The sequence below is a fragment of the Aeromonas sp. PS2Canimalfood6 genome (assembly GCF_048276795.1).
Taxonomy (GTDB): Bacteria; Pseudomonadota; Gammaproteobacteria; order Enterobacterales; family Aeromonadaceae; genus Aeromonas; species Aeromonas caviae.
Genome location: NZ_JBLUXC010000010.1, coordinates 1 through 53,273, shown reverse-complemented (window position 1 = coordinate 53,273; position 53,273 = coordinate 1). Strand labels below are relative to the sequence as shown.

Sequence of the window (53,273 nt, the reverse complement as noted above, 5' to 3'; positions counted from 1 at the left end):
CGTCAGTTGTCGTCCGGCATGGTTTTCAATCGGACCATGAACCCCGAAGGCCACCGCACCGGGATAGGTCGCCAGCCATTGCCGTCCCAGATGGTCATCGGCGTTGATGACGGCGCAAGGCTCATCCACCAGCTTCAGCAGCTCCTCCTTGGCGGCGGCATAGGCCTCCATGGTGCCGTGATAGTCCAGATGATCCCGACTCAGGTTGGTGAAGACTGCCGAGGCAAACGGCAGGGCCGCCACGCGATGCTGCACCAGACCGTGGCTGGAGACCTCCATCGCCACCAGATCAGCCCCCTGCTGCTGCAAGGCGGCCAGATTGGCCTGCACCTGGACCGCGCTGCCCGTGGTGTTCTCTGCTTCGATGAGCTCGCCAAACAGACCGTTGCCTATGGTGCCCATGACCCCGGCCTTGCCCCCCAGCAGGGTGCGCCAGTTGGCCACCAGCAGGGCCGTGGTGCTTTTGCCGTTGGTGCCCGTGATGCCCACCAGTTGCAGCTTTTGCGCAGGGTGACCGTAGAAATGACCGGCCAGCTCGGAGAGGCGAGCGGGAAGATCCCTCATGCCGATGCAGGGGATCTGGGTCGCCGGAGGGACGAATTCTCCGTCCTCCTCAAACAGCACGGCGGTCGCTCCCTGAGCCACCGCCTGTTCGATGAAGCGCCTGCCATCCACCTGATGGCCACGAATCGCCACGAAGAGCGAGCCGGGACCGACCCGCCGGCTGTCGAGCTGGAGATCGGTGAGGGAAAGCGCTGGGGCATCGATGCCGAAGCGGCTCATCAGTTGATCAAGTGTGCGGGGCGGCATGGGAAGCCTCCGAAAATGCGGGAATGCGGGCGCTCGTACACGCCATGGAAAACGCCCCGACAGCAGCGGGGTCGATGGAAAAAGCCGGATGCCCGTCAAGTACGCGGTGCGCCATTGTTGGCCTCCGTGCGGGCAAGTTTGGCGGGTACCTCGGGCGGGATCGCATCGGGACGGATGTTGAAGAGCTGCAACACGCCTCCCATGGCCTCCGCAAAGGGCGGGGTCGCCACGGCACCGCCGTAGTAGGCATCCCCCTTGGGTTCGTTGATCACCACCACCATAACGAAACGGGGATTGCTGGCCGGTGCGAAACCGGCAAACCAGGCCATGTAGTCCTTGCCATAGCCCCCAGCCACGGCCACCTTGGCGGTACCACTCTTGCCACCGACCCGATAACCGGGGATCTGGGCCTTGGGAATGGCATTGCTGACCACGTACTCCAGCGCCTGCAACATGGCAGCGGCGTTGTTGTGATCGATGACCTGCTCACCCTTGGGCGGCTTGGTCACCTTGATGATGGAGAGCGGTACCCGCTTGCCCTTGTTGGCCAGGGTGGCGTAGGCGGAGGCCAGCTGCAGCGGGGTCACTCGCAGACCATAACCGAACGACAGGGTAGCTCGCTCGATGTCGGACCAGCGGCGACGCTGGGGCAGCATACCGCTGCTCTCCCCCATCAGGCCGCTGCCGGTGTCCATGCCGAAGCCCACCATGCTCAGGGTGTTGATCATCTCCTGGGCCGGCATCCGCAGCGCGATGCGCGACATGCCGATGTTGGAGGAGTAGCGCAGGATGTCGTACAGGTTGGTCGCCTTATGGATACTCACGTCACGGATCTGCTTGGCCCCGATGAAGAGGGGACCGCCCGGGATGAAGTCCTTCCAGCTGGTGACACCGGCTTGCAAGGCACTAAGCAAAATCAATGGCTTGACCGTGGAACCCGGCTCATAGGTATCGGTCACCACCCGGTTTCGCACTCGGAAACTCTGGTACTGGCCGCGGTTGTTCGGGTTGTAGGAGGGGGTGTTGACCATGGCGAGCACCTCGCCGGTCTTCACATCCAGCATCACCATGGAGCCGGAGGTCGCCTTGTTCTCGTCGGTGGCCCGTTTGAGGGCGCGATAGGCCAGCGCCTGCACCCGCTGATCGATGCTCAGTTGCAGATCGTTGGCGTGCTTGCCCTCTTTCACCAGGCCCAGGCGCTCGATGACGCGGCCCTGCCTGTCCTTGCGCACTCGCATCTCGCCAGGGGTTGCGGTCAGCCACTCGTTGTAGCTGCGCTCAATCCCCTCGATGCCGCTGCCATCGATGTTGGTCACCCCCACCAGGTGGGAGCTTATCTCGCCGGTCGGGTAGAAACGGCGCGCCTCGGGGCGCAGATAGATGCCCCCCAGCTTCAACCCCTTGATGTACTCGGCCACCGCAGGCGTCACCTGTCGCTGCAGATAGACGAAGCGCTTGCTCGGGTTGGCGATGCGATGCTTGAGGGTGTTGATGTCGAGCTTGAGCACGGCGGAGAGTGCCAGCCAGGCACGCTCGTTGTGGATGGCACCGGACTCGTGCACCGTCTTGGGATCGGCCCAGACCGCTTCGACCGGCACGGATACCGCCAACTGTTCGCCATTGCGGTCCGTGATCATGCCGCGCACCGCCTGGGTGGAGGTGGTGCGCAGGGAGCGCATATCCCCCTCCTGGCGCAGTCTGTCCGGATCGATCACCTGGATCCAGGCCAGCCGCAGGATCAGCCCGGCAAACGCGATGCCGATGAAGAAAACCAGGGTACGAAAGCGCCACGGGTAGAGTGAGGGTGCTTTCGCCTTGGCTTTGTCCTTTGCCGGAGCCTTGGTGGCGGCCTTGCGTGTCATGGTTGTGTAATTACCTTTTCAGTGGTCACCAGGGGACGAGCCATCTGCAACTTGTCCATGGCCAGACTCGCCACCCGGGAGTGCTCAGCCAATGTGCCCTGTTCCAGCAAGAGGTGGCGCCACTCGATGTTGAGCCTGTCCTCCTCCGCCATCAGATCGTTCTGCTTGGCCGTCAGACCCCGGGTCATGTTGGTCACCAGGATCACCGCAAAGGCGGTGACCAGCACGGCGACGGTCAACAGGACCTGCAACTTGTGGCGCCAGAGATCCGCAACGATCTCCCTGGCGAGGTGAACGCGCACGTCGCTCATCGTTTACTCCGCAAGACGCTCTGCGACCCGCAGCACCGAACTGCGGGACCGGGTGTTTTCATTGACCTCGTGGTCGGAAGGCTTGAGCGCCTTGCCGATCGACTTCAGCTTGCGACCACCGGCAAGCTGGGCTTCAGTCAGGGGGATGCCGTGGGGTACTTCAGGACCTTTCTCGTGCTTGCGAATGAAATGTTTCACCAGCCGATCTTCCAGAGAGTGGAAGCTGATGACGGAGAGACGGCCGTGAGGAGCCAGCACGTCCAGCGCGCCGTTGAGGGCGGTTTCGATCTCGTCCAGCTCGCTGTTGATATAGATGCGGATGGCCTGGAAGCTGCGGGTCGCCGCGTGCTTGCCCTTCTCCTTGCTCGGGTTGACCCGGGAAATCATCTCCGCCAGTTGGCGGGTGCGCACATAGGGCTCGGTCACCCGATCGTGTACGATGGCGCGAGCAATCTTCTTGGCGAAGCGCTCCTCACCGAAGGTTTTCAGCACCCAGGCGATGTCGTCCACATCGGCACGGGCCAGCCACTCGGCGGCGCTCTGACCGGAGGTGGGATCCATCCTCATGTCGAGCGGGCCGTCCTTCATGAAGCTGAAGCCACGTTCGGCATCGTCAAGCTGGGGGGAGGAGACACCGAGATCCAGCAGGAAGCCATCGACCTTGCCCAGCAGGCCGCGCTCGGTCAGATAGCGGGTGATGCCGGAGAAGGGACCGTGCACGATCTCGAAACGGGGATCCTGGATCTTGGCCGCCTCGGCAATGGCCTGGGGATCCCGGTCGATGGCGATCAGACGGCCGTTCGGGCCCAGATGCTGGAGAATGAGACGAGAGTGACCACCCCGGCCAAAGGTACCGTCGACGTAGATACCGTCCGGCTTGATGGCCAGCCCTTCGACGGCTTCGTGTAACAGCACTGTGATGTGTTCAGCGGCTTGGGTCATTTATAAAGAAAAATCCTGTAGTCGTGGTGAACTTGCCCAGTCGTCCTCGGGCAGGCCCAGGATGTCGTCGTTGATCTGTTGTTGCCAGCGGGCTTCATCCCACAGCTCGAATTTGTTGAGCTGGCCCACCAGCATGACTTTCTTGTCCAGCCCGGCATGGCTGCGCAGCGGCTGGCTGAGCAGCAGACGGCCATTGCCATCCAGTTCGCATTCGGCCGCGTGGCCGAGCAGCAGACGCTGCAGGCGGCGTTCCGCCGGGTTGGTGCTGGAAAGGGTCTTCAGCTTGCGCTCCACCTCTTCCCATTCATTCAGGGGATAAAGCAGCAGACAGGGATGGGCGATGTCGATGGTGCAGACCAGCTGGCCGTCGCATTCGTCGCGCAGCCAATCACGAAATTTGGTCGGAATCGCCAACCGCCCCTTGCTGTCCAGGCTGATGGCGTGAGCGCCACGCAACAAATTGCAGTCCCCGAAGGTGAGTTATGGGGGCTAGATGCCCAATAAAACCACTTTGATCCACTTTTCTCCACCATGAAGTTTAAGGACGAGCAGGGGGCTTTTCAAGCAAGGATCTCGGGCATGGGGAACATATTGACGCAGCGTGATGGGACTACCGATTAAATGAATTGATTTTCCACAAGTTATTTGTGTTACCCGCAACTCGATTAATTTTCAGCAATTAAAAAACTGACAAATTGCACGAATAAACATCAGCCATGCAGGCCGCGCTTCTCCAGCGCCATCACGATATTCAGAACATGGAAAAATTCCACATAACAGATTGATATAAAATACATTTGTTAAACATAGCTAGCCCAACAGTAAATATCACGAGTCAACCGAGGCAGTACTTTATGGTTAATAAAAAGAGCCTTGCGATAAATCGCAAGGCTCTTCAGGAAAGAGGTCGGAGTCGGCCTGTAAGCCGGGTTCTGTACCGGGTTGCCCCGGGTAGCAATCATTCCTCTAGGCCAGCAATCGCTCGCTGGCTCAAGCAACCTACCCGCCCCCAACGCGGGCCGCGCCAATAGGGGCCTATTTGGTCTTGCTTCGGGTGGAGTTTACCGTGCCACGAACTGTTGCCAGTCGCGCGGTGCGCTCTTACCGCACCCTTTCACCCTTACCTGATCCCTTGCGGGCCATCGGCGGTCTGCTCTCTGTTGCACTGGTCGTAGGCTCGCGCCCCCCAGGCGTTACCTGGCACCCTGCCCTGTGAAGCCCGGACTTTCCTCCCCTCCGCCCGTCTGTCCCGAGGGACACAACGACGAAGCAGCGATTGCCCAGCCAACTCCGAGGCGCGGATTATAGCCTCGCGAGACGGACGGGGTAAACCGTCAATTCCGGTTTACGGCAATTAATAGTGCTCAAGACCGTATTTGTAGAGGGCGTTCTTCTTCACCCCGTGGATCTCGGCGGTGAGGGCTGCAGCCTTCTTGAGGGGCAGCTCGCTGACCAGCAGGCCCAGGGTGCGGATCGCCTCCGCAGGCAACTCGTCATCCACCTTGCTGGCACCGGCGACCACCAGCACGATCTCCCCGCGGCAACGGTTATCGTCCTCTCCGAGCCAGGCCAGCATCTCGGAGGCGGGCAGACCGTGGATGGACTCGAAGGTCTTGGTCAGCTCGCGGCACACCACCACCTGGCGCTCACCAAGGATGCGAGCAATCGCTTCCACGGTATCCTGCACCCGGCGCGGCGATTCGTAGAACACCAGAGAGCGGGTGTCTTCGATGACGGCTTGCAGGCGATCATCCCGCCCCTTGGCCTTGGCCGGCAGGAAACCCTCGAAGGCGAAGCGGTCGGTGGGCAGCCCGGCGGCGGACAGCGCCGTGATGGCGGCGCAGGGACCGGGCAGCGGCACCACCTTGACCCCGGCTTCGCGACAACGGGTGACCAGGTGATAACCGGGGTCGCTGATGAGCGGCGTCCCCGCATCGGAGACCAGGGCCACGCTCTTGCCCTCCTTGATGCGGGCGATCAGCACATCCGCCTTTTGCTGCTCGTTGTGATCGTGCAGGGCAAAGGTCGATACCGAGATCTGGTAGTGGCTGAGCAGGATCCCGGTATGCCGGGTATCCTCGGCGGCCACCAGATCGACGCTGCGCAGCACGTCCAGTGCTCGCTGGGTGATGTCGGCCAGATTGCCGATCGGAGTGGGGACTATATACAGGGTTGGGATGTCACTCATGGGAGCTCCGAGTGTCCCGACAATTGTGTCGCCATATTGGCCCGTTTACACTATGGAGAATTTCAACACTGGTCGGGGAATGAACTTGAACCGGGTTATAAAGCAGCTAAGTGTATCACGACTCTTCGGCATCCTACTCGCGGCAGTCCTGCTCGCCGCCTGTGCGTCGGAGCCCAATCAATCTTCCGGACAACCCGGCATGCCGTCAGCCTTCTCGGATCTGACCAAGAATGCCCAGTGGTATCTGGAGCAAGTGGATCCCGCCAAACCGGCAGAGGCCTTCGTGTGGCAGATGATGGCGGCGCGCAGCTATCTGGCGCTCGGCCAGGCCAAACCGGCTGCCGCTCTGTATCAGCAGTTGCAGAAGCAGGCGAAGAGCCCGGTGCAGCAGGCGCAGTTGCAACTGCTGCAGGCACACCTGCTGCTCGCCCAGGGCAACGCCAACCAGGCGCTGATCCTGCTGGAAGGCAAGCCGGATGTGGTGCTGGATGCCGATACCCAGAAGGACTGGTACCGCCAGCGCGTGGTGCTGCAGCTCGACATCAACAACAAGTTTGGTGCGGCCAAGTCGCTGATCCTGCTGGAACCTTATCTGGCCAAGAATGAGCTGGCCACCAATCACCAGCAGATCTGGTCACTGCTGAAAAGCATGACCCCCTCCACCCTGCAGGCGCTCGAAGAGGAGCCAGCTCCCGATGTGACCACCGGCTGGCTGCGTCTTGCTGCGCTGGTGAACGAATTCGGGGCACAGCCGAGCCAGCTGGCCCGCCAGCTTGCCGGCTGGAAGCAGAGCTTCCCTAACCACCCGGCCCAGAGCGACATGCCGGCCGGCCTTGGGGATCTCGCTATCACGGACAACGGTTCGCTGCAGCAGATCGCCGTCTTCCTGCCGCTCTCCGGCAACCTGGAAGCCCAGGGCGCCGCCATCCGCAACGGCATGCTGATGTCCTACAAGGAAAATCAGAGCCAGTTCACCCTGAACTTCTACGATACCCAGGGCAAGGCGATGGGGGACCTCTACAAGCAGGCCATTCAGGAAGGGGCCAACATGATCATCGGCCCCCTGCTCAAGGATCAGGTGGAGGAGCTGCTCAAGTCTAATCCGACCGTGCCGGTGCTGGCGCTCAACGAGCTGGACAAGCCGATCGTCAACGACAACACCTTCTATTTCTCGCTCTCCGCCGCTGCCGATGCGAGCCAGGCGGCCCAGTACCTCTATGGTCAGGGCTACCGCAAGCCGCTGCTGATCGCGGCACAAGGCCGGATTGGCTACAGCAGTATCAAGGCGTTTGAGCAGGCCTGGGCCGGCGTCAGCCAGGAGAAGCCCGTGGTTGCCACCTTCGGGGCGCGCAACGAAGTGCAGGGCATGGTCAAGAACGCTCTGAGCGGCCGTTCCACCGCACGAGCCGGGGAGATTGTCCAGCTGTCCGATGCCGCGCCGCGCAGCATCGACGCCGTCTATGTGGTGGCCAACAGCCTGGAGACCCGAATGATCAAGCCCTATGTGGACATCTCGGTCAATCCCATGGGCAGCCTGCCCATCTACAGCAGCTCGCGGGGATACGACGGCGGGACGACCGAGGTAGCCTCCGAGCTCAACGGCATGCATATCTCCGACATGCCACTGCTGCTGGGTGGCTTTGAGGCGCAGCGTGAACAGATTGCCCTGCTCTGGCCCCAGACCCAGGGCGACCTGCTGCGCTTGTTCGCCCTCGGGTACGATGCCGTCAGCCTGGCAGGCAACCTGCCGCAAATGCGCAAGGTCAATGCCATGCAGCAACCCGGCATGAGTGGCCAGCTGAGCGTGGATCCCCAGGGCAACATAGTGCGCATGCTGGACTGGGCCACCTACCAGAATGGCAAGCTGGTCAGCGACAGCGCCGCCCCCCAGCTGGAGGATGCGACTCATGAAGAGGCTACTGACACAACTTCACCAGCAGTGGTTGAACCTGTTGCCGTCGGCAGCGACGAGCAAGGGACAACACTTTGAGCAAATAGCGGAGCGCTGGTTGCAGGCCCGAGGCCTGCAACCCGTGACCCGCAACTACCGCTGCCGTGGCGGCGAGATCGATCTCATTATGCGCCAGGGGGATACCCTGGTGTTCGTTGAAGTGAGATATCGCGCCAACGCCACCCATGGCGGTGCAGCCAGCTCGGTCACCCGGCGCAAGCAGCACAAGATCGTGCTGGCCGCGCGCCACTATTTCAAGCAACATGCCATCAATGAGGCCAACCAGGCCTGTCGATTCGATGTGATCGCGTTCGAGGGCGACCAGCCGGACTGGATCCAGAACGCGTTTTAAGAGGACCCCATGACTGATCCCATCAAAGAGAATTACACCGAGAGCATCCAGACCAAGATAGCTGCCGCCGAAGCACTGCCGGATGCCATCCATACGGCAGCCCAGATGCTGACCATCTGCCTGCTCAATGGCCACAAGGTGATGGCATGTGGCAATGGTCCCTCCTCGGCATTGGCACAGCTGTTCATTTCCGAACTGGTGAACTGCTATGAAACGCCTCGCCCGTCCCTGCCCGGTCTCGCCCTGACGCCCGACATGGCGACCATCAGCGCCATCGCCACGGATCACGGTTTCGAAGAGGTCTATGCCAAACAGATACGTGCTCTGGGACAACCAGGCGACATCCTGGTGGTCATCACCACGACAGGCAACAGCCGCAGCCTCATCAAGGCTGCGGAGGCCGCCCTCTCCCGCGACATGACCATCATTGTTCTCGGTGGCGGAGACGGGGGAGAGATCGCCGGTCTGCTGGGCCCCAATGACGTGGAGATCCGCGTTCCTTCCGCTCGCCGTCCTCGTATTCTGGAAGTGAACCTGTTGACCCTGCACTGTCTCTGTGATCTCATCGACCAGACACTTTTCCCGCAACAGGAAGACTGAAACCATGAAGAAGCCTATTTTCGCTCTTGCCCTGCTGACTGGCGTCCTGCTGCTGCAAGGCTGTGCTGCCGTGGTGGTCGGTGGCGCGGCTGGCACCGCCAAGGCGAGCGGCGATCGCCGCACCCTGGGTGCCCAGTGGGACGATCAGACCATAGAGCTGAAAGCCGCCAACCTGTTGGCCGACAACAAGCCCCTGAGCGCCGCCAGCAAGATCAGTGTCTACAGCAACAACGGCCGTGTGCTGCTGGTGGGTCAGACACCCTCTGACGCTTACAAACAGGAAGCGGGCAGAATCGTGAGCCGGATTGAAGGGGTTCGCCATGTCTACAACGAGCTGCGCCTTGGCAAACCAGTCAGCATCGGTGTGCGCAGCAATGACACCTGGATCACCTCCAAGGTGCGGGCCGACATGCTGGGCACCAAGAACTTCGACAGCGCCAAGGTGAAGGTTGTCACCGAGAATGGCGAGGTATTTCTCATTGGGTTGGTCACCCGCCAGGAAGGGGATCAGGCCGTGGAAATCGCCCGCCACGTCAGCGGCGTTAAACAGGTGATCAAAGCCTTCGAGTTTGCCCAGAATTGACCATCTGGCAGGATGAAAAAACGCAGCCTTCAGGCTGCGTTTTTTATTTGATGACTTTCAGGGTCGGGCGACCGCTCGGGCGTGGTGGTTCCGGCTCGGGGTCAACCGACGTGGGTGACTGTGCCTGTTCCAGCCAGAGGTCATACCCGGGCTCCGGCGGGAACAGGGTCCCTACTCCGTTCTCCCTGGCATGGATGGCCAGTACGGCCGCCATGGGAATATAGACCTGCTGCGATACGCCACCGAAACGGGCGCTGAAGCTGACAGCGTCATTGTCCATGTGGAACTGGCCCACGGCCCGGGGGGCGATGTTCAGAACAATCTGGCCATCCTGCACGAACTGCATCGGTACCATCACATGGGGAATGTTGGCATTGACCACCAGATGGGGAGTCAGATCGTTATCCAGCAACCAGTCAAAAAACGCCCGCAGCAGATACGGGCGACTGGGTGTCATTGTCGGTTCCATGCTCATACGCCGGCACGGATCTCGCGCTCGGCCTCAGTCAGGGAAGCCTGGAAGGATTCACGCTCGAACAGGCGAACCATGTAAGCCTTCAGCTCTTTGGCGCCACGGCCGGTGAAATCGATGCCCAGGCTCGGCAGACGCCACAGCAACGGCGCCATGTAGCAGTCGACCAGACCGAACTCTTCGCTCATGAAATAGGGCATCTCGCCGAAGATGGGGGCGATGGCCAGCAGGTTGTCGCGCAACTCGGCACGGGCGGCTTCGGTATCGGTGCCCGCCATGATCTTGTCGGCCAGAGAGTACCAGTCCAGCTCGATGCGGTGCATCATCAAACGGCTGTTGCCGCGCGCGACCGGATAAACCGGCATCAGGGGCGGATGCGGGAAACGCTCGTCCAGATACTCCATGATGATGCGCGAGGTGTACAACGCCAGCTCGCGATCCACCAGAGTCGGTACAGTGTTGTACGGGTTCAGCTCGGCCAGCTCATCCGGCAGGTTGGCAGGATCAACCTGGCAGATATCCACGCTAACACCCTTCTCCGCCAGGACAATACGCACCTGATGGCTGAACATATCGTTGGCACCGGAAAACAGCGTCATTACCGAACGCTTATTGGCAGCTACAGCCATTGAACCCTCCCGTCATTAAAAAGCAGAAACGGCAATGAAGCATGTCTGTCTTCATTGCCGTGCGTCATATTACTCCGATCTGGTCGCTTAGTGAACGTCGCGCCAGAATTCCTTCTTCAACAGCACAGTGAAGATGAAGAAGATAGCGATGAATCCGAGTACCCAGAAGCCCATGCGTTCGCGCTCCTGCTGCACCGGCTCAGCCGAGTAGACCAAGAAGTTTACCAGATCCAGTACCGTCTGATCATATTCTTCGTTGTTCATTTCACCGTTGCCGTCAGATTTGATGCTGACGACTTGCTGCATCTCCACGCCATCCAGGGTGTGCGTCTCGAACTCGGCGCGGGGCGTCCCCTGCAACGGCTCCAGCACATGGGGCATACCCACGGACGGGAAGACGGCGTTGTTCACCCCGAATGGACGGGTTTCGTCCACGTAGAAGGAACGCAGATAGGTGTAGATCCAGTCTGCACCACGCACCCGGGCAACCAGGGTCAGGTCGGGGGGCGGCGCACCGAACCAGCGAGCAGCATCCTTCTCGGACATGGTGCTCTTCATCAGATCGCCGATCTTGGCGCCGGTGAAGACCAGGTTCTCCTTCATCAGATCGTCCGGAATACCGATGTCGGCCGCCACCCGGTTATAACGCTGGTACTGGGTGGAGTGACAGCCGGCACAGTAATTCATGAAGGTGGCGGCCCCCCGTTGCAGGGATGCCTTGTCACTCAGATCGTACTCCGCCTTGTCGAGGGGGAAGCCACCGCCAGAGGCCAACACCAGACCAGGCAGCAGGGCCAGCACTGCAAAAATTATTCTTTTCATTTGAATGTCACCCTCTCCGGCAGCGGCTTGGTGTTCTCATTCTTGCTGTAGAAGAACAACAGGACGAAGAATCCGAAATAACCCAGAGTACAGAGTTGTGCAATCAGCGTCAGGGTCGGGGTTGATGGCAGCACGCCCAGCACCCCCAGGATAATGAAGCAGACCACGAATTGGGCGATGTTCAGCTTGTGCAGGGTGCTGCGGTAACGCACCGAGCGCACCTTGCAGCGATCCAGCCAGGGCAACAGGAACAGCACCACGATGGAGAGGCCCATCATGATGACCCCCAGCAGCTTGTCAGGCACCGCACGCAGGATGGCGTAGAAGGGAGTGAAGTACCAGACCGGGGCAATATGCGCCGGTGTCTTCAGGCCATTGGCCACCTCAAAGTTCGGTTTCTCGAGGAAATAGCCCCACATGTCCGGCTTGAAGAAGATGATGGCACAGAAGAAGAACAGGAAACCGGCTACCCCGATCATGTCCTTCACGGTGAAGTAGGGGTGGAATGCGACCGCATCCAGTGGCCAGCCGTTCTCGTCCTTGTGCTTCTTGATGTCGATGCCATCGGGGTTGTTGGAGCCCACCTCGTGCAGCGCCAGGATATGCATGGCCACCAGCATCACCAGCACCAGCGGCAGAGCGATGACGTGCAGCGCAAAGAAGCGGTTCAGGGTCGCACCCGAGATGACATAGTCCCCCCGGATCCACAGGGTCAGATCGTCACCGATAACGGGGATGGCACCGAACAGCGAGATGATGACTTGGGCCCCCCAGAACGACATCTGCCCCCAGGGCAGCAGGTAACCCATGAAGGCCTCGGCCATCAGTACCAGGAAGATCAGCATGCCGAAGATCCACAGCAGTTCCCTTGGCTTCTGGTAAGAGCCGTAGATCATGCCGCGGAACATGTGCAGGTAGACAACGATGAAGAAGGCGGATGCCCCGGTTGAGTGCATGTAACGCAGCAGCCAGCCGTAATCCACATCCCGCATGATGTATTCCACGGAAGCGAAGGCACCTTCCGCCGAGGGGTTGTAGTTCATGGTCAGCCAGATGCCGGTGATGATCTGGTTGACCAGCACCAACATGGCAAGCGAGCCGAAGAAGTACCAGAAGTTCAGGTTCTTGGGCGCCGGATACTTGGCCATATGGTCGTTGTACATGGCCGTGAGCGGGAAACGATCATCGATCCAGCCCATGAGTTTGGCAAACATGGTCAGGCCTCCTTGCCATCGGCACCGACCAGAATGGTGGTGTCGCTAAGAAATTGGTATGGCGGAATGACCAGGTTCAGCGGTGCGGGGACGCCCTGGAACACTCGACCAGCCATGTCGAATTTGGAGCCATGGCAGGGGCAGAAGAAGCCGGAAGTTACCCCTTGAACCTGCTCGCCGAAGCTGTCGGGCAGATAGGAAGGGGAGCATCCCAGATGAGTGCAGATGCCAACGGCCACGAAGATTTCCGGTTTGATGGATCTGTAGCCATTGTGGGCATAGTCCGGTTGCTGTGGCTCGTCTGACGCAGGATCCCGCAGCTTGTCATCGTGTGCAGCCAGAGCATCCAGCGTCTGCTTGGTGCGCTTCACCACCCAGACCGGTTTACCACGCCACTCGACGCGGATTAGCTGACCCGGCTCCAGCTTGCTGATATCCACTTCAACCGGGGCGCCTGCCGCCTTGGCTTTGGCACTCGGATTCCATGACTTAATAAACGGCACTGCGGTAAAAGCAGCTCCTACACCGCCAACGGCAACCGTTGACCAGGTAAGAAATCTGCGGCGACCGGTATCAACTGGCGCATTGCTCATCCAAAAACTCTCCCATGTGGACTCCGCTCATTCTTATAGTGTCCCTGTTTACTTCTCCTCTCCCTCTGACAACTGCGATGGAAGCGGAGTGGCAATTGACACAGAAAGACCATGGAAATTTTAAAGAAAAGATAACAATTTGACAAGAAAGGGAGTCGATGGGCAAAAACAATAAATACACAATTTTTTGTCTTTTGTGACGTATGCTTAGCATTGTCACATGTAACATTACCAATAAAAAAAGCCTGGCAAATTGCCAGGCTTTTTTGACACTCCTGAGAGTGCGTACCAAAAGCGAATTAACGCTTGGAGTACTGCGGACGCTTACGCGCTTTGTGCAGACCGACTTTCTTACGCTCAACCTTACGGGCATCACGAGTAACAAAGCCAGCTTTACGCAGTTCGGAACGCAGGGTCTCGTCGTACTGCATCAGAGCACGAGTGATACCGTGGCGGATCGCACCAGCTTGACCGGAGATGCCACCACCGTTAACGGTGATGTACAGATCCAGTTTCTCGGTCATCTCGACCAGTTCCAGCGGCTGACGAACTACCATGCGGGCAGTCGGACGGCCGAAGTATTGCTCCAGGGAGCGCTGGTTGATTACGATTTTACCGCTACCCGCTTTGATGAATACGCGAGCAGTGGAGCTTTTGCGACGGCCGGTACCGTAGTATTGATTTTCTGCCATGTTGCCAGTTCCCGTTAGATATCCAGTACTTGAGGTTGCTGAGCAGCATGAGCGTGCTCTGCGCCTGCGTAAACTTTCAGCTTACGGAACATGGCACGGCCCAGCGGCCCCTTCGGCAGCATGCCCTTGACGGCAGCTTCGATTACCATTTCCGGCTTACGCTGAATCAGCTTGTCGAAGCTGATGGACTTGATACCACCCGGGAAACCGGAGTGAGCGTGGTACATTTTGTCGGTAAATTTCTTACCGGTTACGTGTACCTTCTCAGCGTTTACAACGATGATGTAGTCACCGGTGTCAACGTGCGGAGTGTACTCGGCTTTGTGCTTACCACGCAGACGAGCAGCGATCTCGGTTGCGATACGACCCAGAGTTTTACCTTCTGCGTCCACAATGTACCAGTCACGTTTTACGGTTTCTGGCTTGGCAACGAAAGTTTTCATTAAGTTAAACCCAATTACCTGTTACAGACCCAATTGCTTATGGGGGCTCTCCCACAAACAACAAACGATGGCCTACCTGTACCCCTTCGAATACAAGTAAAGCTTAAAGTGTTGCTGTCTTATCGACAGCTGTAACGTGGGCCGGGCGATTATAAGTGAAGTTGCCTTAAATATCACCTGCTAATTTCACTGCCATGAAGCTAGCAAATGTCGCCCGGCCCTACCTGCCGCAGATGCCCATCCGACTGGCAGGCGCGGTATTGTGACTAAGGAAGGTGCACTCTGGCAAGGTATTCGTGCGATTGCATCTCCTGAAGCCGTGAAAGGCAACGCTTGAATTCGAAATTCAGCAAGCCTTCGCCATAGAGCCCGGTCATGGGGACCGCCGCCGATATGATGAGCTTGACATGCCGCTCATAAAACTCGTCCACCATGGCGATGAAGCGGCGGGCCGCGTCATCCGTGCTGCTACCCATGGGTTGCACATTGGCCAGCAGGACGGTGTGGAACTCACGGGCCAGTTCGATGTAGTCGCCCTGGGAGCGTGGAGTACAGCACAGCTGTTCAAACTCCATATAAAGCACCCCTTCCCCCACGCCCAGTGCACTCAGTTGGCGATGGTTGACTTCCAGTGCGGCGGCAGTCACCGCCCCAGTCCCGGTCAACTGGCTGAAATAACGCTCCAGGTTGCTCCTGGCCTGCTCATCCAGCGGGAAGTGATAGATCTCTGCCTGTTCCAGGGTTCGCAGCCGGTAATCGACACCGCCATCAACATTGATCACCTCGCAGTGACGCTCGATAAGCGCGATGGCAGGCAGGAAGCGAGCACGCTGCAACCCGTTGCGGTAGAGATCCTGAGGGGGGATGTTGGATGTGGCCACCAGCACTACGCCATGGCCAAAGAGTTCCTGGAACAGAGTGCCGAGCAGCATGGCATCCGTGATATCCGAGACGAAAAACTCGTCGAAGCAGATGACGTCGGTCTCATCGGCCAGCTTGCGGGCGATCAGCTTGAGCGGATCGGACTGACCGGTCAGCCCTTTGAGCTCGTCGTGCACACGGTGCATGAAACGGTGGAAGTGGATGCGCAGTTTGCGCTCCCCCGGCAGGCTCTCAAAAAAAGTATCCATCAGCCAGGTCTTGCCTCTGCCCACACCGCCCCACATATATAACCCCTGGACGGGGTCACGGGTTTTCGGCTTTTGCAGCCAACCCAGCAGGCCACGGGATCTGGTCGGAGTCGGGCTTGCGCACAGATCCTGATAGAGTCGCTCCAGGCGGGCGACTGCCATGGCCTGGGCCGGATCGGCCACAAAGCCGGGGCGCTGCAAATCCTGCTGATATTTTTGCTGCGGGGTCATCCTGTAAACCGCCTCCAAGTCCCTGAATGAGGGACAAAATGGTATCACGCTCTCGGGGGGCACGGTATAGTGCCAACGAGGCGTTGCGGTCCATCCGACCGCTTCAAATTCATCGTGTTAGCTGTAACAAGGAGCTTCTATGACTCTGTTTAACGGGATCCTGCTGGCGATCGCCGCCCTGATCATCGGCGTGCTGATCGGCCGCTTCTCTGTCCGTAGCCGGGATGCCGGACGCCTGGAACAGGAGCTGAAAAAAGCCCACAAGGAGCTGGAAAGCTACCAGGGGCAGATCACCACCCACTTTGCCGACAGCGCAGCCCTGATGGAGCAACTGGCCGAACAGTACCAGACCCTTTATCGCCATATGGCGGAACAGAGCAAGTTCCTGGCCAAGGTACAGGAACCACTGTTCCGCGAACCCGAAGTGGAAGAAACAGGCGATGCCGCCAACAGCGAGGAGCCGGGCCTTCCTCCCCGCGATTACGCCGGTGCGTCCGGCCTGCTCAAGCAGCCGGGCTGATCGTCGGTTGAACTAATTACGCTTTATCGTGGTCAGACCTTGACGATTGCACTGCAACTTTTTCTGGGAGCTGTTTCTCATATGCGTAAATCTCTTTCTGTATTCAGTGTCTTAGCCCTCAGTGTCGGTATCGCCATGTCCTCAGCACCGGCGCAGGCCGCACTGCCCCTGATGGCGAACAACCAGGAGATGCCGAGCCTGGCCCCCGTCCTCGAGCAGGTGACCCCTGCCGTGGTCAACATCTCTGTCTCTGGCAAGAAGATCACCCGCCAGCGCCTGCCGGAACAATTCCGCTTCTTCTTCGGCCCCAACATGCCTGACGAGCAGGTGAGCGAGCAGCCCTTCCAGGCGCTTGGTTCCGGCGTCATCATCGATGCCAAGAAAGGCTACGTGATCACCAACGCCCACGTGGTCCACGAGGCGGACGAGATCAAGGTCAACCTGAAGGATGGCCGTGAGTATGCGGCCAAGAAAATAGGGGAAGACAAACAGTCGGATATCGCCCTGCTGCAAATCAAGGCCGAGGATCTGGTGCAGATCAAGTTCGCCGACTCCGACGAGCTGAGAGTCGGTGACTACGCGCTGGCCATCGGCAACCCGTTCGGCCTGGGCCAGACCGTCACCTCCGGCATTGTCAGCGCCCTGGGTCGCAGCGGCCTCAACATCGAAAATCTGGAGAACTTCATCCAGACCGATGCGGCCATCAACTCCGGCAACTCGGGCGGCGCCCTGCTCAACCTGCGCGGGGAGCTGATCGGCATCAACACCGCCATCCTGGGCCCCAACGGCGGCAACATCGGCATCGGCTTTGCCATCCCGTCCAACATGGTGCGCGATCTCTCCGAGCAGATCGTGAAATACGGCGAAGTGCGCCGTGGCCAGCTGGGGATTACCGGCACCGAGCTCACCAGCGAAATCGCCAAGACCTTCGGCTACAACAAGAAGGACGGTGCCTTCGTCAACCAGGTCATGCCTGACTCCGCTGCCGCCAAGGCAGGCATCAAGGCAGGCGACATCATCATCAGCATCGATGGCAAGCCCATCCGCTCCTTCGGCGAGCTGCGTGCCAAAATCGCCACCATGGGGGCCGACAAGCAGGTCTCGCTCGGCCTCATCCGTGACGGCAAGGAGCAGACCGTCAAGGTCACCCTGAAGAAAGCGGATGACAGCGAGATCCTGGCCAGCGCCCTGCATCCGGCACTGGAAGGGGCCAAGCTGAGCACCACCACGGACCCCGTGACCGGCGTGGCCGTCTCCGACATCGATCCCCGCTCACCGGCAGCCGCCTCCGGCCTGCAAAAGGGCGACATCATCATCGGGGTCAACCGCCAGCGCATCAACTCCATGGGTGAACTGACCAAGGTGTTGAAAAACAAGCCGGAAGTCCTGGCGCTGAACATCCAGCGCGGTGACTCCTCGCTCTATTTGGTGATCCGTTAAGCCCCTCACACCCGCGGCAACCGCCGCGGGTGATTTTTATCCATCGATAATGTTATTCTCTGCCCGCAGCCTGTACGGACGAGAAAGACATGAAAATCCCACCTCTGATCAGCTACTTGGGCAAGTCCGTCGGCTTTGGCCTCGCCATGGCTGCGCTTTTGTTGCTGGTGTTTCCCAATTTTCGCGGCGGCGCCCCCCTGCCGGGCCTCATCACCAATGCCCGCGAGCTGAGCTTCTCCTACGCGGCCCATCGTGCCGGCCCTGCCGTCGTCAACATCTACACCCGCAGCTTCGCCGGCAATCGCGGTGAAAAAGCCGAACTCAGACCCCAGGGGCTGGGGTCCGGCGTCATCATGAACCAGCGCGGTCACGTGCTCACCAACTATCACGTCATCGCCGATGCGGACCAGATCATCGTCGCCCTGCAAGATGGTCGGGTATTCAGTGCAGAGCTGGTCGGCACCGACAAACTGACCGATCTGGCGGTGCTCTACATCGAATCGGACAACCTGCCGGTGATCCCTCAGGACCCGGATCGTCTGCCGGACGTGGGAGACGTGGTGCTCGCCATCGGCAACCCCTACAACGTCGGCCAGACCATCACCCAAGGCATCATCAGCGCCACCGGGCGTATCGGCCTCTCCAGCATGGGGCCGGACAGCAATGGCAGACAGGATCTGCTGCAGACCGATGCCGCCATCAACGAGGGCAACTCCGGAGGCGCCCTGGTCAATGGCCGTGGCGATCTGGTAGGTATCAATACCGCCGCCTACCACCTCAACGGCAATCAGGAGAGCTATGGCATCAGTTTTGCCATCCCCTACAAGCTGGCCAAGCGCATCATGGACGAGCTGATCGCCAACGGCCGGGTCATCCGCGGCTACCTCGGCATCTCCAGCGTCGAGATCAATCCCATCGTCGCGCGCATGCTGAACCTGGGGGACTTGCAGGGGTTGGTGGTGGAGAGCCTGGATCCCAATGGCCCAGCCACCAAGGCCGGTCTCAAACGTGGGGATGTGCTGCTCAAGATCAACGGAGAGGCCATCACCGGCGTGCGTCCCGTCATGGACAAGATCGTCGAGAGCCGCCCCGGCACCAAGCTCACCATCTCGGTGATCCGCAACGGCAAGCCGCTGGACGTCGATGTCATCATCGAAGAGGACCTGCGCTACCAGAATCAGACCCTGCCGACCAGCAGTGCGGCACCCACCACCTGAGGGGCGGATCCTCGCGGGGCCCGACAGGGCCCTTTTTTGTGCCCGCTTTCCTCCGGCGCCCACCTGTGCGTGAGACAGCTCACACATTGCGCCAATGAGCAATCGGGCGAAGGCGCCGTCAAAACGCGCCATCGATCACACTCCCTTGCCGCCAGTTCGCTCCTTTCCTCTTCCTGAACGCCAAAAGGGCTTCTTTTGATGCCTTTCCCTCCGGATTTCCACTTCGAATCGGAAAAAACCTGCCTCCTCCCGCACTCTCCTCCGCTTTATGGTGATCCCATCCTTTCTGCCAGCCTGGAGAGCAGACCTTGAACACCGACACCCATGACGCCCCCCTGACCCCGGACAGCCCGGCACTGCTGCGCAAGACCGACCTGACCCTGGCCCGCATTCACAACCTGCTGGCGGATCAGGGCATACGCCCCAACGACGTGCAGCAGCAGATGCTGGCCTCCCACGTCAAGGCCATGGTGTGGCGCTCCTACAGCGGGGGATCCCTGCCGGAGGTCGACCTCAGCCTGTTCGAGGAGATCTCCCCCCTCTCCCTGCGCCTGGCAGAGCAGGTCGTTGCCTGGCTCGACCGCCTCGCCTACGAGGAGGCGCACCTCTTGTCCGTCCATTTTGAAGTGGCCAAAGAAAACGAACTCAGCTCAGTAAAAGGAGAAAGCTAAATGACTGCCATCAAACTCGTGATTGGAGATCGTCTCGGCAAGGGTCAGAAAGTGGGGGCAGGCGCAGAAGCCGCCGGCGCCACCGTGACCGTCATCCCCGGCATGGCCGCCGACATGAAGCTCGGTGATGTGATGAACAAGGAGCAGGCCGACCTTGGCATCTCCTTCTGCGGCAGCGGTGGCGCGGGCGCCATCACGGCCCAGACCAAGTACGGCTACAAGTGCCGCTACGGCATGCGATCCATCGAAGAGGGTGTCACCGCCATCAACGAGGGGTGCGTGGTACTGGGCTTCGGCTTCATGGACAAGGAAGAGCTGGGCCAGAAGCTGATCGAAGCCTTCGCCAAGAAACACGGGCGCACCTGATGAAAGAACACTTCACCACCCGGATCACGGTCAACGGCAAGGGGGCGACTCGCCAGCAGGCGTTCGCTGCCGCCCTCAGCCAGGTGCAACCCAGCCTGCTCAAGGAGAGCCCCAAGGTGATGCTGCGCATCGAACCCCTCGAGGTCGAGGTGCTCGAGGCCGAGGAGTCGGTACGGGTGGAGAAGTTCCTGTTCTTCTTCCTGCCACGCCAGCGCCACGAGTTCCGGGTCCGGCTGGCGATCACCGTCAAGGTCATCAGCCTGGATGTCGACAAAGTGGATTTCACCCGGGCCTGACCCCACAACCAAAAGGACAAGTTGGATGTTTCTAATCATTTTGATGAAGTCACTCATCATCGGCGGCCTGGTAGGCGTCGGGGTGGGAGCTGGCGCGGCGCGGATGTTCCACGCCCCGACCGTGCAGGGGATGGGCGCGTTCCGTACCCTGGGCGAGCTCAACTCCTGCGAAGGGGACCCCGCATCCCACTTCTCGTTCGGTCTGGGCTTCTTCTTCAACGCCTGGGCCTCCACGGTCGCGGCCGGCGCCTTCACTCAGGACGTGGATCACCGCATCCTGCCGAACTGGGGTGCTGCGGCCCTGATGATCAAGAACCGGGATCTCGCCACCACCCTCCATGATCCCAAAAAGATGGCCATCGCCTGCGGCATCATTGGTGCCATCGTGGTCGCCTTCCTCAACAGCACGGCCGCCGCCGTACCTGCCGCCCTGCAGGTGACCGCGGTCAAGGTGCTGGTGCCCTCCGCCAACCTGCTGGTCAACACCGTCATGCCGGTGATCTTCTGGCTGGCCGCCATCGAGGCAGGCAAGAAGTCCGGCTTCTGGGCCACCATCTTCGGCGGTCTGGCCCAGCTCATCATGGGCAACGCGGTACCAGGCCTGGTGCTTGGCATCCTGATCGGCAAGGGGGTGGAAGAGAGCGGCTGGAACCACGTCACCAAGGTGATGATGAGTGCCATCGTCCTGCTGTTCGTGCTGAGCGGCTTCTTCCGCGGCTTTGACATGAAACTCATTGAATCCTTCCACCTGGGCGTTCCCCTGTGGCTGGAAAACGTCCACAACCTCATGAGCGGAAAATAAGGAAGCACACCATGGATGAGAAACTGAGAAACAACTTCTGGTATGCCGACTGGTCCTTCCCCATCTTTGTCGGTCTGCTCTCTTCCGGCGTCTTCGCCGGTACCCACATGTTCTACCTCTACGGGGTCGGCGCCTTCAACGAGGTGGCCTTCGTTGCCATGCTCAAGGCCGGCATGGACACGGGGGCCTATGGTGCAGTCGCCGCCTTCGGTGCCAGCTTCCTGTTCGCCCGCATCATCGAGGGCTCCCTGGTGGGGATCCTCGACATCGGCGGCGCCATCCAGACCGGAGTCGGCCTCGGGGTGCCCGCCCTGCTACTGGGGGCCGGTATCATCTATCCGGTGGAAAACTTCACCGCTTCCCTGATCACCGGCATGGGGATTGGGATGGCCATCGGCTACGTGATCATCCTGGCGCGCAAGTTCACCATCAACCAAAGCAACTCCACCTACGGGGCGGACGTCATGATGGGGGCTGGCAACAGCTCCGGCCGCTTCCTCGGTCCCCTCATCATCCTCTCCGCCATGGGCGCCTCCATTCCCATCGGGATAGGCTCCCTGCTGGGTGCGCTGCTGTTCTACATCTGGGAAAAGCCCATCACGGGGGGCGCCATCCTGGGGGCCATGCTGTTCGGGACCTTCTTCCCCATCGCCCTGGCTTAATCCAAGGCCGTCTCTTGGGCGGCATTCAAGAACCTGTTTGCGCTCTGTCGCGAAAGGTCGTCAGCAAGGTGAAGAGCAGCGCAGGGGCCGGAGCGTATGGATAGACGTGAGAACTCTTGGTTACAAATACGCGCACAGCACATGAGCCTTGGAAGCGGCCTCACAGTAAGAGCGCAAGCAGGTTCCAAGAGGGATATCAGCATGTACGACATGATCATCAGGGCGGGACGCCTGGGAAACGGGCAGCTCGTCGACATCGCCATCAAGCATGGCAAGATAGCGGCGCTGGGTTCGCTGCCAGAAAGCTCGGAGACGAAGCAAACCCTCACTCTGGGTGGGCAGGTCCATGTGAGCGCCGGCTGGATTGACGGCCACACCCACTGCTACCCCGCCTCCCCCATCTATCACGATGAGCCGGACAAGGTGGGCGTGGAATCCGGCGTCACCACCGTCATCGACGCCGGCAGCACCGGAGCCGACGATGTGGACGACTTCCAGCGTCTCGCCGCCACCTGCAAGACCCGGGTGCATGCCCTGCTCAACATCTCCCGCATCGGTCTGCTGCGTCAGAACGAGCTGGCGGATCCGGCAGACATCGATCCCGCCCTCGCCCAGGCGGCCATCCGGCGCCATCCCGGCTTCATCGTCGGCATCAAGGCGCGCATGAGCGGCAGCGTGGTGGGTGAAAGCGGTCTGCAACCCCTGCGCATGGCCAAGCAGATCCAGCAGGCCAATGGCAACCTGCCACTGATGGTGCACGTGGGCAACACGCCGCCGGATCTGGACGAGATCGTCGCCCTGCTGGGGGAGGGCGATCTGCTGACCCACTGCTTCAACGGCAAGCCCAACCGCATCCTGACCCCTGCGGGTGAACTGCGCCAGGCGGTGCGCGAGGCGATGCGGCGGGGACTCTTGCTCGACATCGGCCATGGCGGTGCCAGCTTCAGCTTCGAGGTGGCAGAGCTGGCCATTGCCCAGGGCATCCTGCCCCACACCATCAGTTCAGACATCTACTGCAAGAACCGCATCAAGGGGCCCGTCTACAGCCTTGCCCACGTGATGTCGAAGTTCTTCGCCATCGGCATGACCCTGGAGCAGGTACTCGCCTGCGTCACTCACCAGGCCGCCGATGCCCTGCGCCTGCCCGGTAAGGGGCGACTCGAGGTGGGCGCCGATGCAGACATCACCCTGTTCGAGGTGAGCTGCGGCCCCACTCTCTTTACCGATACCGAGGCCGGCACCCGCAACGGTGATCGGCAACTGCTCCCTCTCGCCGCCCTGGTGGGCGGCGCACTGGTTCTGACTCACTACGGGAAATCACACCATGCCTTCTGTGTATGAGAAATACCGGCTCAAACCGGTGATCAACGCCTCCGGGCGCATGACCATCCTCGGCGTATCCACCCCCGAGCAGGAGGTGGTCGATGCGGTCAACTTCGGCCTCGGCCACTACTTCGAGGTGAAGGATCTGGTCAACAAGACCGGCGCCTACCTGGCCGATCTGCTGGGCGTTGAAGATGCGGTGGTGGTCTCCTGCGCCAGCGCCGGCATCGCCCAGTCGGTGGCCGCCGTGATAGTGCGCGGCGACCCCTATCGCCTCGAGCAGTTGCATGCTCATGCCCACGACGTGCCGAGCGACATCGTGCTGCCCAAGGGCCACAACGTGAACTTTGGTGCCCCCGTCGGCACCATGGTCAACCTGGGGGGCGGCAGGGTGGTGGAGGCAGGCTACGCCAACGAGTGCACACCCGCCCAGCTGGCCGCCGCCATCCATGCCAATACCGCCGCCATCCTCTACATCAAGTCCCACCACTGCGTGCAGAAGAGCATTCTGTCGGTGACCGAGGCGGCCGAGGTGGCCAAGGCCCACGGGATCCCGCTCATCGTCGATGCAGCGGCCGAAGAGGATCTGCGTCTCTACTACAACCAGGGTGCAGATCTGGTCATCTACAGCGGCGCCAAGGCCATCGAAGGGCCCACCAGCGGCCTGGTGCTCGGCAGGCGTCAGTATGTTGAGTGGGTCAAGCAGCAGGCCAACGGCATCGGCCGTGCCATGAAGGTGGGCAAGGAGGGGATCCTCGGCCTGACCCACGCCATCGAGCGCTACCTGGCCAAAGAGAAGGAGAGCGGCACCGCCATGGTCGCCAAGATGACCCCCTTCATCGAGCGCCTCAACCAGCTGCCCGGCGTCAGCGCCAAGGTGGTGTGGGACAGCGCGGGGCGCGACATCGCCCGCACCGACATCGCCTTCGACCACCAGCAGATCGGCATGACCAGGGTGGAAGTGGTCTCCCGTCTGCAACAGGGTACCCCCGCCATCTACTGCCGCGGCTACAAGGCCAACGAGGGGCATATCGAGATAGACGTGCGCAGCGTCACCCTGCCCCAGCTCGACCAGATCCACTCCGCCATTGCCCACCTCGCTCAGGAGAACAACTGATGTCTCTTACCCCCAATTACTACCGCGATCGGGTCTGCCTCAACGTGCTGGCAGGTTCCAAAGAGAATGCCGTCGACATTTATGAGGCTGCCGAGGGCCACGTCCTGGTCGGTGTGCTCTCCAAGAACTACCCGGACATTCCCTCTGCCGTCGCCGACATGCAGGCCTACGCCAAGCTTATCGACAACGCCCTCTCCATCGGGCTGGGAGCAGGTGATCCGCGCCAGTCCGCCATGGTGGCCGAGCTGGCCCGCCAGTTGCAGCCTCAGCATGTCAATCAGGTGTTCACCGGGGTCGGGGCCAGCCGGGCGCTGCTCGGTCAAGCTGACACCCTCGTCAATGGCCTTGTCTCCCCCACCGGCATCCCCGGCATGGTGAAGATCTCCACTGGCCCCCTCAGCGCACAGCAGGCTGACGGCATCGTCCCCATCGACACCGCCATTGCCCTGCTCAAGGACATGGGCGGCAGCTCGGTCAAGTTCTTCCCCATGGGGGGACTCGCCTGCCGCACCGAGTATCAGGCAGTGGCCGAGGCCTGTGCCCGACACGGCTTCTGGCTGGAGCCCACCGGCGGCATCGATCTTGAGAACTTCGAGGAGATAGTGCGGATCGCGCTGGAGGCAGGAGTCGAGAAGGTGATCCCCCATGTCTACAGCTCCATCATCGACAGCGAGAGCAGCCAGACCCGGCCGGAGGATGTGCGTACCCTCCTCGCCATGGTGAAGGCACTGCTGGCATAGCAACCCCACAGGCACCGGTCCGATCACTGGGCGGTGCCTGGCTTGTTAATGACCCCCTTGTTAACATCGACCCACCATGCGCGACAGGAGTCCTCACCCCCTCATGACCAAGCTGCCCCACCCCAGACTCCAGCAACTGCTCGCCCTGCTTCACGCCGAGCCTCTGCCACAGGAGGAGCTGGCCCGCCGTCTCAATGTTTCCACCCGCACGGTGCGTACCGACGTGGCGACCCTGAACGAGCTCATTGCCACCCGGGGCGCCCACCTGATCCATCAGCGGGGCAGCGGTTACCAGCTCAAGATCTACAATCAGGGACTGTTCGATGCGCTGCTGGTCGCCCAGGGGCAGGAGAGCCCTCTGCCTCGCACCAGCCGCGAGCGGGTGCTGCACCTCCAGGTCTTGCTGCTGACGGCGGAACAGGGGATCAAACTCGACGAGCTGGCGGACACCTGGTATCTCAGCCGGGCGGCTTTGCAAGGGGACATGACGGAGGTGCGGGAGCGGCTCGCCCACTTCGGGCTCACCATCGACAGCAAACCCAGAGTGGGGATGCGCATTGCGGGAAGCGAGATGGCGATCCGCGCCTGCCTCACCCAACTGCTCTGCCAGGAGCTGCTGCACCAGCATCCGCTCCAGAGCCTGTTGCCCACCCTCTGCCCCAGCAAGACGCTGGAGGTAGTGGGCAACCACATTCACGAGCAACTCGGTCGCCATCAGCTGCGCCTGGCCGACGAGAGCCTGCAGCAAGTCACCGTCTACTGTGCCGTCGCCCTGCTTCGCCAGGCGTCTGGCCACGAGTTGCGCCAGTTTGCCAGCGACGACATCACCCCTCCCCTGGCAGTGGTGGCCCGCGACATCTATGCCGAGCTGCCAACCCTGACTTCACCGGGGCAGGAAGAGATCGCCTGTCTCGCCATCCAGATCCAGGCTCGCCTCACTGCAGAGACGCCCCTGCTCAGCCCGGCCATGGCGGCCGAGAGCGAGCAGCTGACTGCGCACCTGCTGGGTTACATCCACCACCACTACCCCTATGACCTGCGCGGCGACCCGCAATTGCGAGCCGACCTGCAGACCCATGTCGGCGCCATGCTGCTGCGGGTCAAATACCAGATTGGCAGCCACAATCCCCTGGCGGACCACATCAAGCAGTATTACCCCCTCGCCTACGACATCACCCTGGCGGCCATCTCTGAGTGGATCAGGCAGACCCCCTACCGGTTGACCCACCACGAGATCGGCTACCTGGTGATCCACATCGGGGTCGGCCTGGAGCGCCACTACGACATCGGTTACACCCGGCGCCCCCAGGCGCTGCTGCTGTGCGATGCGGGCAACGCCACCTTCCGGGTGCTGGAAGCACGCATCCGGCGGGAATACCCCCAACTGCAGCTGACCACGCTGGAGTCGGTGCGGGACTATGAGGGACTGGTACGAGTCGAGCAGGATTTCGTCATCAGCACCCTCAAGGTGAGCGAGAAGAATGCTCCCGTGGTGCAGGTCTCCCCCTTCCCGACCCAGTACCAGCTGGAGCAGCTCGGCAAGCTGGTGCTCGTCGATCGCACCCGTCCCTATCTGCTCGACAAGTATTTCGATGCCGACCACTTCATGGTGCTTGATGAACCCATCAGCCAGGGGGCGCTGTTTGATCGCATCTGCAGCCAGCTTGAGGCGGAGGATCTGGTGCAGAGCGGATTCCGGGGATCCTTGCAGGAGCGGGAGCAGATCGTCTCAACCATGCTGGGGGACGGCATCGCTCTGCCCCACTCCCTCGGCCTCCTGGCGCGCCGCACCCTGGTCTATACCGTGCTGGCCCCCCAGGGGATCGATTGGGGTAACGGCGAGAGCGCTACCCTCATCTTCGTGCTGGCCATCGCCAAGGCGGACTATGAGGAAGCCATGGGACTTTATGATCTGTTTCTGGCACTGATGAACGAAAAAGCCAGCAGAAGTCTGCTGGCTTGTCGGGATTTTGCCGCTTTCAAGGCGCTGGCTCGCAGCGCACCTTGAGCACGCCGAGGCGTATTACTCCTCATTGAAGCCCGAGGTGAACAGCGCCACCACGGCGGCCAGGGCCTCTACCTCTTCGGGGCCCTCCACCTGCACCTCCACCTGTTTGCCCTGGGCGGAGTCCAGCATCAGCAGGCCGATCACGCTGTCCGCGTCGGCCTCGACCCCCTCTTCGTTGCGCAGCAACACGTGGGCATCGAACCCCTGCACCAGCTCGAACAGCATCATGGCCGGTCGCGCGTGAATGCCTAACTTGTTTTTGACTTCTACCGAGGCGGAAACGGTCATCTGAGCATCCTGTGGATCTGTCAGGCGGGGTTTGAACGCTTGTCCAACGTGCGATGGCGGATCTGCACGTTCTTGCCAAGCAACCGGAATGCGCTGGCCAGCCGTTCGGCGATGAACACCGAGCGGTGTTGTCCGCCGGTACAGCCGATCCCGACGGTCACATAGCTGCGATTGTTGCGCTCCAGGTGGGGCAACCAGGTCCCCAGCATATTCTCGATCTGCTGGATGAACAGCATGACATCCGGCTGGCTGGAGAGGTAGTTGGCAACGGGCTCATCCTTGCCGGTGAAGGGCTTGAGCTCCGGGATCCAGTGCGGGTTGGGCAGGAAACGGGCGTCGAACACGAAGTCCGCATCCTTGGGAATACCGTACTTGAAACCGAATGACTCGAACACCAGCACCAGCTCGTTCTCTTTCTTGCCAAGCACCCGGGTTTTGATGAGCTCGCTGAGATCGTGAATGCTGAGGTTGGTGGTGTCGATGCGCAGGTCGGCGGTCGAGGAGAGCGGTGCCAGCAGGTGGGTCTCTTCCCGGATCGCCTCGTCCAGCGAAAGCTTGTTGCGGGACAGAGGGTGCAGACGGCGGCTCTCACCGTAGCGTTTGAGCAGGGTCGCGTTGTCCGCATCGAAGAAGAAGCTCGAAAACTTGACTCGCCCCTCGTTGCGCACCTGGCTCAGCAGGTTCTCCAGCCTGTCTGCCTGGGCAGGCAGGTTGCGCACGTCGATGCTGACAGCCAGCTTGTCATACTGGCTCTCCACCGACACGATCAACTGGGGCAGCAGGTTGACCGGCAGGTTGTCCACGCAGTAGTACCCGAGATCCTCGAGCACCCTCAGGGCCACCGTCTTGCCGGAGCCCGAACGACCGCTTACTACTATTAACTGCATCTTGTCCCCTCACGCCAACGTGGCTGTGTCAGACCCGGCCTCAGGCCGACGTCATGATCTGATAGAGTTCTTCGTCGCTGGTCGCCTGGCGCAGCTGGCGGCAGACGGCCTTGTCACCCAGTTTGGATGCCATCAGGGAAAGAGTCTTGAGGTGCTGCTTGCACTCGCTTTCCGGCACCAGCAATGCAAAGAGCAGGTCAACCGGTTGATTGTCGATAGAATCGAAAGGGATGGGCTCGGAGAAGGTCATCAACACGGCGGTCGGCGCGAAGGCGTCGTCAATCCGGCCGTGGGGGATGGCGATACCGGCTCCGATCCCGGTACTGCCCATCTTTTCTCGCGCCAGCAGGCTTTCAAACAGGACCTGGCGGGAAGCGCCGAGGCGCTCTGCGGCCAGTTCACTGATGATCTCGAGCGCGCGTTTCTTGCTGGTACAAGGGACCGCACTCTTGGTGCAGTCCCGACTCAGTATGTGTTCAAGTTGCATAGTTATTTTTGATTTAACTTATCTTTGTGCTTGATGATCTGCCGATCCAGTTTATCCAGCAGGGTATCAATCGCCGCATACATGTCGGCATGCTGCGAATTGGCGAACACCTCTCCCCCGCTGACATGCAGCTTGGCTTCGGCGATCTGGTTCAGTTTTTCGACGCTCAACACCACGTGTACGTTGTTGATATGGTCAAAGTGACGCTCGAGTTTGGCAAATTTGTTGTTCACATAATCACGCAGAGCTTCGGTAATCTCGACATGGTGTCCGGTCAGGTTAATTTGCATAACGTCTTCCTTTTGTTTGCCTAAACCAGGCGTTTGCGCTGATTGGATGGCGGGATCAACAAGGATTCACGGTACTTTGCGATCGTGCGTCTCGCCACCATAATACCCTGTTCGGCCAGCAAATCCGCGATCTTGCTATCACTAAGCGGCTTGGCGGGGTTTTCCGCCGTCACCAGCTTCTTGATCAGGGCGCGAATAGCGGTCGATGAGCACTCTCCTCCTCCCTCCGTATTGACGTGACTGGAGAAAAAAAACTTCAGTTCAAAAATGCCGCGGGGCGTATGCATGTACTTCTGGGTCGTGACCCGTGAAATGGTCGACTCATGCATCTCCACCGCTTCCGCGATGTCGTTGAGTACCATGGGTTTCATGGCCTCTTCGCCGTACTCGAAAAAGCCCTGCTGCTGCTCGACGATGCAGCTGGCCACCTTGAGCAGGGTGTCGTTACGACTCTCCAGGCTCTTGATGAACCACTTGGCCTCCTGCAAATGAGAACGGATGAACTGGGTATCCGTGCTGCTGCGGGCATTGCGCGCCATGGCCGCATAGGCCTCGTTGACACGGATGCGCGGAGCAGAATCCGGATTGAGTTCAACCACCCACTTGCTGCCCTTCTTGACCACGGACACATCCGGGATCACGTACTGGGATTCACTCTGGATGATGCCGTTGCCGGGTCTGGGCTCCAGTTGCTGGATGAGATCCAGCACCTCCTTGAGATCGCTCTCCTTGAGGCGGGTCTTGCGAGCCAGGGTGCGGTAGTCGCGATTGCCGAGCAGGTCCATGTGTTCGCGGATCACCTCTCTGGCTTCCTCGAGCCAGGGCAGGTCCGGCGAATACTGGCCGAGCTGGATCAGCAGACACTCTTGCACCGAACGGGCGGCGATGCCGACCGGATCGAAATGCTGCACCCGCTTGAGCACGGCTTCGATCTCATCCAGTTCGACTTCTACCTCCTCGCTGCTGACTGCAGCCTGAATATCCTCGAGGGTGGCAGTCAGATACCCGGATTCGTCGATGGCATCGATGATGGCAAGCGCGATGGCAGCATCCACATCACTGAACGGGGTGAGCCGCATCTGCCACAGCAGGTAGTCCTGCAGGTTCTCGGTGGTCTCCCCCTGATAGACGCTGTCTTCCCCGTCATGGATGGGGCCTGCACTCTGAGCTGTACCGGCCGAGTAGACCTCGTCCCAGGTGGTGTCCACCGGCAGTTCATCCGGCATGCTCTCCTGGGCCATGGCATCGCTGGAGTCGAGTTGACTGGCGTCCTGTGTCTCTGCCTGACTGGTTTCCTGCGCCTCGTTCTCCTCTTGCTCCAGCAAAGGGTTGTTGTCGAGCGCTTGCTGAATTTCCTGCTGGAGTTCCAGGGTGGAGAGCTGGAGCAGACGAATCGCTTGTTGTAATTGTGGCGTCATGGTCAGGGACTGACCGAGACGCAACTGTAATGTCGGCTTCATCTACGTCGGGATATCCTTATGTTCAGCGAGGCAGTCACCTAACAAAAATGAGGGGTGCCCCCTTACTATAGACTGAATTGATCGCCCAAATAGACGCGCTTGACCTGCTCATCGGCGAGGATATCGGCCGGCGCGCCCTCGGCAATCATCTTGCCGTGGCTGACGATGTAGGCCTTCTCGCACACATCCAGCGTCTCTCTGACGTTGTGGTCCGTAATCAGCACACCCAACCCGCGCTCTTTCAGATGCTGGATGATCTTTTTGATATCGATGACTGAAATAGGATCAACACCTGCGAAAGGCTCATCGAGCAGAATAAATCTCGGTTCTGCCGCCAGCGCCCGGGCGATTTCCACCCGGCGCCGCTCCCCACCCGAGAGGCTCTGGCCCAGGCTGTCGCGGATATGGGTGATATTGAACTCTTCCAGCAACTGTTCGACCTTATCCTCCCGCTCTTCGCGGCTCAACCCCTTGCGGGTCTGCATGACCCCCATCAAGTTGTCGAACACCGACAGGCGCCGGAAGATGGAGGCCTCCTGAGGCAGATAGCCGATGCCATTGCGGGCACGGATATGCATGGGCTGCAGGCTGATGTCCTGCTCGTCGATGGTGATGAGGCCGGCATCTCGCTGCACCAGGCCCACGATCATGTAGAAGGAGGTCGTCTTGCCCGCACCGTTCGGGCCGAGCAGGCCCACGATCTGGCCCGTTCCCACCTCCAGGCTCACATCGCTGACCACCATGCGGCGCTTGTAGCTCTTTTGCAGACCCGTTGCTTTTAACACTGCCATGGCTGTTGTTTCCTACTTCTTCTGATCGGCGGGTTTGTCAAAGTTCTCCACCTGATCCGGCAGGAACACCGTCTTGACGCGCTGGGTGGGCCCCTTGCTCTCGGCAATCATCTTCTGCTTGACGATGTCGTAGCGAATGAGATCGCCGGTCACCTGGCTGTCTTCCTGCTTGAGCTGGCCATTGCCGGTGATGGTCACCAGCCGGTTCTTAAGCTCGTAGCGGATGCTGTTGCCATGGGCATTAACCGGTTTGCCGTTGTCCAGCACCTGGAAGAAGGTGGCTGGGTTGCCATACGCGGTCATGACCTCGGCGCCCTTGTCGCCGGAGCGGATCACCACCACCTTGTCAGCCTTAATCTTGATGGTGCCCTGGGTGATGATGACATCCTCGCTGAAGGTGATGCGGTTGTCCTGCATCTCGGCCACCTGCTTGACAGCATCCACATAGACCTTCTCGGCAAAGTCGGACTCTTTGGCATTCAGGGAACCGCACAGCAACAGGGCCGTGAGGGCCAGATTAACGTTTTTCATTGAAATAAGTGGCATGGCCTTTATCCAGTAACTCGAAATATTTACGTTCCAGGTGACCCTTGAGGCCAACGCCCTCGGTCTGGAACTCCTGGCCCACAATGCTGATGTGCTGGTTGCTTCTCATCCCCTGCGTCACCAGATCCAGCTCCAGATAGGAGGTATCCAGCGTGGAGATGAAGGAGGCGGGCAGCAGACCGTCCAGATGCACCTTGTCACGGAGGATCACATTGTCATCGGTGTTGAGCACCCCGGTTTCGGCCGTCAGCTTCCATTCGGCCGCGCCCTTGTCATCGAACATGTAGACCACCGGCCTGGTGAAAGTGGCCTGCTCGAGTACCTGGTAGTACTCCGCATATTCGGATTCCAGCCGCTCGGTGCGCTTGCCCTGCTCGTTGAAGCGGGTCGTCACCAACTCTCTGGCGGTGAAGTCCGGTTGAAAATTTTCCGTCTTGGTGGTCGGCTCGGGGACCAGCTCGATCTCCCCCAGCTGCCAGGCCGCCAGCGCAGCCAGAAACAGCAGGCCGAACAGCACAGTCTGTTTGTTCATCGCGACGCCTCGGGTTGATAGTCAGCCAATCCCTGGGCCTGCAAGATCAGGTCGCACACCTCGCGCACGGCCCCGACGCCACCGCCAAGCCGCGTCACCAGGTCCGCCTTCGCCAGCACAAGCGGATGGGCGTCGGCAACGGCGATACCCAGGCCGCAAGCCTGCATCACCGGCAGATCGATGGTGTCATCTCCCATATAGGCGGCTTGCGATGCATCCAGCCCGAGCTTGGTCAGCAAGGCCTCGAAGTGGGGCAGCTTTTGGTCTGCACCCTGCACCAGGTGCTGGACTCCCAGACTCTTCATGCGATCGCTGACGATGCGGGAGTTTCGCCCCGTGATGATGGCAATCTCGATGCCCGCATTGAGCAGGGCACGCATGCCGGCACCGTCACGGGTGCAGAAAGTCTTCAGCTCTTCGCCGTTATTGCCCATATAGATGAAGCCGTTGGAGAGCACCCCATCCACATCGCACACCAGCAGGCGGATCTGCGCCGCCTTCTCGTACTGGCTGCGCGTCACCGGACCATAGAGGGTCGGTACGTCTTGCATCAAATTACTCCGGCTTTCAGCAGGTCATGCATGTTGAAGGCACCCAGCGGGTGTCTCTCCCCATCCACGACCAACAACCCGTTGATTTTCCTGGTTTCCATCAGCTTGACGGCCTCGGCCGCCATCATCTCAGGCCCTACGGTAACACAGTTCACCGTCATGACGCGGCTGATGGGGGTGTGATGGATGTCCACCTGCAGGTCCAGAATGCGGCGCAGGTCACCATCGGTGAACAGACCGGCAAGCAGCCCTTGATCGTCCACCACCGCCGTCATGCCGAGCCCCTTGCGGCTCACTTCCAGCAGCGCCTGGCTGATGGTGGCATCTATCCCCACCTTGGGCAACAGCTCGCCGCTGTGCATCAGATCGCCCACTCGCAACAGCAACCGCTTGCCGAGGGACCCGCCCGGATGCGACAGAGCAAAGTCATCGGCTGTGAAGCCACGGGCCTCCAGCAGGGCCACGGCCAGCGCGTCCCCCATTACCAGGGTGGCGGTAGTGCTGGATGTCGGGGCCAGACCGAGGGGGCAGGCCTCTTTCTCCACCTTGATGCACAGGTGCACGTTGGCCTCTTTCGCCATGGTGGAAGCCGGATTGCCTGTCATGCAAATGAGTGGAATGCCGCGGCGCTTGAGCACCGGCAGCAGGGCCAGGATCTCGTCGCTCTCGCCGGAGTTGGATATGGCGATGATGAGATCCCCGGCTGAGATCATGCCGAGATCCCCGTGGCTCGCCTCGCCCGGGTGCAGGAAGAAGGCGGGCGTTCCCGTGCTGGCCAGGGTCGCGGCAATCTTGTTACCGATATGACCCGACTTGCCCATGCCGGTCACCACTATCTTGCCGCCACAGCGCAGCACCATCTCGCAGGCGCGCTCGAACGCCTCGTCAAGGTACTGGTAGAGTCCATCAATGGCTTGTTTTTCTATGTCCAGCACCGCTCGGGCGCTGCGACGGAAATCGAACAATTCAGACACTTTTTCAGGCTTTACAGACATAAAGGCACAGCTCCGGGCCGAAATTTGCTGCGGGATTATAAAAAAGTCTGCCGAGATAAGCGAATCGGATGCGGAATGGGCGGTCATTGACGCAGGTTGTTACATAAAACTGTCGCGTACTTGGGGGGGAAACCCGCTCAATAGTTGTTCCTCGCTGTTGCTTAGACCTAGACTAGCCCATAAAATTCGCTCTTCATTTATACCGGATGGACAATTGTTTGAACGATGACCTGATCACCATCTCCGACCTGACCTTCAGTCACGGGGATCGGCTGCTGTACGACAGGATCAACCTGACCATTCCCCGTGGCAAGGTCACCGCCGTCATGGGTCCGAGCGGGATCGGCAAGACCACCTTGCTGCGCCTGATCGGGGGCCAGCTCAAGCCTGAGTCCGGTCAGATCCTGTTTGACGGGGAAGACGTTCCCACTCTCTCCCGTTCACGCCTGTATGAAGTGCGTAAACGGATGAGCATGCTGTTCCAGAGTGGCGCATTGTTCACCGGCATGACCGTCTTCGACAACGTGGCCTTCCCGCTGCGGGAGCACTCCGGCCTGCCGGAAGAGCTGATCCGCACCATCGTCATGATGAAACTGCAGGCTGTCGGTCTGCGCGGGGCGGCCAAGCTGATGCCGTCCGAGCTCTCCGGTGGCATGGCGCGTCGCGCGGCCCTGGCGAGATCCATCGCGCTGGATCCGGATCTCATCATGTATGACGAGCCCTTCGTGGGGCAGGACCCCATCACCATGGCGGTGCTGGTGAAGCTCATCAAGGAGCTCAACGATGCCCTCGGCATCACCTCCGTCATCGTCACCCACGACGTGAAGGAGGTGCTGAGCATCGCCGACTACGCCTACATCATCGCCAACCGCAAGGTAGTGGCACACGGCACACCGGAGCAGCTGCGCGAGGAGCACAATCCCGAAGTCGAGCAGTTCCTCAAGGGATTGCCCGACGGTCCTGTTCCGTTTCATTTTCCGGCAGGCGACCTGCTACAGGATCTGTGATGTTGACAAGTCAGATAAGCAAGCTGGGCCGCAGCGGTGTGCGTTTCATCAACGCCGTCGGCCGGGCAACCATCATGCTGTTTCATGCACTGGCAGGACGACCCCAGCCACGCAAGCACTTCCCGCTGCTGGTGCAGCAACTGTATGTGGTGGGAGTGCAATCCGTCGCCATCATACTGGTGTCAGGCCTCTTCATCGGCATGGTGCTCTCCCTGCAGGGTTACAACGTATTGAAGGATTTCGGCGCAGAGCAGAGCCTGGGGCCTCTGGTTTCCCTCTCCCTGCTCCGTGAGCTGGGTCCTGTGGTCACCGCCCTGCTGTTCGCCGGTCGTGCGGGCTCCGCCCTCACCGCCGAGATCGGCCTGATGAAGGCCACCGAGCAGCTCTCCAGCCTGGAGATGATGGCGGTCGATCCGCTGCGCCGGGTCGTGGCGCCCCGCTTCTGGGCCGGGGTCATCAGCATGCCGCTGCTGGCCTTCATGTTCAGCCTGATCGGCATCTTTGGCGGCAAGCTGGTTGGTGTCGACTGGCTGGGGGTGGACGAAGGCAGTTTCTGGTCCGCCATGCAGGCCTCCGTCGACTGGCAGGACGACATCATGCAGGGCGCCATCAAGAGCCTGATCTTCGCCCTGGTGGTGACCTGGATAGCGCTCTTCAACGGCTATGATGCCAAACCGACCTCGGCCGGGATCAGTCAGGCGACGACCCGTACCGTGGTTCACTCATCCCTGGCCGTGCTCGGTCTGGATTTTATACTCACCGCAGTCATGTTTGGATAAGGGAAAGATGAAGTTCAGCAAAGTAGAATTTCTGGTTGGCGCCTTCATGCTGGCTGGCATCGCGGCCATTCTGGCATTGGCACTGCAAGTGGCGGGATTGAGTTTCAAACCGGAAGGAGAAACCTATACCCTGCGCGCCCATTTCGATAATATCGGCGGCCTGAAAGTGCGCTCGCCGGTCAAGGTCGGCGGCGTCGTCGTCGGTCGTGTCAGCGACATCACCCTGGATCCCAAGAGCCAGGTCCCCATCGTTTCCCTGCAGATGCAGAAGAGTGCCGGCGAGTTCTCCGAGACCAGCACCCTCTCCATCCTGACCTCTGGCCTGCTCGGTGAGCAGTACATCGGTTTGGCACCGGGGTTCAGCGATGAGGAGATGGGCACCAGCATGCTCAAGGATGGCGACATGATCGAAGACACCAAGTCCGCCATCGTGCTGGAAGATCTGATTGGCAAGTTCCTCTACAGCCAGTCCTCCCCGGCCAACACACCCGCAACCAAGGAGTAACCATGTTCAAGAAGATCGCCCTGATGCTGGGTCTGATGACCAGCATGCTGTTCTCCCTCGTCGCCCGTGCGGATGTCAATACTTCGGACCCCTATGCCCTCGTGGATCAGGCCGCCCAGCAGACCTTTGCCCGCCTGAAGGCCGATCAGGCCCAGGTGAAGAGCAACCCCGATCACCTGCGCGTCATCATCCGCGAGGAGCTGCTGCCCTACGTGGACAACCGCTTCGCCGCCTACAAGGTGCTCGGCAACCAGATCAAACAGACGACCCCTGCCCAGCGTGACGCCTTTGTGGACGTCTTCACCGAGTACATGGTGAGCTCCTACGCGGACGCCCTGGCACACTTCGACAAGCAGACCGTCAAGGTCCAGCCTGGCAAAGCCGCCGAGAGCAACATCACCGCCGTCAACGTCAGCGTGAAAGAGGCCGGCAAGCCGGACATCTTCCTCGAGTTCAAGCTGCGCAAGAACAACAAGACCGGCGAGTGGAAAGCCTTCGACATGGTTGCCGAAGGGATCAGCCTGCTCTCTGCCAAGCAGAACGAGCTGGGTGGCCTCATCCGCCAGAACGGCATCGATGCGGTGATCGCCCAGCTGCGTGAACACAACGCCAAGCCGCTGGTGATCAAGTCATGATCCTGAGCGGTGACTTGCAGGCCCCGCAGGTCAACGATCTGTGGCAACGCCGCGCCGACTGGTGGCAGGACGACCGGCTCGAACTCGATGCCGTCACTACCCTGGATTCCGCCGGCCTTGCCCTGCTGGTCAAGTGGGCCAAGGCGGCACTGGCACGGGGTGCCACTCCGACACTGGTGGGTGCCTCCAACGATTTCCATACGCTGGCCAACCTTTACGGGGTGGCCAGCCTCTTTCATTCAACCCCGCTCACAACTGAGGACTCATAATGCAAGTCTCTGAAATTGAAGCGATACTCCTCGAGGCTTTGCCATTGTCCGAAGTCCATGTCAAAGGGGACGGCAGTCACTACCAAGTGATCGCCGTCGGCGACATGTTTGACGGCATGAGCCGGGTCAAGAAACAACAGGCCATCTATGCCCCGCTGATGGACAAGATCGCCACCAACGAGATCCACGCTCTCTCCATCAAGGCCTATACCGACGCCGAGTGGAAACGCGAGCGTAAATTCCAGCTGCCCTCCTGATTTGGTAAAGAAGTAAACCATGGACAAATTCAAGATCACCGGCCCCTGCACCCTCTCCGGTGAAGTGACCATCTCCGGCGCCAAGAATGCCGCCCTGCCCATCCTGTTTGCCACCCTGCTGTGTGACGAAGAGGTTCAACTCTCCAACGTACCGCGCCTGAAAGACGTGGGTACCACCCTCAAGCTGCTGGAGATGCTGGGCGCCACCACCAAGGTCAACGGCAACGTGACCGTGCTGACCGGCGCGGTAAACAATCATGTCGCCCCCTACGAGCTGGTGAAGACCATGCGTGCCTCCATCCTGGCCCTGGGCCCGCTGGCAGCCCGCTTCGGTGCAGCAGACGTCTCCCTGCCCGGCGGCTGTGCCATCGGTGCCCGCCCGGTCAACCTGCATGTTCACGGCCTGGAGCTGATGGGCGCGAAGATCGTCATCGAAGAGGGCTACATCAAAGCCCGCGTCGACGGCCGCCTGAAAGGTGCCCACATCCTGATGGACATGGTTTCCGTGACCGGTACCGAGAACCTGATGATGGCCGCCACCCTGGCTGACGGTCGCACCGTGATCGAAAACGCCGCCCGTGAGCCCGAGGTGGTCGATCTGGCCAACTTCCTCAACGCGCTGGGCGCCAAGATCCAGGGCGCCGGCACCGATACCCTGACCATCGACGGCGTAGAACGTCTGCACGGTGGCAGCTACAGCGTGCAGCCCGATCGCATCGAGACCGGCACCTTCCTGGTGGGCGCCGCCGTGACCGGTGGCAAGATCACCTGCCGCAACACCGACCCCAGCCTGCTGGAAGCCGTACTGGTCAAACTGGAAGAGGCTGGCGCCCTGATTGAAAAGGGTGACGACTGGCTCACCCTCGACATGACAGGTCGTACCCTGAAACCTGTCACCATCAAGACCGCCCCCTACCCGGCGTTCCCGACCGACATGCAGGCACAGTTCACCGTGCTGAACGCGGTCGCCCAGGGCACCGGCATGGTCACCGAGACCATCTTCGAGAACCGCTTCATGCACGTGCCCGAGCTGGTACGGATGGGTGCCGACATCGAACTGCAGGGCAATGTGGCCATCTGCCGCGACACCCAGCAGCTCAAGGGTGCCCAGGTGATGGCGACCGATCTGCGCGCCTCCGCCAGCCTGGTGCTGGCCGGCTTCGTGGCCGAAGGGGCCACCATCGTCGATCGCATCTATCACATCGACCGTGGCTACGAAAACATCGAGCACAAGCTGCAAGGCCTGGGTGGTCGCATCGAGCGCATCAAGGAATAAGCTGGCTTCACCATGAGCCGACGATAAAAAAGGCCCCCTCGCCAGGCGAGGGGGCCTTTTTCATGACTCCGAATGGCGGCACCCCCTTCTCCCCTTGCGGGAGAAGGGGCGGGGATGAGGAGGACAAGCAGACACCCTTTCCCCGAGGGAGAGGGTCAAGGGCTCAGGCGGTCAGCCGCTCCAGCTCGCCGATAAGCCAGATGGCCTCCTGGCGATGGGAGCCGCACACGTCCGCCATGGGGCGAAAGCCGCCGCACACCGCCGGGCGCTCCGGCTGACCGAAGATCTTGCACCCCAGGTGCGCATCGAGCTGCACACAGGGCACACCGGCGGGCTTGCCATCCGGCATGCCGGGAATGGCACTGCTGATGCTGGGGGCGATGCAGCAGGCACCGCATCCCTGACGACATTCCATGTGATTTTTCCTCTGTGGGGCACCGCAGTGTAGCAAGGAGTCCGGTTTCTCCTAAGCCTTATCCCTGCCCGGGCATCCTGGCGCCCTGCAGAGCGCAAAAAGCCCGGCAGTGCCGGGCTTTTTGCTGCGGGAGTCAGCACATCACAGGATGATGTCGCGTACCACGCTGTCCTTGCGATCCAGGAAGTGGATCGACTTGATACGACGGCATGAGAGTACGTGACTTGCCGCCACCGCCATCCTCCTGCTTACAGGATGATGTCGCGTACCACGCTGTCTTTGCGATCCAGGAAGTGGATCGGCTTGATACGACGGCATGAGAGTACGTGACTTGCCGCCACCGCCATCCTCCTGCTTACAGGATGATGTCCCGTACCACGCTGTCTTTGCGATCCAGGAAGTGGATCGACTTGATACGACGGATGGTGCGCGATTTGCCGCGGATCAGCAGGGTCTCGGTGGTTGCCATGACGCCGTCGCTGGTGATCCCTTCCAGCAGATCACCCTTGGTGATGCCAGTGGCCGAGAAGATGACGTTGTCATTCTTGGCCAGATCTTCGAGCTTGAGCACCTTGCTCACGTCGATGCCCAGCTCCTCGCAGCGCGCGATCTCCTGTTCACCCAGGGCGCGAACCTCGGGGCTGTCACCCTTGACCTGGTGGCGGGGGATCAGGCGAGCCTGCATGTCGCCGTCCAGGGCACGGATCACCGCCGCCGAGATCACCCCTTCCGGCGCGCCACCGATGCCGTAGAGCATGTCCACTTCGCTGTCCGGCAGACAGGTGAGGATGGAAGCGGCCACGTCGCCGTCGGGAATGGCGAACACCCGCACTCCCAGACCCTGCATCTCCTTGATCGCCTTGTCATGACGCGGCTTGGCCAGGGTGATGACGGTCAGACGGGAGAGGGGCTTGCCGAGCGCCTTGGCCACGGCCTTGAGGTTCAGCTCCAGGGCCTGATCGAGATCGATGGCGCCTCTCGCCTTGGGGCCCACGATCAGCTTTTCCATGTACATGTCGGGGGCCTTGAGGAAGGATCCCTTGTCGCCCACCGCCAGCACGGCCAGGGCATTGGCCTGACCCATGGCGGTCATGCGGGTCCCTTCGATGGGGTCGACCGCGATGTCCACGGCGTCGCCCTGACCCGTGCCCACCTTCTCGCCGATGTAGAGCATGGGGGCTTCGTCGATCTCCCCTTCGCCGATCACAATCTCGCCATCGATCTGGATCTGATTGAGGATGTGACGCATGGCCGCCACGGCCGCGCCATCGGCGATATTCTTGTCACCACGTCCGAGCCACTTGTAGCCAGCCAGTGCAGCCGCTTCCGTCACTCGGGAAAATTCGATTGCCAGTTCACGTCTCATCGCATATCCAACCTTAGGAGCTCGAAAACGGGCGGCATTCTACCACAAGGGCAAACCTTTGCGCGTAAAAGTGGCGACCAGCCACATAAATCCCGGTTTTCATCCCGCTGACATGGAACCGACACGGTTTGTTCATTGCACGGTCACCCGACTGTCATCTGTCACTTCTAGCATGGCCCCGTCTTTTAAAACAAAAGCTTGCAACACAAGGGATCATGATGAAAAAGCTGACAGTAGTAGCATTGGCTCTTACCGCCGCCTTCCAGGCTCAAGCCGTCGAAGTGTACAAAAACGAGAGCACCCTGCTCGACCTCTACGGCCGCATCTACGCCGGCCAGTTCTTCGGCGAGAAGAAAGAGCTGGACGCCAACGGTGACATCAAGAACGAATACAGCGACAAGCAGGGGGCCAACCAGTTTGTCCGTCTGGGCGCCAAGGTAGAGAGCGAGATCAACCCGGGTCTCAAGGCGCTGGCCCAGTACGAACTGCAGATGTACATCAACGACAGCGAGAAGACCGTCAGCGAGAACTCCGACAACCTGCGTACCCGTCTGGCGTTCGCCGGTGTCGGCGCCAACTGGGGGACCGTCACCTTCGGTCGCCAGAAGGGGGCTCCTGGCTTCCTGGCGGACTGGACTGATGTCTCTCTCTCCGACGGTTACGGCAACGAGGCACTGGGCGCCAAGACCGACACCTTCGCCACCAACCGCGCCGGCTCCGTGCTGAAGTACTCCGGCCTGTTCAACGGTTTCCAGGTTGATACCAGCTACAAGTTCGATGGCGGTGACACCGAAGAGACCTCCAGCAAGGACAGCGATGCCGCCTACGGTGCCGCCGTGGCCTACACCTTCCCGTTCAACCTCTCCCTGGGGACCGCCTACAACGTGGGCATCCGCGACAAGAGCGGTGAAGAGGATGCCAAGCTGTGGCTGCTCTCCGCCAAGTACGACAACAAGGCCCTCTACGCCGCCCTGAGCTATGCCGACGGCAGCGACTTCCTGGCCACTGGCAAGGATCACACCGGCTGGGAAGGGGCGCTGGGTTACAACTTCGAGAGCGGCTTCGGCCTGATGGCCCTGTGGAACAAGCAGAAGGTGGAGCAGGCTGGCAAGTCTGACTACGACTCCATCGACTACTACACCCTGGGTGCCCAGTACAAGTTCAACAAGAACCTGCGCGTCATCGGCGAGTACCGCATCAACAACCTCGACAGCCATGACAGCGGCAAGCTCAACACCAAGGATGACTTCCAGCTGGCGGCCCGCTACGACTTCTAAGTCGGCAACCACCTGACGACACGGCGCGCAGAGCACTCTGCGCGCCGTTTTTCATTTGGGAAGATCGCGTTGTCACTGAGGCTCAGAGCTTCTTCTGCCAGAACATGGCCCGGCCCACCTCGGGATCGAGCTCATAACCCGCAAAGCCGCTGGCACGATAGGCAGCCTGGGCCACCTTGTTCCCCTCCAGCACCTCCAGGGTCAGCTTGCAGCAACCGAGCTCCCGGGCGAGCCGTTCCGCCTCCGCCAACAGCTGCTTGCCGATGCCCTGGCCGCGATGGGCAGGGTGCACCGCCACGTCGTGGATATTGAGCAGCGGCTGACAGGCGAAGGTCGAGAAGCCCTCGAAGCAGGTGGCAACGCCAGCGGGCTCCCCATCGACCCAGGCCAGCAGCACATGGGCACCGGGTCGCGCGGCCAGGGCGTCGGCCAGATTCGCCTTCACCTCGTCCGCCAGCGCACTGCCGCCCCCCATCTGGTCCCTGGCGTATTCGTCCAGCATCGCGATCAGCGCCTCGCCGTGGCGAGGGTTGTGCAGATCCGCCCTGATGATCTCGACCATGTTTCTCTCCCTGTGTGTTCCGGATGGTACGCCAAGGCGCGAGGCCACCATGGTAGCGTCCCCTCCGAACCGAACCAAGGCTCCCCCGGCCTTTTCCCCGAGGTTCCGACCCCTCAGTGCCTGCCCGCCAATGATCTCTTTTTCTTGCATCTTCTCCTTGCAAGGCAAATGAAAATCAATATCATTAGCAACCTCTCGCGATGAGAGAAATCAATAATTACAAATAAATCAACAAGTTCAGGCCGATTGGTCGACAAAGAGTCACACCCAGATGAACCATTCCAACCCCCCGCGCGCCTTGCTGGGCGTCGCCTTGCTGGCGGTTTGCACCAGCCCCCGTGCCGAAGACGAAACTCTGACCGTGGTCGGCAAACGCAGCCAGCATGAAGAGGTCGCCACCGCGACCCGCACCGCCACCCCGGCCAAGCTGGTGCCCCAGAGCATCGAGAGCGTCAAGGCAAGCGAGCTGACCGCCTTCGGCCAGCCCACCCTGAGTGAAGCCCTGACCGGCATCCCCGGCGTCAACGCCAGCGGCGACACCCGCTTTGACGGCGTCACCATCCGCGGTTTCAGCGCCAGCAACGACTTCTACCTCGACGGCCTGCGCGACGACATGCAATACACCCGCGACCTTGGCAATATCGAACGGGTCGAAGTGCTCAAGGGCCCCGCCGCCGTGCTCTACGGCCGTGGCAGCACGGGCGGCATCGTCAACCGGGTCAGCAAGGTTCCCCAGAAGGGGCAGGCCTCCAGCGTCAGCGCCCAGGTCGGCAGCTTCGACAGCCGACGCTTCGCCGCCGATCTCAACGGCGAGGCAGGAGAGCGGGTACAGGTGCGCCTGAACCTGGCCCAGGAGGACAAGGAGAGCTTTCGCGACGACGTGACCAGCAAGCGCACCCTGCTGGCCCCCTCCGTCAACTGGGAGATCACCGACACCCTGAACTGGCTGGTGCAATACGAGCGCAACGAGCACGATCGCACCCCGGATCGCGGCATTCCCGGCGTCGATGGTCGCCCGGCGGATGTCCCCATCGAGAGCGTCTACAGCGACACCCGCCGCGACTTCATCGACGATGTGGCCCAGTCCACCCGCTCCCGCTTCACCTGGGACATCAACGATCAGTGGCAACTGCGCCAGCAGCTCGGCTACACCACCCTCGACAGCCAGTTCGACAATACCTATGTCACCAGCGTCAAGGGTGACAAGGTGACCCGCGCCCGCTGGCAGCAGGATCTCAAGGCCAGCAGCCTCACCAGCAACACCGAGGCGGAAGGCCAGCTGCAAACCGGCCCCATCGCCCATCGTCTGCTGGTGGGCCTGGAGCAAGGCTGGCAGGATCGCACCCCCAAGCTCTACCAGAACGCCAGCCCGATCCCGGCAGGCAACCTCTATGATCCGGGCTCCCTGCCCACCTACGACGGCGCCATGAAACTCTCCAGCGACGCCCATCACAGGGTGCGCGGTGTCGGCCTCTATGTGCAGGATCAACTCAGCCTGGGCGACTGGCACCTGCTGGCGGGACTGCGCCGCGACGACTTCACCGTCACCAGCCGCCGCAACGACCTCGACAAGGAAGAGACCCTCTCGGTCACCAGCCTGAGTCCGCGCCTGGGCCTGGTGTGGAACCCCATCGAGGAGCATGCCTTCTACACCTCCTACAGCAAGACCTTCACCCCGGTGGGCGGTGAGCTTATCGGCATCACCCCGGGGGACAAGAACAACAACCTGGATCCCCAGCACACCCGGCTCTATGAAGGGGGCGTGAAGAGCGACTGGCTGAACGGCCGCCTCGCCACCACCCTCTCCCTCTACCGGCTGGAGATGTACAACAAGCGCAGCAAGGATCCGCTGGATCCCACTAAGGTGATCCTCACCGGTCTGCAGCGCACCGACGGCATCGAGCTGAGCGCCCGTGCCCAGCTGACCGACGAGATCTATCTGCGCGGCGGCGTCGCCATCCAGGATGCCGAGCAGGTCAAGGCAGACGCGGACCTGCAAGGCAAGCGACCGATGAACGTCTCCCGCCAGAACGGCCAGCTGTTCGCCGGCTACCAGAGCGGCAAGCAGGGCTGGTTCGGCGAGACCGGGGTGACGGCGGTGGGGGATCGCTTCGCCGACAACGCCAACACCACCACCTTGCCCGGTTACGCCCGCTTCGACGCCCGTGCCGGCTACCGCTGGCCCCAGTGGGAAGCCCAGCTGAGCGTGGAGAACCTGACCGATCACGACTACTTCGTCAGCGCCACCAGCGCGGCCCAGATCATGCCGGGCACGCCCCGTCAGCTGCACCTGACCGCCGCCTACCGCTTCTGATCCTCCCTGTTTACCGACCCCTCTGGCCAGCGTTCGCTGGCCAGATTGTTATGAAGCACCGAACGATGACACGCAGAAAACTCCCCCTGCACAACAACAAGTGGGTGCGCCGCATCCACGCCTGGGCCGGCTTTGCCACCCTCACCCTGATGCTGCTCTACGGCCTCACCGGCCTCTGGCTGCAACACAGGGCCGTGCTGCCCCTGCCCGGTCCCCACACCGCCAAATCGAGCGAAGAGATAGTACTGAGCACGCCGCTGGCCAGCCCGGATGAACTGAAAGCCCTGCTGCAACAGCGTTATGCAGACATGTTCGAGGAGGGGCGACCCCAGATCACCCCGCCCCAGACCCTGCCCACACCATCCGGCTCTCTCACCCTGCCGGCCCGCTGGGAGCTGCGCGGCGTCACCCTCAGCCAGAGCGTGGCCGCCAGCTATGTGGAAGGCACTCTGCTGGTGCGCACCGAGCTGCAGCAGGCCAACTTCGCTGCCAGCCTCAACCGGCTACACCGTGGCATGGGCACCGGCCTGCCCTGGCAACTGGTGGGAGATCTGGCGGCCCTGGCCATGCTGCTGCTGGCCCTCACCAGCCTGCTGATGTGGAACAAGCTGCACGGCCCCGCCGGTCGCGGCATCGCCCTGCTGCTGCTGGGCGCCCTGGTCACCGTGCTGGTGGCCCTGCTCTAGCCCTTTTACCGACACCAAAACGGGATCCTGCTCCCGGCGGCGGTAACCTTGCCCGCACCTCGGGTAACAAAGGGTAACCGGCCGCCGATGGGGGTCACAGTTGGCGACCAGGCGGCTGGATAGGGAGCACCTGCGGCTGATAGGGTGCGCCCAGCTCCCGAACGCCACGAGGAATCATGCGCATCTCCAGCATCGAATGCGGGCGAGTGGTGGCCATCCTGGCCGTGATGACCATCCATCTCTCCCCTTTCAGCAACCCCTTCGACCCCGCCCTGTGGGACGGCACGCCCTACCCTCTGGTCGGGGCCGTCATCAACCAGCTCTGCCGCTTCGCGGTGCCGCTGTTCTTCCTGTGCGCCGGTTACTTCTTGCAACCCGCCCTCGCCGCGGGCCACCCGCTGACCGTCGCACTGCGCTACTGCCGACCCCTGCTGGGGCTCTGGCTGGCGTGGAGCCTGCTCTACGTGCTGATACCGTTCAACCCGCTCGCGGCGGTGAGCGAGGGCTACCTGCACGCCATGGCGGGCCAGTGGCAGATGCAGCTCGGGGATCCGCTCAACGTCTGGTGGGTGGGCGGCATGATCCACCTCTGGTTCCTGCCCGCCCTGATGGTGGCGGTGCTGATCCTGGGGCTCTGCCAGCAGGTCCGCCTGCCGAGGCTGGCCCTGCTGCTGGGGGCCCTGCTCTACGCCCTGGCCCTGATCGGTGGCTCCTATGGTCCGCTGCTGCCGGGGGGCGAGTGGGCCCTGCTGACCCGCAACGGCCCCTTCTTCTCCCTGCTGTTCGTGGCTCTCGGCGCCGAGCTGCGCCTGCGTGCCTGGCAGCCGGACGCCAGGCGCTGCGCCCTGATGATGATGGCGGGGATGGGGCTTTATGCCCTGGAGGCCGCAGGGCTGCTGCGCGTTGCCGCCGTCCCCCTCGCTCGTCATGATTTCCTGCTGGGTTCGCTCCCCTGGGCGCTGGGGCTGTTCGGCCTGCTGCTGGCCAACCCCGCATGGGGCAAAGGCAGCTGGCTGGAGCGCCAGGCCCCCAAGGTGCTCGGCCTCTACTGTCTGCACATGATGCTGGTGGTGTGGCTGATGATCTTCGGCCCCCAGGGCAAACAGGTGTGGTGGGAACTCCTCAAGGTACCCGCGCTGCTGGCGCTCACTCTGCTCGGCTACCGACTGCTGGCGGCCACCGCCCTCAGCCGCTGGTTGCTGCGGGCTCGCTAGAAACAGGACCCTGACCAGCCAGCAGATCAACGTGGTTCAGCGCAAAATCGTGCATCTGCTGGAGCAGGGGGATCAGGGCGACGCCAAGGGGGCTCAGACAGTACTCCACCCTGGGCGGTACGTCGGGGTAGAGGGTGCGGATGATGACACCGTCGCTCTCCAGCTCCTTGAGCTGGGCGGTGAGCACCTTCTGGCTCACCTCGGGCAGGCAGCGGCGCAGGTCGCCAAAGCGCCGGGTCTGTTCGCGCAGATGAAACAGAATGGCCGGCTTCCATTTGCCGGTCAGCAGGCTTAATACCTGATAGGCGGGACAGGGCAGTGAGGGCACGGTATGGCTCGTGAGTGGTTACTTTGCGGTAACTATGCCACGAAAATGTGCCTTCTTGCAGCCAAGATGCCGGCTTCCTATGATGCGGATTCCGTCAATCAACGCCCACGAGAGGTTTATCATGCCCAGCCTGCTGCAGATCCATTTCAACTTCCCCGTCGAGATGATGGGACCGGCCCTCACTGCTGCGGCCATGCCGCTGGCCGACTCCATCACCCGGGAGCCGGGCTTCATCTCCAAGATCTGGACCGAGAACCCGCGCACCGGCGAGGCGGGCGGCATCTATCTGTTCGAGGATGAGGGGAGCGCCCTCGCCTACGCCACCATGCACGAGCAGCGGGTGCTCGCCATGGGCGCCAGCGCGGTGCAGTACAAGGTGTTCGACGTCAACGAGCCCCTCAGCCGCGTCACGCGCGGTCTGGTGTGATCCCCTCGCCCAGCAGTAACCGGTAGCTGGTATCCTGCTGCCAGATGAAGCCCAGCCGCTCAAATAGCCGCTGGCTGGGCAGATTGTTCGGTTCGATATCCGCAAGCAGGGTGATGATGCCAAGCTGGCGGGCATAGGCGATCAGGGCGCTCAGCGCCTCCCCCATCAGACCTTGTCCCCAGTGGCTGCGGGCCAGCATGCAGCCCACCTCCGCCTGGCGCAGGCTGGCGCCGGCCGCAAAGCTGTGCAAGCCGCAGGTGCCCACCAGGCGGCCGCTGCCGCGTAACACCAGCCCCCACTCCAGCGACTCGCCGCCAGCCAGCAACCGCTCGACGCTAGCCAGCATCTGCGACACGGTGGCAAGGGAGGGAAACGGCGGCTCCCCGACGAAGCGCATCACCAGGGGATCCCCGTAGATGGCGAAGAGATCGGCAGCATCCCGCCCATCGAAGGGGCGCAGTCGCCCCCTTGGGGTCAGCAGTACGGGCAGTTCACGGGGCAGGGATGGCACGGAGTCGTATCGCCTTGTCTGGTCAAAGGAGTTCCATCATGAGGCTCAGAACCTCAGGGTCAAGCCGATATTGGCCTGCCACTGGGTGATCAGCTCCCCCCTCACCCGAAAGGCGCAGATCTCGGGGTTGCAGAGAAACTGGCTGTCGTCGTTGACCAGGGCACCATAACCGCGCACCTCGGCCCGCACAGCCAGATGTTCGGTCAGGCGCGGCTGCACCCCGAGGGCCAGGGACATGGAAGGGGCCGTCTCGCTGTCGTAGGCATCGAAGCGGGTGACCCCTATCCCGGCACCGATATAGGGGGCCATCAGGTTGTCCGAGAGAGTCAGGGCCCCGGCAAACTGCAGGGTGTCCACCGTCAGCCTGTCGGGCAGTTCGGGGGACACCCGGGTCGACTGGTGGCTGTAGAGCAGCTCCACCATGCCGGGGTCATCCACCTCCCTGCTGATGAATAGCCCCCAACTGCCGGAGCGCTCCCCTTGCAGGGTGTCTATGTCGCTCCCGTGCGGCGTGGGGGCCGGCTCGTCCATGGCCCGAAAGTCGATGGCCGAGCTGTATCCCGCAAAGGGAGTCAGCTGCCAGCCCGTCGCCGGGGGCTCGGCTGCCCAGCCCGCCAGGGGCAGCAGCAGCCCCGGCACCATCCCCATCGCTCCTCTCATGTGCTCATCCTTTGGTGAAAGACCTGCGCAAAGCATATCAGAGCGCCCGTCTCCCACACTGGACGGGGGCTGTACCAGCCCCATTGCCCCGCTCCCGATGGAAATATCTGTGCTCCCAGGGGTTATTCATCCGGGATTAACCTCGTCCCCGTAAGCTGGCGGCGCCACAGCGGTGGCATCAACAGACGAGGATCTCAGGAATGGTTGCCGCGCAACTCAACGACCCCCAAAGCACGCTCTCCGATACCCTGAGGGCCACCGCCCACGCCATCGAGGAGAGCCACATCAGCCTGCGCCAGATGCTGGCCCTGGTGGGCGAGCAGGGCATGCTGCTGTTTTGCGTGCTGCTCACGGTTCCCTTCCTGCTGCCGGTTTCCATTCCCGGCGTCAGCATCCCCTTTGGCCTGCTGATCCTCTTCATCGGCATCGGCATCACCCTCAACCGGGTGCCCTGGCTGCCCGCCTTCCTGATGGAGCGCCGCTTTGCCGCCGAGCACCTCAAGCCGACCCTGCACAAGGGGGCGGATCTGCTGGCCCGCATCGACCGCTTCATCCGCCCGCGCCTGCTCATCCTGACCGGCAGCGTGACCATCAACCGCTGCAACGGCCTGCTCATCATGCTGGCCGCCCTGCTGCTGATGCTGCCGCTGGGCGCCATTCCCTTCACCAACGCCATGCCCGCCTGGGCCATCCTGCTGCTGGCCATCGGCATGTTGCAGCGGGACGGTCTCTTCGTCGCCCTCGGCTATGCCCTGGTCGCCGCCACCCTGGTCTGGTTCAGCGCCCTGGCCATCGGCCTGCTGATGGCGGGGCAGAATATCTCGACCCTGTTCGGCTGATCTGGCCCGGCCAAATGAAAGAGGGCGACCCCGGGTCGCCCTCTTTCCTGTTCACTGCGCCCCTCAGGGCGCCCCATCATGGGCCACCCGGTTGCGCCCGCCCCGCTTGGCCCGATAGAGCCACTCGTCCGCCCGGGCCAGCACGGTGCCAAGATCCTCTCCCGGCCGGATCAGGGTGGTGCCCAGACTCACGGTCACGGGGGCGGGATCCGGCGCCATGGCCGCCACTGCGGCGCGGATCCGCTCCGCCACCTTCAGCAATATCCCCTCGTCGATCTGCGGCAGCAGGATCAAAAACTCCTCGCCACCGCTGCGCACGAAGAGATCCTCCCCCCGCAACTGGGCAGAGACGCACTCGCAGACCCGGCACAGGACCTTGTCACCGGTCTGGTGGCCGAAGCGATCGTTGATCTGCTTGAAGTGATCGAGATCCAGCATGATGAGGCCGGTGAGATGCTGCCCCTGCACCCTGTGGTGATACTGGTCGAAGAAGAAGTGGCGGTTGTAGAGGCCGGTGAGCTGATCCGTCTCCCCGAGCCGCTTGAGCCGCTGTTGCAGCTCGTGCTGGCGGGTGATGCTGCGGGTCATCCAGGTCACCGCCCGCTTCCCCTCATATAAAGAGGGCAAGGGCGCTATCTTGCCCTCGAAACGCTGCATTCCCTGGGGCCCGGCGTCGGCGTCGATGCCGTCCACCTCGGCGGGGGAGAGGTCATACTCCACCACCTGCACTTGGCCGCTGGCGAGGGCCTGAGCCACCTGCGCCATCACCCACTGCGCCTTGTCCTCGGGCAGCACGTCCAGCAGTTGTCTGCCGATCAGCGGGTTGCCGTTCTGGTAGGACTGCTGCTCCATCCCGCCGATGTACTCGATGTAGTAGCCATCTTCGCTGAGGATGAAAACGGGATCCGGCAACTGGGCCATCACTTCGTAGAGTTGTGCCACTGAGAGCGCCATCCGAGCTCCTTACTATCCATGGGAGTAGGTCCCTGTACTCCTGTTATACAAGACTCATGGAGTATCGCACAGGGGCAGAAAGCTGCCTGCCGGGCGGGAAGGATGCGGTCGGTGACGTGTTCACCGGACAAGCCTCCGGCAAAGTGAATAGTAGCAATCGGGGATGCTGTCAGAACCAGAATTGTCAGACAGTCAGGAAGGTTTTTGGCCCTCAGGCAGTGCGACATGCCAACGCATATGACGCCAGGGGAACCACAGGGGTATTCCCGCCCCCGGACAAGGGGGGCAAGGCCGGATCCCGGTCAAGAGGGATCCGGCGAGCCGGCATCAACGGGTAGCGGATCGACTGGCGTTCCAGAGCAGTTCGCCGCTCTTGAGATCCATCAGGCTCATGGCGAGCCGGTAGCGGCCCCCTTCAGAGAGGAGATCCCCGTAGAGCATGTAACCCGCCCCGGTCTGGCGACCCAGACGCACCAGGGAGGCGGGGTTCATGCCCCCCTGCTGGTATTCGAGCTGACCCGTGATGGCCGCCACCTGGCCCGGATCTGCGAAACGAAAACCGCTATTGGCCTGAATGCGCTGGATCATGGCCACCGCCAGAGGCTGGGTGCTGAAGACTTCCCCTGTGCCGTTCTGGGGCGCCATCAGCAGCAGTACCGGGCTGCTGCCCGCCAGCGCCTGCACATCGGCGGCCTTCAGGAAGTCATCGGCCAGGGCGACCGCCAGCCCCGTCGGTGCCACGGGTTTGGGAGCAGGCACCGGCTCGGCCTTGTCAGGCTCGGCCACGGGTTTCTCTGGTTTGGTCACCGGCTTGTCCGGCTCGCCGACCGGCGCAGACGTCCCCCCATAGGGATTGACCGCACAACCGCCCAGCAACAGGGCACCCACCATCAACAAGGAACGCAGCTTCATCTTTTCTCTCCGCCAGAAGTGTGCAAGGCGCACTTCGTCCATCATCCATTTTGACGGAGCCAGACTCCGCCGCCCCTCCATGCTAGAGACAAACCCGCCCCGGGTCGATGCGCACATGGGCAGGGGGCGACAGAGACTGGCGAAGCGGAGGGCACAAAAGGGTGGCAAGGCTCCACCCGATTCCGTTAGGGTAGCCAGAGCCCGGACCCCAGAGGAGCCCCCATGCACGGACCCGATCCCGCCAACCCCCACCCCATGAACGGCTTCCCCCAGGTGTGCTTTATCAAGAACACCATCAAGGGACCCAATATCGAGGTGGGTGACTACACCTATTACGACGACCCGGAGGATGCGGCGGGCTTCGAGCGCAACGTCCTCTACCACTTTCCCTTCATCGGCGACAAGCTCATCATCGGCAAGTTCTGCGCCATCGCCCGCGGGGTCAAGTTCATCATGAACGGTGCCAACCACCAGACCTCCGGCTTCTCCACCTACCCCTTCTTTATCTTCGGCAACGGCTGGGAGAGCGCCGCCCCCGCCCCTGGCAGCCTCCCCTACAAGGGGGATACCGTCATCGGCAACGATGTCTGGATAGGCTATGACGCCCTGATCATGCCGGGGGTCAAAGTCGGCAACGGCGCCATCATCGCCGCCCGCTCCGTGGTCACCGGCGATGTGCCCGCCTACGCCGTGGTCGGCGGCAACCCCGCCAAGGTGATCCGCTATCGCTTTGACGACGACACCATCGCCCGTTTGGGCGCCCTCGCCTGGTGGAACTGGCCGGTGGAGCAGATCAGCCGCAACCTGCCGCTTATCAGCGGCGGCGAGATAGCCGCGCTGGAAGCGGCAACCCCATAGAGACAATCACCATCAAGCAGGAAGCACTATGCAACTCACCCCACCCCAACCGCCTCAGGACGATGAGATCGAAGCGCTGCGCATTGGCCTCTCGGGCTACAACAAGGATCACGCCGGCACCCATCTGCGCGAGCGGATCGCCAGCTTTATCAAGGATGAAGAGGGCAAGGTTCACGGCGGCATCATCGCCGACATCAAGTGGGGCTGGCTGCACGTCGACTGGCTCTGGATCGACGAACGCATCCGCCGCGATGGCTGGGGCGCCCGCCTGCTCGGCGCCATGGAGCAGTACGCCCAAAGCCAGGGCATCACCAACTACCATCTGGAAACCACCAGTTTTCAGGCTCTCCCCTTCTACCAGAAGCAGGGTTACGAGGTCTTTGGCCAGCTGCCCGATATGCCGCCGGGGCATATCAGTTACTTTCTGAAAAAGCAGGATAAGTGATGACATTCCAGCGCCTTACCAATGCCAATATCGTGATCCACCCGTTCGAACCTGCCGATGCCGACGAGTTTGTCCGCGCAGCCCACGAATCCATCGAGACGGTCGGCAAATGGATGAGCTGGTGCTCACGTTCATTTACTCGGGAGAGTGCACTGGAGTGGTTTGCCAGCTGCGAGCAGGATTGTGCGGCGGGACGCGCCTTTGATATGGGCATTTTCTGCGCCACCACCGGCCAACTGCTGGGTGGCGCAGGTATCAACCAGCTGTCGCCCCATCATCGCTACGGCAATATCGGTTACTGGGTACGCCAATCCCGCCAAGGCTGCGGCATCGCCCGACAGGCGGTCGCCCTGCTCCGTGACTTTGGCTTTCAGCAGTTGGGACTATTTCGGCTGGAGATAGTGATGGGGATCGGCAACAGCGCCAGCGAAGCGGTTGCTATGGCCGCAGGGGCAACCTTTGAGTGCCGGGCAAGGAATCGTATCTTCCTACATGGCCTGCCTATTGATGCGCATATCTATGCCCTTGTTCCCGCAGGCTGATATCTGTCAGGACGTAGCCTGTAGCGCCATCTAAATTGAGGCAGCATGTAACCTGAGTCAAAAATTTACTATGGACCGGTCGCAATTACGGAGATTCCTGAATGACCGATTCATTCAAGATTTACAACAAGTCTATAAAAGTTCCCTACGGGTCTCCACAAGGGAAGGTGCGAATAAGCGGGGAAATTCTTCTCGGCTGACTCAGTCATTTCATTTCTTCATGTTTGAGCCGATTTTTTCTCCCGTAAATGCCTTGAATCAGCCTATTTAGACCGTTTCTTCGCCATTTAAGGCGTTATCCCCAGTTTTTAGTGAGATCTCTCCCACTGACGTATCATTTGGTCCGCCCGAAACAGGTTGGCCAGCGTGAATAACATCGCCAGTTGGTTATCGTTTTTCAGCAACCCCTTGTATCTGGCTT

At 61.2% G+C, this 53,273-nt stretch carries 64 protein-coding genes, 1 other RNA gene and 1 pseudogene (1 of these 66 running past the window's edge); 32 read left to right on the top strand and 34 right to left on the bottom strand.

Annotation, left to right across the window (positions count from 1 at the left end):
* The 7 genes from murE to rsmI all read right to left on the bottom strand — a co-directional run.
* A protein-coding gene (murE, locus tag ACNPAA_RS06585; protein ID WP_069785543.1) for a UDP-N-acetylmuramoyl-L-alanyl-D-glutamate--2,6-diaminopimelate ligase crosses the window boundary here: on the bottom strand, positions 1 to 810 show its 5' portion. It extends 675 nt beyond the left edge of the window; 810 of the gene's 1,485 nt are visible here — the first part of the coding sequence; its start codon is at positions 808 to 810; its stop codon lies beyond the left edge, outside the window.
* 95 nt (positions 811 to 905) lie between these two features.
* Positions 906 to 2,672 carry a peptidoglycan glycosyltransferase FtsI gene (locus ACNPAA_RS06580; RefSeq protein ID WP_010675841.1) on the bottom strand — a complete coding sequence of 589 codons (1,767 nt, stop codon included), beginning with the start codon at positions 2,670 to 2,672 and terminating at the stop codon, positions 906 to 908.
* Positions 2,669 to 2,983: a cell division protein FtsL gene (gene ftsL / locus ACNPAA_RS06575; RefSeq protein WP_010675842.1), complete on the bottom strand. Its 315-nt coding sequence runs from the start codon at positions 2,981 to 2,983 to the stop codon at positions 2,669 to 2,671. The genes ACNPAA_RS06580 and ftsL overlap by 4 nt, the downstream gene beginning before the upstream one ends.
* 3 nt (positions 2,984 to 2,986) lie before the next feature.
* A complete protein-coding gene (gene rsmH / locus ACNPAA_RS06570) occupies positions 2,987 to 3,925 on the bottom strand; it encodes a 16S rRNA (cytosine(1402)-N(4))-methyltransferase RsmH (protein ID WP_109421765.1) in 939 nt (312 codons plus the stop codon).
* A complete protein-coding gene (gene mraZ / locus ACNPAA_RS06565; protein WP_039040489.1) occupies positions 3,926 to 4,384 on the bottom strand; it encodes a division/cell wall cluster transcriptional repressor MraZ in 459 nt (152 codons plus the stop codon).
* Positions 4,385 to 4,830: 446 nt separating this feature from the next.
* Positions 4,831 to 5,217: RNase P RNA component class A (gene rnpB, locus ACNPAA_RS06560), an RNA gene on the bottom strand.
* 62 nt (positions 5,218 to 5,279) lie between these two features.
* The gene (gene rsmI, locus ACNPAA_RS06555) at positions 5,280 to 6,113 is read right to left on the bottom strand and encodes a 16S rRNA (cytidine(1402)-2'-O)-methyltransferase (RefSeq protein ID WP_039040488.1); all 834 of its coding nucleotides are present in this window, start codon (positions 6,111 to 6,113) and stop codon (positions 5,280 to 5,282) included.
* A 199-nt stretch (positions 6,114 to 6,312) separates the two neighbouring features.
* On the opposite strand from rsmI, the gene ACNPAA_RS06550 reads away from it, so the two are divergent.
* The 4 genes from ACNPAA_RS06550 to dolP are packed head-to-tail and all read left to right on the top strand — an operon-like array spanning position 6,313 to position 9,599.
* Positions 6,313 to 8,103 carry a penicillin-binding protein activator gene (locus ACNPAA_RS06550; protein ID WP_223931241.1) on the top strand — a complete coding sequence of 597 codons (1,791 nt, stop codon included), beginning with the start codon at positions 6,313 to 6,315 and terminating at the stop codon, positions 8,101 to 8,103.
* A complete protein-coding gene (locus tag ACNPAA_RS06545) occupies positions 8,021 to 8,416 on the top strand; it encodes a YraN family protein (RefSeq protein WP_201894968.1) in 396 nt (131 codons plus the stop codon). The genes ACNPAA_RS06550 and ACNPAA_RS06545 overlap by 83 nt, the downstream gene beginning before the upstream one ends.
* A 9-nt stretch (positions 8,417 to 8,425) precedes the next feature.
* Positions 8,426 to 9,016 (top strand): D-sedoheptulose-7-phosphate isomerase, encoded by a 591-nt coding sequence (locus tag ACNPAA_RS06540; protein ID WP_010675848.1) that lies wholly within the window; start codon positions 8,426 to 8,428, stop codon positions 9,014 to 9,016.
* Positions 9,017 to 9,020: 4 nt separating this feature from the next.
* The gene (gene dolP / locus ACNPAA_RS06535; RefSeq protein ID WP_336578939.1) at positions 9,021 to 9,599 is read left to right on the top strand and encodes a division/outer membrane stress-associated lipid-binding lipoprotein; all 579 of its coding nucleotides are present in this window, start codon (positions 9,021 to 9,023) and stop codon (positions 9,597 to 9,599) included.
* Positions 9,600 to 9,642: 43 nt separating this feature from the next.
* Here dolP and ACNPAA_RS06530 read toward each other — a convergent pair whose 3' ends face one another.
* The 8 genes from ACNPAA_RS06530 to zapE all read right to left on the bottom strand — a co-directional run bounded on the left by ACNPAA_RS06530 (position 9,643) and on the right by zapE (position 15,825).
* Complete coding sequence (locus tag ACNPAA_RS06530) at positions 9,643 to 10,074, bottom strand: ClpXP protease specificity-enhancing factor (RefSeq protein WP_185367287.1); 432 nt, start codon at positions 10,072 to 10,074, stop codon at positions 9,643 to 9,645.
* On the bottom strand, positions 10,071 to 10,700 hold the full coding sequence (gene sspA / locus ACNPAA_RS06525; RefSeq protein WP_039040485.1) for a stringent starvation protein SspA: 630 nt from the start codon (positions 10,698 to 10,700) through the stop codon (positions 10,071 to 10,073). Before sspA ends, ACNPAA_RS06530 begins: the two co-directional genes overlap by 4 nt.
* Positions 10,701 to 10,787: 87 nt before the next feature.
* Positions 10,788 to 11,522, bottom strand: a complete 735-nt coding sequence (locus ACNPAA_RS06520; protein ID WP_201872170.1) for a cytochrome c1 — start codon at positions 11,520 to 11,522, stop codon at positions 10,788 to 10,790.
* On the bottom strand, positions 11,519 to 12,736 hold the full coding sequence (locus tag ACNPAA_RS06515) for a cytochrome b (RefSeq protein ID WP_010675853.1): 1,218 nt from the start codon (positions 12,734 to 12,736) through the stop codon (positions 11,519 to 11,521). Before ACNPAA_RS06515 ends, ACNPAA_RS06520 begins: the two co-directional genes overlap by 4 nt.
* Positions 12,737 to 12,738: 2 nt before the next feature.
* Positions 12,739 to 13,329 (bottom strand): ubiquinol-cytochrome c reductase iron-sulfur subunit, encoded by a 591-nt coding sequence (petA, locus tag ACNPAA_RS06510; RefSeq protein WP_010675854.1) that lies wholly within the window; start codon positions 13,327 to 13,329, stop codon positions 12,739 to 12,741.
* A gap of 299 nt (positions 13,330 to 13,628) precedes the next feature.
* Complete coding sequence (gene rpsI / locus ACNPAA_RS06505) at positions 13,629 to 14,021, bottom strand: 30S ribosomal protein S9 (RefSeq protein ID WP_005336286.1); 393 nt, start codon at positions 14,019 to 14,021, stop codon at positions 13,629 to 13,631.
* A 14-nt stretch (positions 14,022 to 14,035) separates the two neighbouring features.
* Positions 14,036 to 14,464 (bottom strand): 50S ribosomal protein L13, encoded by a 429-nt coding sequence (gene rplM / locus ACNPAA_RS06500; protein ID WP_005336289.1) that lies wholly within the window; start codon positions 14,462 to 14,464, stop codon positions 14,036 to 14,038.
* Between the two features lie 266 nt (positions 14,465 to 14,730).
* Positions 14,731 to 15,825: a cell division protein ZapE gene (zapE, locus tag ACNPAA_RS06495; protein ID WP_161469870.1), complete on the bottom strand. Its 1,095-nt coding sequence runs from the start codon at positions 15,823 to 15,825 to the stop codon at positions 14,731 to 14,733.
* Between the two features lie 139 nt (positions 15,826 to 15,964).
* Here zapE and ACNPAA_RS06490 point away from each other — a divergent pair, with 139 nt between their 5' ends.
* The 12 genes from ACNPAA_RS06490 (at position 15,965) to ACNPAA_RS06435 (ending at position 26,987) form a co-directional block, all read left to right on the top strand.
* Entirely contained in the window at positions 15,965 to 16,345 is a 381-nt protein-coding gene (locus ACNPAA_RS06490) for a YhcB family protein (RefSeq protein ID WP_010675856.1), read from the top strand.
* Positions 16,346 to 16,426: 81 nt separating this feature from the next.
* A complete protein-coding gene (locus tag ACNPAA_RS06485; protein WP_042015057.1) occupies positions 16,427 to 17,785 on the top strand; it encodes a Do family serine endopeptidase in 1,359 nt (452 codons plus the stop codon).
* 89 nt (positions 17,786 to 17,874) lie between these two features.
* Positions 17,875 to 19,002, top strand: a complete 1,128-nt coding sequence (gene degS, locus ACNPAA_RS06480) for an outer membrane-stress sensor serine endopeptidase DegS (RefSeq protein ID WP_161469869.1) — start codon at positions 17,875 to 17,877, stop codon at positions 19,000 to 19,002.
* 308 nt (positions 19,003 to 19,310) lie between these two features.
* Complete coding sequence (locus ACNPAA_RS06475) at positions 19,311 to 19,673, top strand: transcriptional regulator (RefSeq protein ID WP_102949038.1); 363 nt, start codon at positions 19,311 to 19,313, stop codon at positions 19,671 to 19,673.
* Positions 19,674 to 20,039, top strand: a complete 366-nt coding sequence (locus ACNPAA_RS06470; protein WP_049637185.1) for an SFCGS family glycine-rich protein — start codon at positions 19,674 to 19,676, stop codon at positions 20,037 to 20,039. It begins immediately after the preceding gene.
* Positions 20,039 to 20,335, top strand: coding sequence for a DUF4312 family protein (locus ACNPAA_RS06465; RefSeq protein WP_049637184.1), 297 nt, complete (start codon positions 20,039 to 20,041; stop codon positions 20,333 to 20,335). Before ACNPAA_RS06470 ends, ACNPAA_RS06465 begins: the two co-directional genes overlap by 1 nt.
* Positions 20,336 to 20,360: 25 nt before the next feature.
* Positions 20,361 to 21,137 carry a DUF4311 domain-containing protein gene (locus tag ACNPAA_RS06460; RefSeq protein WP_201872168.1) on the top strand — a complete coding sequence of 259 codons (777 nt, stop codon included), beginning with the start codon at positions 20,361 to 20,363 and terminating at the stop codon, positions 21,135 to 21,137.
* 11 nt (positions 21,138 to 21,148) lie between these two features.
* Positions 21,149 to 21,799 (top strand): DUF4310 family protein, encoded by a 651-nt coding sequence (locus ACNPAA_RS06455; protein ID WP_041214029.1) that lies wholly within the window; start codon positions 21,149 to 21,151, stop codon positions 21,797 to 21,799.
* A gap of 201 nt (positions 21,800 to 22,000) precedes the next feature.
* A complete protein-coding gene (locus ACNPAA_RS06450; protein ID WP_201872166.1) occupies positions 22,001 to 23,140 on the top strand; it encodes an amidohydrolase/deacetylase family metallohydrolase in 1,140 nt (379 codons plus the stop codon).
* Positions 23,124 to 24,239, top strand: coding sequence for a DgaE family pyridoxal phosphate-dependent ammonia lyase (locus ACNPAA_RS06445; protein WP_201872164.1), 1,116 nt, complete (start codon positions 23,124 to 23,126; stop codon positions 24,237 to 24,239). The genes ACNPAA_RS06450 and ACNPAA_RS06445 overlap by 17 nt, the downstream gene beginning before the upstream one ends.
* On the top strand, positions 24,239 to 24,979 hold the full coding sequence (gene dagF / locus ACNPAA_RS06440; protein WP_114522694.1) for a 2-dehydro-3-deoxy-phosphogluconate aldolase: 741 nt from the start codon (positions 24,239 to 24,241) through the stop codon (positions 24,977 to 24,979). Before ACNPAA_RS06445 ends, dagF begins: the two co-directional genes overlap by 1 nt.
* Before the next feature lie 103 nt (positions 24,980 to 25,082).
* Positions 25,083 to 26,987 carry a BglG family transcription antiterminator gene (locus tag ACNPAA_RS06435; RefSeq protein ID WP_201872162.1) on the top strand — a complete coding sequence of 635 codons (1,905 nt, stop codon included), beginning with the start codon at positions 25,083 to 25,085 and terminating at the stop codon, positions 26,985 to 26,987.
* Between the two features lie 15 nt (positions 26,988 to 27,002).
* Here ACNPAA_RS06435 and npr read toward each other — a convergent pair whose 3' ends face one another.
* From npr to ACNPAA_RS06385, 10 genes are all read right to left on the bottom strand, one after another.
* Positions 27,003 to 27,275 (bottom strand): PTS phosphocarrier protein NPr, encoded by a 273-nt coding sequence (npr, locus tag ACNPAA_RS06430; RefSeq protein ID WP_010675868.1) that lies wholly within the window; start codon positions 27,273 to 27,275, stop codon positions 27,003 to 27,005.
* 20 nt (positions 27,276 to 27,295) lie between these two features.
* Positions 27,296 to 28,162, bottom strand: a complete 867-nt coding sequence (rapZ, locus tag ACNPAA_RS06425; RefSeq protein WP_010675869.1) for an RNase adapter RapZ — start codon at positions 28,160 to 28,162, stop codon at positions 27,296 to 27,298.
* A 40-nt stretch (positions 28,163 to 28,202) separates the two neighbouring features.
* A complete protein-coding gene (ptsN, locus tag ACNPAA_RS06420) occupies positions 28,203 to 28,649 on the bottom strand; it encodes a PTS IIA-like nitrogen regulatory protein PtsN (RefSeq protein ID WP_010675870.1) in 447 nt (148 codons plus the stop codon).
* A 2-nt stretch (positions 28,650 to 28,651) separates the two neighbouring features.
* On the bottom strand, positions 28,652 to 28,939 hold the full coding sequence (gene hpf, locus ACNPAA_RS06415) for a ribosome hibernation promoting factor (protein WP_005305957.1): 288 nt from the start codon (positions 28,937 to 28,939) through the stop codon (positions 28,652 to 28,654).
* Positions 28,940 to 28,959: 20 nt separating this feature from the next.
* A complete protein-coding gene (locus ACNPAA_RS06410; protein WP_113978266.1) occupies positions 28,960 to 30,399 on the bottom strand; it encodes an RNA polymerase factor sigma-54 in 1,440 nt (479 codons plus the stop codon).
* A 65-nt stretch (positions 30,400 to 30,464) separates the two neighbouring features.
* The gene (lptB, locus tag ACNPAA_RS06405; RefSeq protein WP_010675872.1) at positions 30,465 to 31,190 is read right to left on the bottom strand and encodes an LPS export ABC transporter ATP-binding protein; all 726 of its coding nucleotides are present in this window, start codon (positions 31,188 to 31,190) and stop codon (positions 30,465 to 30,467) included.
* A gap of 12 nt (positions 31,191 to 31,202) precedes the next feature.
* A complete protein-coding gene (gene lptA, locus ACNPAA_RS06400) occupies positions 31,203 to 31,721 on the bottom strand; it encodes a lipopolysaccharide transport periplasmic protein LptA (protein WP_010675873.1) in 519 nt (172 codons plus the stop codon).
* Positions 31,708 to 32,268, bottom strand: coding sequence for an LPS export ABC transporter periplasmic protein LptC (lptC, locus tag ACNPAA_RS06395; protein WP_069785530.1), 561 nt, complete (start codon positions 32,266 to 32,268; stop codon positions 31,708 to 31,710). Before lptC ends, lptA begins: the two co-directional genes overlap by 14 nt.
* Positions 32,265 to 32,819, bottom strand: a complete 555-nt coding sequence (kdsC, locus tag ACNPAA_RS06390; RefSeq protein ID WP_041211851.1) for a 3-deoxy-manno-octulosonate-8-phosphatase KdsC — start codon at positions 32,817 to 32,819, stop codon at positions 32,265 to 32,267. Before kdsC ends, lptC begins: the two co-directional genes overlap by 4 nt.
* Positions 32,819 to 33,814 carry a KpsF/GutQ family sugar-phosphate isomerase gene (locus tag ACNPAA_RS06385; protein ID WP_029314845.1) on the bottom strand — a complete coding sequence of 332 codons (996 nt, stop codon included), beginning with the start codon at positions 33,812 to 33,814 and terminating at the stop codon, positions 32,819 to 32,821. The genes kdsC and ACNPAA_RS06385 overlap by 1 nt, the downstream gene beginning before the upstream one ends.
* A 206-nt stretch (positions 33,815 to 34,020) precedes the next feature.
* Here ACNPAA_RS06385 and mlaF point away from each other — a divergent pair, with 206 nt between their 5' ends.
* Genes mlaF through murA form a run of 7 tightly spaced genes read left to right on the top strand, consistent with a single transcriptional unit; the run spans position 34,021 to position 38,542 of the window.
* A complete protein-coding gene (gene mlaF, locus ACNPAA_RS06380) occupies positions 34,021 to 34,821 on the top strand; it encodes a phospholipid ABC transporter ATP-binding protein MlaF (RefSeq protein ID WP_069785529.1) in 801 nt (266 codons plus the stop codon).
* Positions 34,821 to 35,600 (top strand): lipid asymmetry maintenance ABC transporter permease subunit MlaE, encoded by a 780-nt coding sequence (gene mlaE, locus ACNPAA_RS06375; RefSeq protein ID WP_010675878.1) that lies wholly within the window; start codon positions 34,821 to 34,823, stop codon positions 35,598 to 35,600. Before mlaF ends, mlaE begins: the two co-directional genes overlap by 1 nt.
* Positions 35,601 to 35,607: 7 nt before the next feature.
* The gene (gene mlaD / locus ACNPAA_RS06370) at positions 35,608 to 36,105 is read left to right on the top strand and encodes an outer membrane lipid asymmetry maintenance protein MlaD (RefSeq protein WP_010675879.1); all 498 of its coding nucleotides are present in this window, start codon (positions 35,608 to 35,610) and stop codon (positions 36,103 to 36,105) included.
* A 2-nt stretch (positions 36,106 to 36,107) separates the two neighbouring features.
* Positions 36,108 to 36,740 carry a phospholipid-binding protein MlaC gene (gene mlaC / locus ACNPAA_RS06365; protein ID WP_039040470.1) on the top strand — a complete coding sequence of 211 codons (633 nt, stop codon included), beginning with the start codon at positions 36,108 to 36,110 and terminating at the stop codon, positions 36,738 to 36,740.
* A complete protein-coding gene (locus ACNPAA_RS06360; RefSeq protein ID WP_042015861.1) occupies positions 36,737 to 37,009 on the top strand; it encodes an STAS domain-containing protein in 273 nt (90 codons plus the stop codon). Before mlaC ends, ACNPAA_RS06360 begins: the two co-directional genes overlap by 4 nt.
* On the top strand, positions 37,009 to 37,266 hold the full coding sequence (gene ibaG, locus ACNPAA_RS06355; protein ID WP_010675882.1) for a BolA family iron metabolism protein IbaG: 258 nt from the start codon (positions 37,009 to 37,011) through the stop codon (positions 37,264 to 37,266). The genes ACNPAA_RS06360 and ibaG overlap by 1 nt, the downstream gene beginning before the upstream one ends.
* Before the next feature lie 19 nt (positions 37,267 to 37,285).
* Positions 37,286 to 38,542, top strand: coding sequence for a UDP-N-acetylglucosamine 1-carboxyvinyltransferase (gene murA / locus ACNPAA_RS06350; protein ID WP_134996883.1), 1,257 nt, complete (start codon positions 37,286 to 37,288; stop codon positions 38,540 to 38,542).
* A gap of 163 nt (positions 38,543 to 38,705) precedes the next feature.
* On the opposite strand, the gene ACNPAA_RS06345 is transcribed toward murA, so the two are convergent.
* Together ACNPAA_RS06345 and glpX are read right to left on the bottom strand one after the other, a co-directional pair.
* A complete protein-coding gene (locus ACNPAA_RS06345) occupies positions 38,706 to 38,957 on the bottom strand; it encodes a YkgJ family cysteine cluster protein (protein ID WP_010675884.1) in 252 nt (83 codons plus the stop codon).
* Positions 38,958 to 39,312: 355 nt separating this feature from the next.
* Positions 39,313 to 40,323 carry a class II fructose-bisphosphatase gene (gene glpX, locus ACNPAA_RS06340; RefSeq protein ID WP_039040467.1) on the bottom strand — a complete coding sequence of 337 codons (1,011 nt, stop codon included), beginning with the start codon at positions 40,321 to 40,323 and terminating at the stop codon, positions 39,313 to 39,315.
* Positions 40,324 to 40,541: 218 nt separating this feature from the next.
* Here glpX and ACNPAA_RS06335 point away from each other — a divergent pair, with 218 nt between their 5' ends.
* The gene (locus ACNPAA_RS06335) at positions 40,542 to 41,600 is read left to right on the top strand and encodes a porin (RefSeq protein WP_029313567.1); all 1,059 of its coding nucleotides are present in this window, start codon (positions 40,542 to 40,544) and stop codon (positions 41,598 to 41,600) included.
* Between the two features lie 82 nt (positions 41,601 to 41,682).
* Here the strand turns inward: ACNPAA_RS06335 and ACNPAA_RS06330 are convergent, their stop codons facing one another.
* Positions 41,683 to 42,162: a GNAT family N-acetyltransferase gene (locus ACNPAA_RS06330; RefSeq protein WP_161469867.1), complete on the bottom strand. Its 480-nt coding sequence runs from the start codon at positions 42,160 to 42,162 to the stop codon at positions 41,683 to 41,685.
* Between the two features lie 271 nt (positions 42,163 to 42,433).
* Here ACNPAA_RS06330 and ACNPAA_RS06325 point away from each other — a divergent pair, with 271 nt between their 5' ends.
* From ACNPAA_RS06325 to ACNPAA_RS06315, 3 genes are all read left to right on the top strand, one after another.
* On the top strand, positions 42,434 to 44,476 hold the full coding sequence (locus ACNPAA_RS06325) for a TonB-dependent receptor (protein WP_161469866.1): 2,043 nt from the start codon (positions 42,434 to 42,436) through the stop codon (positions 44,474 to 44,476).
* 65 nt (positions 44,477 to 44,541) lie between these two features.
* Positions 44,542 to 45,162: a PepSY-associated TM helix domain-containing protein gene (locus ACNPAA_RS06320; protein ID WP_042015357.1), complete on the top strand. Its 621-nt coding sequence runs from the start codon at positions 44,542 to 44,544 to the stop codon at positions 45,160 to 45,162.
* A 176-nt stretch (positions 45,163 to 45,338) separates the two neighbouring features.
* Positions 45,339 to 46,376 carry an acyltransferase gene (locus tag ACNPAA_RS06315; RefSeq protein ID WP_201872990.1) on the top strand — a complete coding sequence of 346 codons (1,038 nt, stop codon included), beginning with the start codon at positions 45,339 to 45,341 and terminating at the stop codon, positions 46,374 to 46,376.
* Here ACNPAA_RS06315 and ACNPAA_RS06310 read toward each other — a convergent pair.
* Entirely contained in the window at positions 46,348 to 46,704 is a 357-nt protein-coding gene (locus ACNPAA_RS06310; RefSeq protein WP_201872991.1) for a winged helix-turn-helix transcriptional regulator, read from the bottom strand. The two genes, ACNPAA_RS06315 and ACNPAA_RS06310, sit on opposite strands and share 29 nt — an antisense overlap.
* A 121-nt stretch (positions 46,705 to 46,825) precedes the next feature.
* Between ACNPAA_RS06310 and ACNPAA_RS06305 the strand changes: the two genes are divergently transcribed.
* Complete coding sequence (locus tag ACNPAA_RS06305) at positions 46,826 to 47,131, top strand: monooxygenase (protein ID WP_201872992.1); 306 nt, start codon at positions 46,826 to 46,828, stop codon at positions 47,129 to 47,131.
* Here the strand turns inward: ACNPAA_RS06305 and ACNPAA_RS06300 are convergent.
* Together ACNPAA_RS06300 and ACNPAA_RS06295 are read right to left on the bottom strand one after the other, a co-directional pair.
* Positions 47,112 to 47,642, bottom strand: a complete 531-nt coding sequence (locus tag ACNPAA_RS06300; protein ID WP_043154613.1) for a GNAT family N-acetyltransferase — start codon at positions 47,640 to 47,642, stop codon at positions 47,112 to 47,114. The genes ACNPAA_RS06305 and ACNPAA_RS06300 overlap by 20 nt on opposite strands.
* 45 nt (positions 47,643 to 47,687) lie before the next feature.
* The gene (locus ACNPAA_RS06295) at positions 47,688 to 48,302 is read right to left on the bottom strand and encodes an outer membrane beta-barrel protein (protein ID WP_042864545.1); all 615 of its coding nucleotides are present in this window, start codon (positions 48,300 to 48,302) and stop codon (positions 47,688 to 47,690) included.
* 200 nt (positions 48,303 to 48,502) lie between these two features.
* On the opposite strand from ACNPAA_RS06295, the gene ACNPAA_RS06290 reads away from it, so the two are divergent.
* Positions 48,503 to 49,141, top strand: a complete 639-nt coding sequence (locus ACNPAA_RS06290) for an exopolysaccharide biosynthesis protein (protein ID WP_113978253.1) — start codon at positions 48,503 to 48,505, stop codon at positions 49,139 to 49,141.
* Between the two features lie 63 nt (positions 49,142 to 49,204).
* Here ACNPAA_RS06290 and ACNPAA_RS06285 read toward each other — a convergent pair whose 3' ends face one another.
* On the bottom strand, positions 49,205 to 50,095 hold the full coding sequence (locus ACNPAA_RS06285; RefSeq protein WP_052814437.1) for a sensor domain-containing diguanylate cyclase: 891 nt from the start codon (positions 50,093 to 50,095) through the stop codon (positions 49,205 to 49,207).
* A gap of 327 nt (positions 50,096 to 50,422) precedes the next feature.
* Positions 50,423 to 51,007, bottom strand: a complete 585-nt coding sequence (locus tag ACNPAA_RS06280) for a penicillin-binding protein activator LpoB (protein WP_113978271.1) — start codon at positions 51,005 to 51,007, stop codon at positions 50,423 to 50,425.
* A gap of 222 nt (positions 51,008 to 51,229) precedes the next feature.
* On the opposite strand from ACNPAA_RS06280, the gene ACNPAA_RS06275 reads away from it, so the two are divergent.
* Genes ACNPAA_RS06275 through ACNPAA_RS06265 form a run of 3 tightly spaced genes read left to right on the top strand, consistent with a single transcriptional unit; the run spans position 51,230 to position 52,852 of the window.
* Entirely contained in the window at positions 51,230 to 51,865 is a 636-nt protein-coding gene (locus ACNPAA_RS06275; protein WP_161469863.1) for a Vat family streptogramin A O-acetyltransferase, read from the top strand.
* Positions 51,866 to 51,893: 28 nt separating this feature from the next.
* Entirely contained in the window at positions 51,894 to 52,310 is a 417-nt protein-coding gene (locus tag ACNPAA_RS06270; RefSeq protein WP_161469862.1) for a GNAT family N-acetyltransferase, read from the top strand.
* Positions 52,310 to 52,852, top strand: coding sequence for a GNAT family N-acetyltransferase (locus ACNPAA_RS06265; RefSeq protein ID WP_161469861.1), 543 nt, complete (start codon positions 52,310 to 52,312; stop codon positions 52,850 to 52,852). Before ACNPAA_RS06270 ends, ACNPAA_RS06265 begins: the two co-directional genes overlap by 1 nt.
* A 308-nt stretch (positions 52,853 to 53,160) precedes the next feature.
* Here the strand turns inward: ACNPAA_RS06265 and ACNPAA_RS06260 are convergent.
* A pseudogene (locus ACNPAA_RS06260) lies at positions 53,161 to 53,273 on the bottom strand (IS5/IS1182 family transposase); the annotation flags it as partial.

Coding starts and splice junctions, on each gene's coding strand:
- ACNPAA_RS06580 (WP_010675841.1), bottom strand. CDS start 2,672: ATGACACGCAAGGCCGCCACCAAGGCTCCGGCAAAGGACAAAGCCAAG.
- ftsL (WP_010675842.1), bottom strand. CDS start 2,983: ATGAGCGACGTGCGCGTTCACCTCGCCAGGGAGATCGTTGCGGATCTC.
- rsmH (WP_109421765.1), bottom strand. CDS start 3,925: ATGACCCAAGCCGCTGAACACATCACAGTGCTGTTACACGAAGCCGTC.
- rsmI (WP_039040488.1), bottom strand. CDS start 6,113: ATGAGTGACATCCCAACCCTGTATATAGTCCCCACTCCGATCGGCAAT.
- ACNPAA_RS06550 (WP_223931241.1), top strand. CDS start 6,313: ATGCCGTCAGCCTTCTCGGATCTGACCAAGAATGCCCAGTGGTATCTG.
- ACNPAA_RS06545 (WP_201894968.1), top strand. CDS start 8,021: ATGAAGAGGCTACTGACACAACTTCACCAGCAGTGGTTGAACCTGTTG.
- ACNPAA_RS06540 (WP_010675848.1), top strand. CDS start 8,426: ATGACTGATCCCATCAAAGAGAATTACACCGAGAGCATCCAGACCAAG.
- dolP (WP_336578939.1), top strand. CDS start 9,021: ATGAAGAAGCCTATTTTCGCTCTTGCCCTGCTGACTGGCGTCCTGCTG.
- ACNPAA_RS06530 (WP_185367287.1), bottom strand. CDS start 10,074: ATGAGCATGGAACCGACAATGACACCCAGTCGCCCGTATCTGCTGCGG.
- sspA (WP_039040485.1), bottom strand. CDS start 10,700: ATGGCTGTAGCTGCCAATAAGCGTTCGGTAATGACGCTGTTTTCCGGT.
- ACNPAA_RS06520 (WP_201872170.1), bottom strand. CDS start 11,522: ATGAAAAGAATAATTTTTGCAGTGCTGGCCCTGCTGCCTGGTCTGGTG.
- ACNPAA_RS06515 (WP_010675853.1), bottom strand. CDS start 12,736: ATGTTTGCCAAACTCATGGGCTGGATCGATGATCGTTTCCCGCTCACG.
- petA (WP_010675854.1), bottom strand. CDS start 13,329: ATGAGCAATGCGCCAGTTGATACCGGTCGCCGCAGATTTCTTACCTGG.
- rpsI (WP_005336286.1), bottom strand. CDS start 14,021: ATGGCAGAAAATCAATACTACGGTACCGGCCGTCGCAAAAGCTCCACT.
- rplM (WP_005336289.1), bottom strand. CDS start 14,464: ATGAAAACTTTCGTTGCCAAGCCAGAAACCGTAAAACGTGACTGGTAC.
- zapE (WP_161469870.1), bottom strand. CDS start 15,825: ATGACCCCGCAGCAAAAATATCAGCAGGATTTGCAGCGCCCCGGCTTT.
- ACNPAA_RS06490 (WP_010675856.1), top strand. CDS start 15,965: ATGACTCTGTTTAACGGGATCCTGCTGGCGATCGCCGCCCTGATCATC.
- ACNPAA_RS06485 (WP_042015057.1), top strand. CDS start 16,427: ATGCGTAAATCTCTTTCTGTATTCAGTGTCTTAGCCCTCAGTGTCGGT.
- degS (WP_161469869.1), top strand. CDS start 17,875: ATGAAAATCCCACCTCTGATCAGCTACTTGGGCAAGTCCGTCGGCTTT.
- ACNPAA_RS06470 (WP_049637185.1), top strand. CDS start 19,674: ATGACTGCCATCAAACTCGTGATTGGAGATCGTCTCGGCAAGGGTCAG.
- ACNPAA_RS06465 (WP_049637184.1), top strand. CDS start 20,039: ATGAAAGAACACTTCACCACCCGGATCACGGTCAACGGCAAGGGGGCG.
- ACNPAA_RS06460 (WP_201872168.1), top strand. CDS start 20,361: ATGTTTCTAATCATTTTGATGAAGTCACTCATCATCGGCGGCCTGGTA.
- ACNPAA_RS06455 (WP_041214029.1), top strand. CDS start 21,149: ATGGATGAGAAACTGAGAAACAACTTCTGGTATGCCGACTGGTCCTTC.
- ACNPAA_RS06450 (WP_201872166.1), top strand. CDS start 22,001: ATGTACGACATGATCATCAGGGCGGGACGCCTGGGAAACGGGCAGCTC.
- ACNPAA_RS06445 (WP_201872164.1), top strand. CDS start 23,124: ATGCCTTCTGTGTATGAGAAATACCGGCTCAAACCGGTGATCAACGCC.
- dagF (WP_114522694.1), top strand. CDS start 24,239: ATGTCTCTTACCCCCAATTACTACCGCGATCGGGTCTGCCTCAACGTG.
- ACNPAA_RS06435 (WP_201872162.1), top strand. CDS start 25,083: ATGACCAAGCTGCCCCACCCCAGACTCCAGCAACTGCTCGCCCTGCTT.
- npr (WP_010675868.1), bottom strand. CDS start 27,275: ATGACCGTTTCCGCCTCGGTAGAAGTCAAAAACAAGTTAGGCATTCAC.
- rapZ (WP_010675869.1), bottom strand. CDS start 28,162: ATGCAGTTAATAGTAGTAAGCGGTCGTTCGGGCTCCGGCAAGACGGTG.
- ptsN (WP_010675870.1), bottom strand. CDS start 28,649: ATGCAACTTGAACACATACTGAGTCGGGACTGCACCAAGAGTGCGGTC.
- hpf (WP_005305957.1), bottom strand. CDS start 28,939: ATGCAAATTAACCTGACCGGACACCATGTCGAGATTACCGAAGCTCTG.
- ACNPAA_RS06410 (WP_113978266.1), bottom strand. CDS start 30,399: ATGAAGCCGACATTACAGTTGCGTCTCGGTCAGTCCCTGACCATGACG.
- lptB (WP_010675872.1), bottom strand. CDS start 31,190: ATGGCAGTGTTAAAAGCAACGGGTCTGCAAAAGAGCTACAAGCGCCGC.
- lptA (WP_010675873.1), bottom strand. CDS start 31,721: ATGAAAAACGTTAATCTGGCCCTCACGGCCCTGTTGCTGTGCGGTTCC.
- lptC (WP_069785530.1), bottom strand. CDS start 32,268: ATGAACAAACAGACTGTGCTGTTCGGCCTGCTGTTTCTGGCTGCGCTG.
- kdsC (WP_041211851.1), bottom strand. CDS start 32,819: ATGCAAGACGTACCGACCCTCTATGGTCCGGTGACGCGCAGCCAGTAC.
- ACNPAA_RS06385 (WP_029314845.1), bottom strand. CDS start 33,814: ATGTCTGTAAAGCCTGAAAAAGTGTCTGAATTGTTCGATTTCCGTCGC.
- mlaF (WP_069785529.1), top strand. CDS start 34,021: ATGGACAATTGTTTGAACGATGACCTGATCACCATCTCCGACCTGACC.
- mlaE (WP_010675878.1), top strand. CDS start 34,821: ATGTTGACAAGTCAGATAAGCAAGCTGGGCCGCAGCGGTGTGCGTTTC.
- mlaD (WP_010675879.1), top strand. CDS start 35,608: ATGAAGTTCAGCAAAGTAGAATTTCTGGTTGGCGCCTTCATGCTGGCT.
- mlaC (WP_039040470.1), top strand. CDS start 36,108: ATGTTCAAGAAGATCGCCCTGATGCTGGGTCTGATGACCAGCATGCTG.
- ACNPAA_RS06360 (WP_042015861.1), top strand. CDS start 36,737: ATGATCCTGAGCGGTGACTTGCAGGCCCCGCAGGTCAACGATCTGTGG.
- ibaG (WP_010675882.1), top strand. CDS start 37,009: ATGCAAGTCTCTGAAATTGAAGCGATACTCCTCGAGGCTTTGCCATTG.
- murA (WP_134996883.1), top strand. CDS start 37,286: ATGGACAAATTCAAGATCACCGGCCCCTGCACCCTCTCCGGTGAAGTG.
- ACNPAA_RS06345 (WP_010675884.1), bottom strand. CDS start 38,957: ATGGAATGTCGTCAGGGATGCGGTGCCTGCTGCATCGCCCCCAGCATC.
- glpX (WP_039040467.1), bottom strand. CDS start 40,323: ATGAGACGTGAACTGGCAATCGAATTTTCCCGAGTGACGGAAGCGGCT.
- ACNPAA_RS06335 (WP_029313567.1), top strand. CDS start 40,542: ATGAAAAAGCTGACAGTAGTAGCATTGGCTCTTACCGCCGCCTTCCAG.
- ACNPAA_RS06330 (WP_161469867.1), bottom strand. CDS start 42,162: ATGGTCGAGATCATCAGGGCGGATCTGCACAACCCTCGCCACGGCGAG.
- ACNPAA_RS06325 (WP_161469866.1), top strand. CDS start 42,434: ATGAACCATTCCAACCCCCCGCGCGCCTTGCTGGGCGTCGCCTTGCTG.
- ACNPAA_RS06320 (WP_042015357.1), top strand. CDS start 44,542: ATGACACGCAGAAAACTCCCCCTGCACAACAACAAGTGGGTGCGCCGC.
- ACNPAA_RS06315 (WP_201872990.1), top strand. CDS start 45,339: ATGCGCATCTCCAGCATCGAATGCGGGCGAGTGGTGGCCATCCTGGCC.
- ACNPAA_RS06305 (WP_201872992.1), top strand. CDS start 46,826: ATGCCCAGCCTGCTGCAGATCCATTTCAACTTCCCCGTCGAGATGATG.
- ACNPAA_RS06295 (WP_042864545.1), bottom strand. CDS start 48,302: ATGAGAGGAGCGATGGGGATGGTGCCGGGGCTGCTGCTGCCCCTGGCG.
- ACNPAA_RS06290 (WP_113978253.1), top strand. CDS start 48,503: ATGGTTGCCGCGCAACTCAACGACCCCCAAAGCACGCTCTCCGATACC.
- ACNPAA_RS06285 (WP_052814437.1), bottom strand. CDS start 50,095: ATGGCGCTCTCAGTGGCACAACTCTACGAAGTGATGGCCCAGTTGCCG.
- ACNPAA_RS06280 (WP_113978271.1), bottom strand. CDS start 51,007: ATGAAGCTGCGTTCCTTGTTGATGGTGGGTGCCCTGTTGCTGGGCGGT.
- ACNPAA_RS06275 (WP_161469863.1), top strand. CDS start 51,230: ATGCACGGACCCGATCCCGCCAACCCCCACCCCATGAACGGCTTCCCC.
- ACNPAA_RS06270 (WP_161469862.1), top strand. CDS start 51,894: ATGCAACTCACCCCACCCCAACCGCCTCAGGACGATGAGATCGAAGCG.
- ACNPAA_RS06265 (WP_161469861.1), top strand. CDS start 52,310: ATGACATTCCAGCGCCTTACCAATGCCAATATCGTGATCCACCCGTTC.